This is a genomic window from Salinicola socius, assembly GCF_001937195.1.
Taxonomy (GTDB): Bacteria; Pseudomonadota; Gammaproteobacteria; order Pseudomonadales; family Halomonadaceae; genus Salinicola; species Salinicola socius.
This window is the reverse complement of record NZ_MSDO01000031.1, coordinates 1-57,671: the sequence shown is the minus strand read 5'-3', so window position 1 is coordinate 57,671 and position 57,671 is coordinate 1. Positions and strand designations below refer to the sequence as shown.

The window sequence follows — 57,671 nt, the reverse complement described above, 5'->3', positions numbered from 1 at the left end:
GCCCAGAAACATCGACATCAGCATGCGACAGGCGATCTCCGGTTCGACGCTTTCGACCAGGGTGCCGGTGCGATGCGCCTCCTGAAAGCGCTCGACCATGGTTTCGAAGCACTCATCGGAGAGCTTCTGATGGAGATCGAGAATATCGACGTCACTGGATGACTCGCAGCAGTGGAAAAGAATCGTATGAACCCGCCGGGACCGAGGGCGCTGCAGCCTGGCCAAGGCATGAAGTGTGGCGAGACGAAGGCTTTCCAGTGGCGCTCGCGGGCGCTCCGGGTCCTCGACATCATCCAGTAACTGGCGCAGTGGCATCTTGACCCGGTCCAGCATGGCGTGAAACAGGTCGGACTTGTTCTTGAAGTGCCAATAGACGGCGCCGCGAGTCATGCCGGCCTGACGCGCGATCTGTTCGAGCGAAGTTCGTGACACGCCGCGTTCGAGAAAAATGACTTCGGCCGCGTCCAACAGCGCTTCGCGGGTTGCCTCTGCTTCGGCCTTGGTGCGTTTGGGCATGGGGATGTCGTCGACAGGTGAGTGGTGGGCGAGCGTGGACCGGCATTTATTGGAGTGTGATTAAAACCGCCGTCGACAGAGCATAACCAATTTCTCTTCAAGTTTACATTCATGTATGTATGCCTGTAAGCTCGCCACATTAACTTAAGTATCATTCTTCCAGGACGGAGACTCATGCGCCCTAATCTCAAGAATTGCACCCTCGGTTTCGGTGGGGCGTTGTTGCTGTCGCTGGTATTGGCCGGCTGCGGCGGCGATGATCAGCAGAGCGCGAAGCAACAAGGTGGCGGGCAACAGCAGAAGCCGCCCGCGAAAGCGGAAGTGATGGAGGTCGAGGCGCACGATGTCGCGCTCTCCAAGGAATATCCCGCTCAGGTTCGCAGCAACCGCGAAGTGACCGTCATGGGTCGTGTCGAAGGCGTCCTGGAAGCGCGGCACTATCGCGAGGGCAGCATGGTCGAGAAGGGCGACAAGCTCTTCACCATCGAACAGGCGCCCTACGAAGCGACGGTAAAACAGAATTAGGCCGACGTGCAGAGTGCGCAGGCCGAGGTTTCCCGTGCCAAGCGTGATGCCGAGCGCTACGCCCGGCTCTACAATCAGAACTCCGTCAGCCAGCAGCAGCGCGACCAGGCCAAGGCAGACCTGAGCACGGCGCAGGCGGCGCTGGCACAGGCGCGGGCGGCACTGGACAGCGCCCAGATCAATCTCAGCTATACCGAGGTCAACGCCCCGGTCAGCGGCATGATCAGCCTGAGCGAGATCAATGTCGGCAACCTGGTGCAGCCGCCCCAGGAGTTGGCGACCATCACCCCGCTGAATCCGATCGAGGTTCGCTTCTCGCTGCCCGCCGATGACGCCTTTTCGCTGCGCCAGCAGCGCCAGAAGGAAGACGAAGGCGCAACGGATACCGTGATTCTGACCGCGCCGGGTACGGAAAGTGCCTCTCGGGACGCGCTCCAGTTGCGCGGCAAGCTGGACTTCCTGGGCTCCCGGGTCGATGAGTCCACCAGCACGGTACAGGCCGAGGCCGTGTTCCAGAATGATGACCAGCTCTTTCTGCCCGGACAGTTCGTACGGATTTCTCTGCCGCATGTGATGCGTTACGACGTCTACGCCGTACCGGCCATCGCCGTGACCGAAGGTCTCAAGGGGCCTCAGGTGTTCGTGGTGAACGGTGAAGGCAAGGCCGAATCGCGTTTCGTCTCGCTGGGCGAGATCGCCGGCGACTGGCAGATCATCACCGAAGGCCTGAAGCCCGGCGATCGTGTCGTCGTATCGGGGATCGGCAGCATCTCCGCCGGCGATCAGATCGATGCCCAGCCGTTCACCGGCAAGGTGCCTGCACCGCAGAACAACGCTGGCGAAAATCCGTCCCAGGAACCTGATGCAAAGGGTGGTGAAGGCGTCGAGGGCGCCCGTCGTGATGCCCAAGACGGACAGAACGGAGCCAACTGATGAACTTTGCCAGCGTTTTCATCAGGCGCCCGATCTTTGCCACGGTCGTCTCGGTCATCATTACGCTGATTGGCCTGATGGCCATGAGGACGTTGCCGATCGAGCAGTATCCTCCCGTGGTACCGCCGACGATCAGTGTTTCCGCGACCTATCCCGGCGCCAGTGCCCAGACCGTTTCCGACACGGTCGCATCCGTCATCGCGCAGGAGATCAATGGCACCGAGGACATGATCTATCTGACCTCGTCGAGTTCCGACAGCGGTCAGATGTCGATGAGTGTCTATTTCAATATCGGTACCGATCCGCAGACGGCGACGATCAACGTCAACAACCGGGTTCAGCGGGCGTTGTCGCAGCTCCCGAGCGAGGTACAGTCACAGGGCGTCACCGTCGAACAGCGTTCGTCTAGCATCCTGTTGTTCGTCGGTATCACGTCGACCTCGGATGCCTACGATTCGCTCTACCTGACCAACTACGCCAACATCAATGTGACGGACGAGCTTTCGCGGCTTCCCGGCGTCGGGCAGGCGGAAGTCCTTGGCAGCCAGGAATTCGCCATGCGGGTCTGGCTCAACCCGGACAAGCTGGCGCAGTACGATCTGACGCCGGCAGAGGTGTCTTCGGCGATCCAGGCACAGAATGCGGTCGTGGCGGGCGGCAAGCTCGGTGCCGAGCCCCAGAGCAACCCGACGCCGTACACGTACACCATCACCACCGAAGGTCGTTACGAGAGCGTCGATCAGTTCCGGAACATCATCCTGCGAACCAACGCTGACGGCTCGTCGCTGCGTTTGAGCGATGTCGCGCGGATCGAGCTGGGCAAGAACAGCTACGGCATTCAGGCCTACGTCAACAACAAGCCGATTGCACCGATTGCGATCTATCTGCAGCCGGGGGCCAATGCGCTGGACGTGGCCAAGGAAGTCAAGGATTCCATGGCGGATCTCAAGACACGGTTCCCGCCGGGACTGGACTTCGAGATCCCCTACGACACCACGCTGTTCATCGATGCTTCCATCCAGTCGGTCGAACACACGTTCATCGAGGCTCTGCTTCTCGTCGCGGTGATCGTGTTCGTGTTCCTGCAGAGCTGGCGTTCGACGCTGGTGGCGATGTCGGTAGTGCCGATTTCGGTGGTGGGTACGTTTGCCGGGATGTATCTGCTCGATTTCTCGATCAACCTGCTGTCTCTGTTCGGCATGATACTGGCGATCGGTATCGTGGTGGACGATGCCATCGTGGTGATCGAGAACGTCGAACGCATCATGGAGGAAGACGAAGAGGCGACTCCGTTCAGTGCGGCGCTCGAAGCGATGAAAGAGGTTTCCGGCGCGGTCATCGCGACGGCGTTCATCATGTCGGCGGTATTCGTGCCGGTGGGTTTCATGAGCGGCCTGACCGGACAGATGTACCAGCAGTTCGCGATCACCATCGCGATCTCGGTCGCGATCTCGGCGATCGTGGCATTGTCGTTCACGCCCGCCATGAGCGCGATCTTCCTCAAGCATCAGGATCGCATCCAGCAGTCCGGCTTCGTGCGCGTCATTCGTAAGCCGTTCGACTGGTTCAACAAGCTCTTCGACAAGATCACCGACTTCTTCATGGCGATCACCAACTTCATCATTCATCAGCTGTGGCTGGTGCTGGTAGGTCTGGCTGCCGCCGGTGTCGTTTCCTGGTTGATCTTCGCCCAGCTGCCGGCGGCGCTTCTGCCTTCCGAGGACCAGGGCGTGGCGCTGGCCTCGGTCAGCCTGCCGGCAGGGTCGTCGGTGGCGCGCACGGATGCCTACGTGCAGGAGTTGAGCCAGCGGCTGCGTGATGCCGTTCCCGGAATCAATTACGTGACCGGCATTCCGGGCTTCGACATTCTGTCGAGTTCGCCCAATACCGCCAAGGGCACGGTCTTCGTCACCATGAAACCGTGGGAAGATCGCGATATCACCATCGATCAGCTGACCCAGAAAATCATGCAGATCGGTGCCCAGATTCAGGGCGGAAAGACGGTTGCCTTCAACCTGCCGCCGATCCAGGGCCTGTCGCCCACCGGCGGGTTTACCGGTTATCTTCAGGCTTACGGCGGCGATACCGCGCAGCAATTGGCCGAGGCGTCGGGTAAGGTGATGCAGGCGGCGGCCAAAAGGCCTGAGCTTGCGGGCGTGTTCTCGTCGCTGGATGTCAACGTGCCGGTCTACAAGGCGGATGTCGACACCGAGAAGGCCCGGAGCCTGGGCGTGGACATCGGCGATTTGAACACCACCATGGCGAGTACCTTCGGTAGTGCGTTCGTCAACTACTTCACCAGTTCGGGCCGCAACTTCCAGGTCTATCTCCAGTCCGAGGACGATTTCCGACGCAATCCGGATGATCTCAGCAAGGTCTACGTGCGCGGTGGCGATGGTCAGCGCATTCCGCTGTCCGAGCTGGTCACGCTCACTCGTGACAAGGCCCCGTCGGTGCTGCAGCGTTACAACACCTATTCGGCCGCTCAGTTCTCCGGCGGGCCGGCGCCGGGCTACAGCTCCGGAGAAGCGGTGCAGGCGATGCAGGAAGTCGTTGCCGACACGCTGGGCACCGATTACGGGATGGGTTGGAGCGGCGAGGCCTATCAGCAGGTCAATGTCGGTACCGCGGCGACGCTTGCACTGTCGTTCGGCGTGATCATGATGTTCCTGATTCTGGCGGCGCAGTACGAGAGCTGGACGTTGCCGTTGGCGGTGGTGTCGGCAGTGCCGTTCGCCTTCGTCGGCGCGATTCTCGCGGTCTACCTGGCGGGCTTGAGCACGAGTGTCTATCTGCAGGTGGGCTTGCTGGTGGTGGTCGGGTTGGCGGCGAAGAACGCCATCCTGATCGTCGAGTTCGCCGAGCAGCAGCGCAAGCACGCGGGGCTGTCGGTGATCGATGCAGCCAAGGTGGCGGCTCGTCAACGTTTCCGTCCGATCGTGATGACCTCGCTGGCCTTCATCGGCGGCACCTTGCCACTGGCGCTGGCGTCAGGCGCCAGTGCGGCGAGTCGTAACCAGATCGGCACGCCGGTGGTGGGCGGGATGATCTCGATCACGCTGCTGGCCACGATTTTCGTTCCGGCGACCTACGTGCTGATCATGAAAGTCACACACGGGTTGCAATCGAGGTTCGGCAAGGGCAAATCGCGTAACGATAGCCACCAGGAAGCTCGCGACAGCCACTAATTTCTGAAGTCGATATGACCGATGGTTCGGTCTTTCAAAGGCAACCTCCCTTGGAGGTTGCCTTTTTTATTGGCTTCTTCTCATCGACTCCTCCCATGGACTCGGCAATCTTCCAAACAGGCTTTGACGCTTCCCGGCCGGTGGCATATATCTGTAGACAGGGCTCGCGTCTGTGCCGAGACAGACAGGGTGGCACCGGCGGCGACGGCAAGCCCGTCGTGCCGGCGAGTCATTGCCCCGCGCATCGACAGAGAGCAGCCATGGCCTTGATCTTCCTAAATTAACGTCGGTTATGGCCGTGCCTGCCGCCTGGGCGCAGGATGTTGGGTGGACGCTGGTTAATATTGACTGGTGGACCGAATGTTCAGGGAGGCTGAACATGGCGCAGGCCGCAGTAGATGGCAGGAAAAGTCAGACGGCTGCGAGAGCTGGGGGGAATCCCGGCAGGTCTGTGTCGGTAACCGGCTCCGGCGCGTCCAACTCGCCGGACAATCTATTGTCGCGGCCCGTTCCCAGCTCGTCGAGTCGCCAACGTCGCGTCCTGTTCGTGACGACCGAGATTGCCGATTTCATCAAGGCCGGTGGGCTGGGCGATGTCTCCGCCGCGTTGCCGCGTGCGCTGAAACCCACTTACGACGTGCGTGTGCTGATGCCCGGTTATCGTCAGCTGCTGACCGCCGGTCGGCCGATCGTGCACGTGGCCAGCCTGCCCGCCCGGCATGACCTTCCCGCCTGCGAGATAGGTCGTCTTCTTTGTGAAGACGGATTGATCGTCTACGTCGTGCTCTGTCCGGAACTCTACGACAGGGTCGGCAACGCCTACGGCGATGAGCTGGGCGTCGGGTGGGCGGACAACGACATCCGCTTTGCGCGTCTGGCGATGGCGGCTGCCGAGATCGTCAACGACGCCTCGCTGCTCGAGTGGCAGGTCGAGTTGCTGCACCTCAACGACTGGGCAACGGGCCTGACGGCGGGCTACGTGCGCTGGCTCGGCAAACGCTACGTGCCGTCGGTCTACACCATCCACAATCTCGCCTATCAGGGGCTCTTTCCCGTCGAGCGTCTTGCGGCGCTGGGGATCCCCTCCACCGCGTTCCATATCGATGGCGTGGAGTTTCACGGCCAGCTCTCTTTCATGAAGGCGGGCCTTTCCTACGCATCCCATGTCACGACGGTCAGCAGCAATTACGCCGACGAGATCACGTCGGCGCCGCTCGGCTGCGGACTGGAAGGCCTGCTCAAGAAGCGCGCGCTGGAAGGGCGGCTCAGCGGCCTGCTCAACGGCATCGACGATCACTGGGATCCGCGTACGGATCCTCATCTGGCGCCCAACTTCGGTATCAACGACTGGCATGGCAAGCGCGCCAACACGCAGCGCGTGCGTCGCATGTTCGGCCTGGCACCCAGCAGCGGTCCGCTGTTCGCGGTGGTGTCTCGGCTGGTGGCGCAGAAAGGGCTAGACCTCACCATTCAGGTCGCCGACGCCATCGTCCAAGCCGGTGGACAACTGGTGGTGATCGGTCGAGGCGAGTACGTCATCGAGCAGGCGCTGATCGCAATGGCGGCGCTCTACCCAGGCCATGTCGGGGTCAATATCGGTTTCGATGAAGGCGAGGCGCGCCAGATCTACGCCGGCAGCGACTTCCTGCTGATGCCGTCCCGCTTCGAGCCCTGCGGCCTCAGCCAGCTCTACGCGCAACGTTTTGGCTCGCTGCCGATCGCCCATCGAACCGGCGGGCTGGCGGACACGATTCAGGACGGCATCAATGGTCTGCTGTTCGATGACATGAGCCTGGAAACCTATCGCGCCACCGTGCTGCGGGCCTTCGACCTGTTCCGCGCGACCGATCTGTTTTACGCCATGCGTCGAGCGTCGATGGCCGGGAGGCTACATTGGCGTCAGGCAGTGATTCCCTATCGACGGCTATATGCCGATCTGTTGACGGAGGCGATAGTGCGATCCGATGACGTCGTGACGAGACGATGATGACCGCTGCCGGTGGTGATCGCACCAGAGCGAATTTCCCTTCTTCCCCCTCCGGCCAGTCCGGGAACCGCATGAAAGCAGCCACCTGGTCCTGGGACGACGGCGACTGGATGCGCGCCCGAGTCGGACGTCATGGTGGGGACATGCCGCTGGCACTCTATTGCCTGTCAGCCTTGGACTGGTACGTCTCCCGGTTCCCGCTGCCGCTGTACTGGCTCGATCTCGCGCAGGAACTGGTGCCCTACGTCGCCGACCTCGGCTTCACGCATATCGTTATCGACGAGGCGCTCGTCGGGCAGCCCGAAACCGGGGTCTGTCGGTTCGTCGAGACCTGCCACGTTGCCGGCGTCGGTGTCCTCGTGCATCGCCCGACGACTGCGTCGTCGACCGAATCCGAATTTCTCGGCTGGTGTCAGCGGTGTCATATCGACGGATTCGAAGAGGACGGTGACTCCAATTGGGCCGGCGGCTGTCGGCTATTTCAGAGCGAGACTACCGAGACCAGCCTGACCCTGTATCGGCGGCCGCAATGGCGGCTGGCGAGCGCCGACTATCTGGCATTGGCGCCGGCCTCGCGCTGTCGTCGATACGGGGACTGGGTCGCTGCCTTGACGCCCAGCGAAGGCGAGCGCGGCCTGCTGGAGCAGATGCCGGACGACAGATCGGCGCTCGGCCAGTGGCGACAGACCGTTCACGGCGATGACTGGCAACGCTTCGCCGCCCTCCGGGCCAGCCTGGCATTGATGTGGGCGCTGCCTGGCGACAAGCAGGTGGCGATGGGGGTGGAGCTCGGTCAGATGCTGTCCGAGCCCTGGCCGGAACCGCTGCATTGGCCTTTGTTGTTCGAAAGTCGCCATGCGGGCGTCCTGCGTCTCGTCGCCGATCTCAACCGGTTCTACGTCAACGAGCCGGCCATGCAGATTCGTCACGATGGCCACCTCGGATTCGAATGGCTGGTCGACGACGACAGCGATAACTGTGTCATCGTTTTCGCCCGCCATGCCGAGAGCGGTCACGCCAGCATGATCTGCCTGTGCAACTTCCAGGCCTGCGTCCACTATCAATATCGATTTGGCGTACCCAGCGCCGGCTGGTGGCGTGAAACCTTCAATAGCGACAGTGTCTTTTACGGCGGCAGCAACGTGGGCAACGGTCGTGGCGTGACCTCGGAGCCGATCCCCAGTCATGGGCATGCCCAGTCACTGGCCGTGACGGTGCCACCGATGGCGGCGCTGTTCCTGCGTCATGAAAATTGGCTCGGAGAGTCTCCATGAGCGCGTCTTCCGTTTCCCGTGGATCGAATGTTGCCACCCTGCGTTCCAGGGAGGTGGCAGATTCGGTCTGGTCCTCTTTCTACGGCGCGTCTCCGACTCGCGAGGGGCGGGTTCGGTTTCGCCTTTGGGCGCCCAGCGCTCAGCGGGTAGCGCTGGAGCGCGAGGGGCAGTCTTCGCTGCCCATGGAACCGACGGCGGACGGACATTTCGAGCTCGAAACCGAATGCCTGCCGAATACGGTCTATCGCTACCGCGTCTTCGTCGATGGCGACGAAGACGGACTTGCCGTTCCCGATCCCGCCTCGAAAGCCCTGCAGGGTGGGGTCGACGGCGCCAGCTGCGTAATCGACCCGGATCGTTACACCTGGCGCCACCGCGAATGGGCCGGCCGGCCCTGGGAAGAGACGATCATCTACGAGGTCCACCTGGGCGCCTGCGGGGGTATCGACGGATTGCGTCGGCGATTGCCGGCACTGGTCGAGCTGGGCGTGACCGCCATCGAGCTGATGCCGCTCGCCGAATGCCCGGGGCAGCGCAATTGGGGCTACGACGGCGTTCAGCCCTATGCCGTCGCGTCCTACTATGGCACGCCGGAGGCGCTCAAGGCGCTGATCGACGATGTCCACGGGCACGGGCTGATGATCCTTCTCGACGTGGTCTACAACCATTTCGGGCCGGATGGCAATTTTCTCGGCCACTATGCCCAACCGTTCTTCCGCGAAGACCTCGCGACGCCTTGGGGTGACGCCATCGACTTTCGCCGGCCCCAGGTGCGCCGCTTTTTCATCGACAACGCGCTGATGTGGCTCCTCGAATACCGTTTCGACGGATTACGATTCGATGCCGTTCACGCCATCAGTGAGCGGGATTTCCTGGTGGAGCTGGGGCATACCCTGCGGGAGCGTGTCGGCCCGGATCGGCATTGCCATCTGATCCTGGAAAACGAGCACAATCAGGCCAGCCTGCTTGAACCGGGACTGTTCGACGCGCAGTGGGCCGATGACTGGCATAACACGATGCATGTTCTGCTCACCGGCGAGCGCGAAGGCTATTACGCGGACTTCGTCGAGAACGCGACGGAAAAGCTGGCAACGGCAGTGGGTGAAGGCTTCGTCTATCAGGGCCAGCGCTCCCGCAAGGGTGAAGCGCGCGGCGAGTCCAGCGGGCATCTGCCACCGACGGCATTCGTCAATTTTCTGCAGAATCATGATCAGATCGGCAATCGTGCGCTGGGCGATCGTCTGCCTCACCTGGCCGATCCGGATGCGCTCGATGCGGCAACGCTGATGCTGCTGCTCTCTCCCGCCATTCCGCTACTGTTCATGGGCGAGGAGTGGGGTTCGACGCGGCCGTTTCTGTTTTTCACCGATCATCGCGACGCTCTGGCCGATGCCGTACGCGAGGGCCGGCGCCGCGAGTTCGCGGATTTCAGTGCCTTCGAGGATCCGGACCAGCGCGAGCGCGTTCCCGATCCCAACGCGCAGGCGACCTACGAGGCATCGTGCCTCGACGAGGAGGAGCCCCGCGCTCCGCAACATCGGCATTATCAGGGGCGTTTTCGCCAGTGGCTGGCGTTGCGTCACCGACATGTCATTCCGGCACTGAAAGATTGTCGTGCCGTTGCGGCTCGCGTGCTCGGCGACAAGGCCGTTCAGGGCCAGTGGCGGTTGGGTGATGGCCAGATCCTGACCATCGCGATCAACCTGTCCGCGCAGCCGGTGGCGGTGGGGTCGTCAGGCACGCCGCTGGTCTGCTCGCGAGAGGATAGTAGCGATCCCGTCGCCGATGGCCAGTTGCCGGCGCTGACCAGCGTCGTCTGGCTTCAGCCGTCGGATGGGGTATCCGGAGTGTCAGGCGAATGACCACGGTTCAGCCATCGGATCACGAATCCGCTGCCAGGCTGCGCCAACTGGCGTCGTCGGTGGGCCTGCTGCTCGAATGGGCCGGCAGCGATGACCAGCCCCAGTCGCTGTCCGAGGCGCGTCAGCGCAGGATGCTGACTCGCCTCGGCTGGCCGGCGGGGGACGACGACGAGGTCGCCGCCAGTCTGGCCCGCTGGCAGTCGCGCCAATGCCCGGCGGCGTTCGACCGGTTGCCGCCCATGCTGTTGGCCGATCAGGACAAGCCGCTGCAGATTCCCGTCGCCGATGGTGGCGGCTGCGCGTTCGTCCTTCGGCTCGAGAGTGGCGAGACGCTGGATGGCCATCTCGACGCTCAAGGCCACTTGCCTGCGATTCGGGAGACCGGGTATCACCGTGTGAGTTTTCTCGCCGAGCCGGGTGGGGACAGCGTGACCCGGATGCTGGCGGTGGCGCCGCCGCGGTGCTTTACGCTGGATGACGTCGCTCGGGAGCAGGGCGACGCCCAGCCCAGCTACTGGGGCGTCGCGGTACAGCTCTACGCGCTTAGGCGTGACGGCGATGCCGGCATCGGTGATCTTCAGGCGCTTGACGAGCTTTGCACCGTAGTGGCACGCGCCGGCGCCGATGCGGTGGCCATCAGTCCGCTGCATGCGCTGTTTACCGCGCACCCCGAGCGGTTCAGCCCCTATTCGCCCTCCAGCCGGCTGTTCTACAACGTCTGGCACGCCTCGCCCGAGTGCCTGTTCGACGAAGCGACGCTGGCGCGGGTGCGGGAGCCATTTGCCGACGCGATAGCTAACCAGGCTGCACTCGAGCTGATCGACTGGCCGGCCAGTGCACGGCTCAAGCTGGCAATGCTGGAACGGCTGTTCGGACATGTTCAGCAGGACGACAGCGCGCTGGCATGGCGTTCTCGGCTGGCTGCCTTTCGTCGCGACGGCGGCGATAGCCTCGAACGTCACTGTCGGTTCGAAGTGCTTCAAGCGCACGCCGACCACAATGACTGGCGACAGTGGCCCGAGGCCTGGCGAGATCCCCGTAGCGAAGCGGTCGAGGCCTTTGCCGAGCAGCACCGGGAAGCGATCACTTTCGCGGTATTTCTGCAGTGGCTGGTGGCGGCCGGGCTCGATCAGGTGCAGGGCAACGCCCGTCAGGCGGGGATGGCGGTGGGGTTGATCGCCGATCTCGCGGTGGGTGTCGATCCCGCCGGCAGTCAGGCCTGGAGCGATCCCGATGAGCTGTTTCCCGGTCTCAACGCCGGTTCGCCGCCGGATGCTTTCAACGCCCACGGGCAGAGTTGGGGCGTGGCCGCGTTCTCGCCGGTCGGGCTGGTCGACTCCGGCTACCGGGGATTTCTGGCCATGCTGCGGGCCAGTCTCGCCCACGCCGGCGGCCTGAGAATCGATCATATTCTGGGACTGTCGCGGCTGTGGCTGGTCCCGGATGGAGAGACCGCGCAGCAGGGCGCCTATCTGCGCTACCCGCTGGACGATCTGCTGCGACTGGTGTCACTGGAGTCGTGGCGGCATCGGGCCATCGTCATCGGCGAGGACTTGGGCACCGTGGAAGCCGGATTGCGCGATCGGCTGGCGGCGCGCGGCGTGCTCGGCATGAGCGTGATGTGGTTCGAGCGAGAGGGCGAGGCATTTCTGCCGGCCAAGCGCTGGCGCCCGACCACCATCGCCATGACCAGCACCCACGATCTGCCCACGGTGGCCGGCTGGTGGCTGGAGAACGATCTCCGCTGGCGAGAAAGGCTGGGACTGTTGGCGGCGGACGAGGATCCCGCCGTGCTCGGTGAGCAGCGTCGCCATGATCGTCGCCGTCTGGCCGGTGTCTGCGGGCTCGACGGGATCGCTGGCGATGACGGCATCGCCAGCGACAGGGTGAGCGTCGACGATGTGATCGATGCCGCGCTGGTCCATGTGGCGGCGACGCCGACGCCGCTGGCGTTATTGCCGCTCGAGGATCTGCTGGGGCTGGTGGAGCAGGCCAACCTGCCCGGTACGCTCGACGAACACCCCAATTGGCGCCGGCGTCTGCCGGCCCCCGCGCCGCAGGCGTTGAAAGCGCCGGCGGTCCAGCAACGTTTATCACGCATCGATCGCCTACGCCGGGAGCGTCGAACATGAGGCAGCTTCGCGCCACCGTCAGATTGCAGTTGCACGCCGGTTTTACCTTTGATGACGCCTGCGGCCAGGTCGACTACTACGCCGCTCTGGGCGTCAGCCATCTCTATCTGTCGCCTTTCCTCGCGTCGCGGGCGGGTTCGATGCACGGTTACGACGGCGTCGATCCCACTCGCGTCGATCCAGAGCTGGGTGGCGAAGCCGGGCTGGCGCGTCTGGTCGAGGCGCTGCGCGCCCGGGACATGGGTATTCTTGCCGATATCGTGCCCAACCATCTGGCCGTGGGCGCCGAGAACGCCTGGTGGCAGGACGTGCTGGCTCGCGGTCGCGCCAGCGACTTCGCTTCCTGCTTCGATATCGACTGGGAGCAGCCCGGCGCCGACGGCAGGCTGCTGTTGCCGTTTCTCGGCGACCGTTACGTTCGGGTACTGGAAAACGGTGAACTGACCCTGGATTGGGATGCTCGCCATGGTGCCTTCTTCATCGGTTATCACGAGCATCGATTTCCGCTGGATCCGGCGCATGCCGCGGCGCTGCTGACAGCCGCAGGTGGCGATGCTCGGCCCGGCGGCATCCCGAGCGACGAGCGCGAGAGTGACGATTCGCGCGTCGCCGCGGTGATCGCTCGGCATGACCACGGTACCGGAGAAGGGCGAGCACGGCTGCACGGCTTGCTGGAGCGCCAGGCCTACCGGCTCGCCTACTGGCGCACGGCCAACGACGCGCTCAACTGGCGTCGATTCTTCGATATCACCGAACTGGTGGGGGTGCGGGTCGAGGACGAGAGCGTATTCGATCTTTCCCACGCGTATCTACTCTCGCTGGTCGAACGCGGCTGGATCGACGGGTTGCGCATCGACCATATCGATGGTCTCGCCGATCCCCGAGGTTACGCGCTCCGGCTGCGCTCGCGTCTCCAGGCGATTGCCGAGCGTCGCCGCGAACTCGATGGCGGGCGGGACGGCGCCAATCGCCGACCGATCTATGTCGAAAAGATTCTGGGCGACGGCGAACGTCTGCACACCGATTGGGAGGTGGATGGCGCTACCGGCTATGAATTCCTCGATCTGGTATCCGGCATCCAGCACGATCCGGCCGGGCGTGAGCCACTGGCCCGGTTATGGCGCGAGATCAGCGGACGCCCGGATGATTTCGCCGCCGAGGTTCAGGCGGCGCGCCGAGAGATGCTCCACGGCGCTTTGACCGCCGAATTCGAACGTTGCGTCCAGTCCATCGACGCCCTGGCCAGTATCGATCCCGCCACGCGGGAATTCAGCGCGGCGACGATTCGGCGCGTGCTCGGCGCGCTGGCTGTGGGCTATCCGGTCTATCGCAGCTACGCCGGTCGCAACGGCCGTCCCGACGCCGATGCCGGGGATTTCAATCACGCCATGGACGTCGCGCGATCGCTGTTGACGGCGGCCGACGCGGCCTGGCTCCCGCTGCTCGACGACTGGTTCGGTGGCAGAGCCGCCGACGCCTTCGACGAGCCCGAGCGGCAGTTGCGCCTGACGGCGACGACGCGGTTCCAGCAGTTGACCTCGCCGCTGGCAGCGAAGGCCGTCGAGGATACCGCGGGCTACCGCTCGGCCGTGCTGCTGTCACGCAACGATGTCGGCTGCGAGGGCGCGCATTTCGCCTACGCGCCGGCTCGCCTGCATGAGGCGAATCGGGAACGGTTGGCGACATTCCCTCGCGCCATGCTGACCACGGCGACGCACGACCACAAGCGCGGCGAAGATGTCCGTGCCAGGCTGGCGGCGATCAGCGAGCTGAGCGACGTGCTGGTGCCGAAGATGCAAGCCTGGGCGACCGACCAGCGCCTCTACGATAGCCGCGAAACGCCCAGTGGCGGGGATCGGTTGATGATGCTGCAGCTGCTGCTGACGGCATGGCCGCTGGCGTTGACGTCGGGGATGGTGCCGGACGCCGAGCTTGAAGATTGCGATCGGCAGGGGCTGAACGCCTTCGCCGATCGGCTCGTCGCCTGGCAGCAGAAGGCGATGCGTGAAGCCAAGCTCGCAAGCCACTGGCTGGCTCCCGACGAGGCCTATGAGCAGGCTGGCGAAGACGCCATTCGTTGCGCGCTGAGCGGCGACGAGCTGACCCGCGAACTGGCCGAAGCGGCGGCGCTGCTGGATCTGCCGGGCGCGATCAACGGCCTGGCGCAGACGGTGCTTCGGCTATGTTCGCCGGGTGTGCCGGATCTCTATCAGGGCACCGAGTTCTGGGATCAATCGCTGGTCGATCCCGACAACCGCCGTCCGGTCGACATGGCGGCCCGTCGCGAGGCGCTGGATGAAGCCGAAGCGCCGACCTCTGCATGGCGTCACTGGCGGGACGGGGCAGTCAAGCAGGCCGTCATCCAGCGTCTACTGACCCTGCGACGTGAACACCCCGAGCTTTTCCATGAGGGCGAGTATCTGCCACTACACGCGGTCGGTGCCTGTGCCGAACACGTCATCGCCTTTGCTCGCAGAACGCCGACGCTGACGCTGGTGGTCGCCGTGCCGCGGCTGTCGATGGCATTGTCGGGGGCGTCCGACGATCAGCAACTGCGGTGGGGGGACACCTCGCTGATGCTCGATGCCCTGGGCCTGGAAGGCGCCGGCGAGGGCTGGCTGACCTCGCCCCCAGTGGAAACGCCTACCGTTATTCGACTACACGAACATTTGTCGGCTTTTCCCTGCGGTGCCTGGGTGTGGACTTCCGGAACCCAGCTACGCTGAGAGTGCGGTGCCGGCCTGGCCGGTATCGGTCTGACACGGATCCGGCGGGAGCAGGGATGACCCCGCCATGCAACGAGAACAGGAAGGAGGCGTCATGATGACCAGTCGCGAACAACGTGTCCGGATGCTGGCTTATCGCATCTGGGAATCGGAAGGCTGCCCCGACGATCAGGAGGGGCGCCACTGGGCGATGGCCGAACGCATCGTCGAGGCCGAGAACGCGCGTGAAGAGGAGCAGGAGTGGCGCGCCGCGTCGAACGAGCCTTCACCGCTCGAAGGCGAGGAGCCGACGGCGGAGCCCGACGAGCTCGGTATCGACGAGATGCGGCTGCCGCTGGATGATCCCGAAACCGAAGCACGCAAGGAAGCGGATACGGGCGTCGAGGTGCAGGCGGAGCAGCGTCCGGCCAGGCCCTCGTCACCGCGAGGTCGGGCAGCGAGTGGCGACGAAAGCGCCGGCGACAAGCCAGCACCGCGCAAGCGGGGCACGACGAAAGCCGCGAAGGGCGATGACGACAAGCCTGCGCCCAAACCCCGCAAGCCTCGTGGCACGGGCGGCAACAAGAGTGAGTGATCGCCCATATTGGGCAGCATGGAATGGCAGGGTTGAACTGGCTCACTCGGGGGGCAGGATATGAGCGATATGCGATGGAGCCATGATGAATCGATGGGCAAGGTCGTCCAGGAGGCTGGCGTATTGCGCTCGCGGATTCGAGAAGGATTGCCCTACCCGTTAGGAGCGACCTGGGATGGACTCGGCGTCAACTTCGCGCTGTTCTCGGCGAATGCGACCCGAGTCGAGCTCTGCCTGTTCGATGAAACCGGGCAGGAAGAGGTCGAGCGGGTCGTGTTGCCGGAGTATACCGATGAGGTCTGGCACGGTTATCTGCCGGACGCGCATCCGGGCCAGCTCTACGGCTACCGGGTTCATGGCCCCTACGATCCGGAGGCGGGGCATCGTTTCAACCCCAACAAGTTGCTGATCGATCCTTACGCCAAGCAGTTGGTGGGTGAACTGATCTGGGACGATGCGCTCTACGGCTACACCATCGGTCACGAGGATGGCGATCTCAGCTTCGACGAGCGCGACAGCGCGCCGTTCATGCCGCGGTGTCGGGTCATCGATCCTGCGTTCACCTGGGGGCGCTCCGGCGAGATCCGGGTCCCGTGGAGCGACGCCGTGATCTACGAGACGCACGTTCGTGGCTACACCATGCGTCACCCGGATGTGCCGAAGGCGCTGCGGGGAACCTTCTCCGGTCTCGCCGTGCCGGAAGTCATCGATTATCTGACCGACCTGGGCATCTCCTCGCTGGAGCTGATGCCGATCCATGCCTTCGCCGACGATCGCCACCTGCAGGAAAAGGGGCTGCACAATTACTGGGGCTACAACACGCTGGCTTTCTTCGCACCCCATACCCACTACATGGCGACGGAAACGATCAGCGAGTTCAAGCAGATGGTGGCGCGTTTCCATGCCGCTGGCATCGAGATACTGCTGGACGTGGTCTACAACCACACGGCGGAAGGCAACGAGATGGGGCCGACGCTATCGTTCAAGGGGATCGACAACGCCTCCTACTACCGCCTGATGCCGGAAGAGCCGCGTTTTTACATCAACGATACCGGCACCGGCAACACGCTGAACCTGTCGCATCCGCGCGTGCTGCAGATGGTCAACGACTCGTTGCGCTACTGGGCGGACGAGATGCGCGTCGACGGCTTCCGGTTCGATCTGGCGACGATTCTCGGGCGCGAGGCCGACGGCTTCGACGAGGGCGGCGGCTTCCTCGACTCCTGCCGACAGGATCCGCTGTTATCGCAGTGCAAGCTGATTGCCGAACCCTGGGACTGCGGACCCGGCGGCTACCAGGTCGGCAAGTTTCCCCCGGGATGGGCAGAGTGGAACGACCGTTTCCGTGACGACATGCGAGCGTTCTGGCGCGGCGACGAAGGCAAGCTGCCGGCATTCGCCAATCGTCTGACCGCGTCGGCCGATCTGTTCAACCACCGCGGCCGCAAGGCTTTCTCGTCGATCAACTTCATTACCGCCCATGACGGTTTCACGTTGCGTGATCTGGTCAGCTACAACGACAAGCACAATCAGTCCAACGGCGAGGACAACCAGGACGGTCATGACGACAACATCTCCTGGAATCATGGTGTCGAGGGTGAAACCGATGACCCCGAGATCAGGGGATTGCGCATGCGTCAGATGCGTAACCTGCTTGCCACGCTGATGCTCTCGCAGGGCACGCCGATGATGCTGGCTGGAGACGAGTTCGGGCGCACGCAGGGCGGCAACAACAATGCCTATTGTCAGGATGGCGGGATCGGATGGGTCGACTGGAACTTCTCCGAGGAAGGGCAAGAGCTACTGGCTTTCACCCGCTATCTGATTCGTTTGCGTCGCCAATATCCGATTCTGGAGCGTGGACGCTTCATGACCGGAGAGCTGAATGACAATCTGGGCATCAAGGATGTCACCTGGCTCACGCCTGCAGCAGAAGAGATGGGCGTGGAGCATTGGCATGACGCGGACGCCAAGGCGATCGGCGTGATTCTCAACGGTCACGCGCAGCCCACCGGCATCTGCCGCCCAGGCTCCGATATCACCGTCTTTCTGGCGCTCAATGCTGGAGACCAGGATGCCGACTTCGTCCTGCCCGACGTTCCCGGTGGCATCGAGTGGCGCAGGCGTGTCGAGACCTTCGATCCCGGCGCCGGCGACGTGCGGTGTCCGATGCAGAGCGATTACCACGTCAAGGCTCGCAGTCTCTCCCTGTTCGAACTCATCGAAGAGGAGTCTGCGTATGGCTAGCCATCCGAGGACCGCGGGTCGGCAGGTAGCCTATGCCTGACAGGGATTCTCCCCCATCGATAGCCAACGACGCTACTCACTGCGACGCATCTCACGGCAGCGCTTTGTCATAACGCCGGGTCATCCGTTCTTCTGAGCAGCGGTACAGCGCGACGTTGCCGTCCGAGACGGCGATGCCGAACGAGCATCAACTCCGCCCCAAGGACGGAAGGAGACGTCAATGACCACGAGTGCATCGCCGAATCAGATCCCGAATCCGATTTCCTCGCCGGGGGACGACGGCCTTCAGGCGGCAACGCGTTCGCCGCGTATCGCCATCGAGGCCGTGCAACCCTCGCTGGAGCTGGGACGTTTCGCCGCCAAGACGATCGCCGGCCAACCCATCACCGTTTCGGCGGTGATCTTCGCCGATGGCCACGATGTGCTGGCCGCCGAGGTCGTTTGGCGCGACGACCGCGGTCAGGGCGGGCGCGAGGCCATGCACCTGGTGCACCCGCCGGGCAAGGACATCTGGGATGCGGTCATCACCCCAACCCGGATCGGTCGGCACACCTTCGTGATAGAGGCCTGGTGGGATGTGTTCGCCACCTACCGCGACGAGCTCTTCAAGAAGCATCAGGCAGGCGTGCCCGTGGAGCTCGAGCTCGAAGAGGGCCGACGGCTGGTGGCGGCCGCTGCCGAGCGATCGGAAGGCGAGTTGAGGCAAGCGCTGGAAAGCGTACTCGAGCGTTTCCAGGCCGGTGCCAACGAGGGCGAGCGGGTCGGCGCCCTGCTCGACGCCCGGACCGCCCGCTGGATGCACGCCGCCGATGCACGGCCGCATCTGGCCCGCAGCGAGGCGATATACCCGCTCGAGGTCGAACGTCGGGCGGCCCAGTTCGCCAGCTGGTACGAGCTGTTCCCGCGTTCCGAGACCGAAGATCCTCGGCGCCACGGAACCTTCAACGATGTCCACAAGCGCTTGCCGATGATCCGGGACATGGGCTTCGACGTGCTCTACTTCCCTCCCATTCACCCGGTGGGCCATGCCCATCGCAAGGGCCGCAACAACACGCTCCAGGCCGGCCCCGACGATCCCGGCAGTCCCTATGCCATCGGAAGCCCGGAAGGCGGGCATGAGGCGATCCACCCCGAACTCGGCACGCGCGAGGATTTTCGCCATCTGATCAAGGCGGCGGCCGATCACGGCATGGAGATTGCCCTGGACTTCGCCATTCAGTGCTCGCCGGATCATCCCTGGCTCAGCGAGCATCCGGGGTGGTTCTCCTGGCGGCCGGATGGCTCGATCCGTTATGCCGAGAATCCGCCCAAGAAATATCAGGATATCGTCAACGTCGATTTCTACGCCGAGGACGCGGTGCCCTCGCTATGGGCGACGCTGCGCGACGTGGTGCAGGGTTGGGTGGACGAGGGCGTGAAGATCTTTCGCGTCGACAACCCGCACACCAAGCCGCTGCCATTCTGGGAGTGGCTGTTCGCCGATATCCGCGGGCGCGACCCGGACGTGCTGTTCCTGGCCGAAGCGTTTACCCGACCGGCGATGATGAAGCGCCTGGGCAAGATCGGCTTCAACATGAGCTATACCTACTTCACCTGGCGCAATACCAAGGCCGAGCTGACCGAGTATCTGACCGAACTCAATGAATCGCCGATGCGTGAGTGCTACCGGCCAAACTTCTTCGTCAACACGCCGGACATCAATCCTTACTTCCTGCAGTCATCCGGACGCCCCGGATTCCTGATCCGCGCGGCGCTGGCGACCATGGGTTCGGGTCTGTGGGGCATGTATTCGGGCTTCGAGCTGTGCGAGGGCGAGCCGGTACCGGGCAAGGAGGAATACCTCGATTCGGAGAAGTACCAGATCAAGCCGCGGGACTACACCGCCCCCGGCAACATCTGCTACGAGATAACCCAGCTCAACCGGATCCGGCGTGAAAACCCGGCGCTGCAGACCCATCTGGGGGTCTCCTTTTACCCGGTGCACAACGAGCGCGTGCTGTTCTTCGGCAAGCGCACCGACGATCTGGACAATGTCGTGCTGGTGATGATCAGTCTCGATCCGTTCGAGGCCCAGGAAGGGCCATTCGAGCTGCCGCTATGGGCGTTCGGACTGGGCGACGAGGCGGCGCTGCATGTCGAGGATCTGATGAGCGGCCATCGCTGGACATGGCATGGCAAGTGGCAGTCGATGCGGCTGGAGCCGTGGCATTTGCCGTTCGCCATCTGGCGCATCCATCCGGTGCGCTGATCAATCAAGGAGGAACGCACGATGATGGATGCCAGCAGCGAATCCCACGCCGTCGAGGCCATCGACTTTCTCGAAGACCCGCTATGGTACAAGGATGCGGTGATCTATCAGGTCCACGTCAAGTCGTTCTTCGACGCCAACGATGATGGCATCGGCGACTTCCTGGGGCTGATCGATAAGCTCGATTACATCGTCAGCCTCGGCGTGAATACGCTCTGGGTCCTGCCGTTCTACCCGTCGCCGCGCCGGGACGATGGTTATGACATCGCCGAGTACACTGGCGTCAGCCCGGATTACGGCACTCTCGAGGATGCCAAGCGCTTCATCAGCGAGGCGCACCAGCGTGGCCTGAGGGTGATCACCGAGCTGGTCATCAACCACACCTCCGACCAGCACGAATGGTTCCAGCGCGCGCGTCACGCGGCACCCGGCTCGCCGGAGAGAGACTTTTACGTATGGTCGGATAGCGACCAGAAGTATCCCGGGACACGTATCATCTTTCTCGACACCGAGTCCTCCAACTGGACCTGGGATCCGGTGGCCAAGGCCTACTTCTGGCACCGCTTCTACTCCCACCAGCCGGACCTGAACTTCGACAATCCGCAAGTGCTCGATGAAGTGCTCAAGGTGATGGCGTACTGGCTGGACATGGGTGTCGACGGCCTGCGTCTGGACGCGATTCCCTATCTGGTCGAGCGCGAGGGCACCAACAACGAGAACCTGCCCGAGACGCACGTCGTTCTCAAGAAGATCCGCGCGGCTCTCGATGAGCGCTATCCCGATCGCATGCTGCTCGCCGAGGCCAACCAGTGGCCGGAGGATACGCGGCCCTACTTTGGCGGCAACGAGAATGGCGAAGGCGACGAATGCCACATGGCTTTCCACTTTCCGTTGATGCCACGCATGTACATGGCGCTGGCCCGGGAGGATCGCTTCCCGATCACCGACATTCTGCGCCAGACACCGGAGATTCCCCCCAACTGTCAGTGGGCGATCTTTCTGCGCAATCATGACGAGCTGACCCTGGAGATGGTCACCGACAAGGAACGGGACTATCTCTGGAGTCACTACGCTACCGATCGTCGCGCGCGTATCAACCTCGGTATCCGCCGGCGCTTGGCGCCGCTGCTCGAACGCGACCGGCGCCGCATCGAACTGCTCAACAGCCTGCTGCTGTCGATGCCGGGCACGCCGGTACTCTATTACGGCGACGAGATCGGCATGGGCGACAACATCTATCTGGGCGATCGTGATGGCGTGCGCACACCGATGCAGTGGTCGATGGACCGCAACGGCGGCTTTTCGCGAGCCGACCCGGCCAAGCTGGTGCTGCCGGCGGTAATGGATCCGCTGTACGGCTTCCAGTCGGTCAACGTCGAGGCCCAGACGCGTGACCCGCACTCGCTGCTCAACAGCATGCGTCGCCTGCTGGCGGTACGCAGTCAGCATCGCGTGTTCAGCCGTGGCACCATGCAGCCGCTCTATCCGGCCAACCGGCATATCCTCGCCTATCTGCGTGAGCTCGTCCTCGATAATGGTGACAGTGAAGTGCTGTTGTGCGTGGCCAACGTGGCGCGCAACGCTCAGGCGGTGGAGCTAGACCTGTCGGCCTTCGCTGGCCAGGTGCCGGTGGAGATGGTCGGCGGCAGCGCTTTTCCGCCGATCGGCAAGCTGTCGTATCTGCTGACGCTGCCCCCCTACGGCTTCTACTGGTTCCTGCTGGCGCCCAAGACCGCGATGCCCGAGTGGCATGTGCCGGCACCCGAGCCGATGCCGGATTACGTGACGCTGATCATCAAGCGTCAGTTGGAAGAGATCCTCGATGCGCCATCGCGTGGACTGATGGAGAACGAGGCGCTTCCCAAATATCTGCCCAAGCGACGCTGGTTCGCCGCCAAGCAGGCGCGCATCCATCAGGTGAAATTGCTCTACGCCGTGCGTATCGAGGACGCTCGGCACAACATGCTGCTCAGCGAGATCGAGGTCGAGCATTCCCAGGGGCATGATCGTTACCTGCTGCCGCTGGGGTTTCTGGGCGAGGACGACCGCAGCGGCGCCATGGCCGAACAACTGGCCCTGGCACGGGTGCGGCGCGGGCGCGATGTCGGCCTGTTGACCGACGCGCTGGGGCTGGACGCCTTCGCGCTGCGCATTCTCGATCTGCTGCGGAGCGGAGCGAAGCTGCCTTGTGCCGACGGCGAGATACGCTTCCTGCCGACCTCGGCACTGGACGCGCTGGAGCTGCCCGAGGATGTCGATGTCGCCTACAGCAATGCCGAGCAGTCCAACAGCTCGGTGATCATCGGCCACCAGGTGGTGCTCAAACTGTTCCGGCGCCTGGAGCCGGGCCTGCATCCCGAGGCCGAGATCGGCCGCTACCTGAGCGAACACGGCTTCGCCAACGTGCCGACGCTGTATGGCGAGGTGGCGCGTCACAATGCCGATGGCGAGTCCCAGACTCTGATGCTGGTACAGGGCTTCGTTGCCAACCAGGGCGATGCCTGGTCGTGGACGCGCAACGTCCTGGAGCGGGCGATTCGCGAGGTGGGCGAGGAGGGCGAGGCCCGCGCCGAGCAGCATGGCCACCCTGCGCTGGACGAACTCGAGGGGTTCGCCACGACCCTGGGGCAGCGCCTGGGTGAGCTGCATCGGATATTGGCCGCCGCAAGCGACAACCCCGACTTCGCTCCGGAACAGGCCGATGACGCCCATGTGGCCGCCTGGTCGCAGCGCGTCCGCGAACAGATCGTGACGGCGCTCGACCTGCTCGAACGACACAAGGGCGATGCCGGGGAAGCCGATCAGGCCCTGGCCGAGCGAGTTCTGAGCAAGCGCGACATACTGCTGTCGGCCATCGAACCGCTGGCGCGACAGGCCAAGGGCAGTCTGCTCACTCGCATCCATGGCGATCTGCACCTCGGCCAGGTGCTGGTAGCGCATGACGACGCCTACATCATCGACTTCGAGGGTGAGCCCGCCCGCTCTCTGGAAGAGCGGCGTGCCAAGGACTGTCCGTTGCGTGATGTCGCCGGCATGCTGCGGTCCTTCGACTATGCCGGCGCCAAGATGGATGAAGCGACTGCCGGCAAACCGAGTGAAGAAGGGGCCGTCGAGGTAACCCATGAGGTCGCCGAGCATTATATGGTGGCCAGTCGGCGCGCCTTCCTGGAGGCCTATTGGCAAAGTACCGCCGATATCGCCCATCGCTGGGCCTCGTCGGACGGTGCCAGTGCCGCACTCGAACTGTTCGAGCTGGAAAAGACGGTCTACGAGATCGCCTACGAAGCTGCCAATCGCCCGGCCTGGCTGGGCGTGCCGCTGCGCGGTCTGGTGGCAATCGTCGATCAACTGTCCATGAGAGGGTCCCAATGACCGATCTGAACGTCAATACCGGCAGGGATGACGCCCTCTGGTTGTCTCCCGATGACGCCGAAGCGCTGGTTCGGGGAAGTCACGGCAATCCGTTTTCCGTACTCGGCGTGCATGGCTGCGGCGAGGAAAATACGGAAACCCGTCTGCTGCGGGTTTATCTCCCCGGGGCGCTGGGCGTGGATGTGCTCGACCGTGATACCGGCGAGCGACGTTGCAGCCTGAGCGGCATCCAGATGCCGGGGCTGTTCGCCGGCCGGTTGCCCCATGTCGCGCCCTACACGCTGCGTATCCGCTGGCCAAGCGGCGAGCAGGAGACCGAGGATCCCTATTCGTTCGATCTGCTGCTGGGAGAAATGGATCTGTATCTGATCGGCGAGGGCAATCACCGCAATCTGGGTCACTGTCTGGGTGCCCAGCCGATGGAAGTCGACGGTGTGTCCGGGGTGCGCTTCGCGGTCTGGGCGCCCAACGCCCGGCGCGTTTCGGTGGTCGGCAACTTCAACGGCTGGGATGGTCGTCGGCATGTCATGCGCCTGCGCCATCCCGCCGGGGTCTGGGAGATTTTCCTTCCCCGGTTGGGGCCGGGGGAATCCTACAAGTACGAACTGATCGATGCGCACGGCGCTATCGCGCTCAAGGCTGACCCGGTGGCACTGGCCAGCGAGATGCCGCCCCAGACGTCATCGGTGGTCGCCGATACCCGGCCATTTACCTGGCACGACGCCGGCTGGATCGCCCGGCGCGGCGAGCATCAGGCCCCTCACCGGCCGATCTGTGCCTACGAGGTGCATGCCGCCTCGTGGCGCAAACATGGCGGACATGACGGCGTCATCTATAGCTGGCGCGATCTGGCCGAGCACCTGATTCCCTACGTGCTCGAAATGGGCTTCACCCATGTCGAACTGCTGCCGATCATGGAGCACCCCTTCGGCGGCTCCTGGGGCTATCAGCCGCTGGGCTAGTTCGCCCCCAGCGGACGTTTCGGCAAGCCCGAGGATTTCGCCTATTTCGTGGATGCCTGCCATCAGGCCGGTTTGGGGGTGATCCTCGACTGGGTGCCGGCCCACTTTCCCACCGATGCGCACGGGCTGGCGCGCTTCGACGGCACGGCGCTCTACGAGTACGAGCATCCTTTCGAGGGATTTCACCAGGACTGGAATACCTATATCTACAATCTGGGACGGCGTGAGGTGCATGGCTTCCTGCTGGCCTCGGCGCTGCACTGGCTGCGCCACTTCCACGTTGATGCGCTACGTGTCGATGCGGTGGCCTCGATGCTGTATCGCAACTATTCGCGCAACGAGGGCGAGTGGATTCCCAATCAGTACGGGGGCCAGGAGAATCTCGAGGCGATCGACTTCCTGCGCCACTTGAACGATGTGGTCGCCGAGGAGGTGACCGGAGCGGTGGTGATCGCCGAGGAGTCCACCGCCTGGCCGGGCGTGACCCAGCCGACCCGTGATGGCGGACTGGGCTTTGCCTACAAGTGGAACATGGGCTGGATGCACGACACTCTGGAGTACATCGCCAAGGATCCGGTGTATCGCTCGTACGCGCATCACGAACTGACCTTTCCCATGGTTTACGCGTTCTCGGAAAAGTACGTGCTGCCGATCTCCCACGACGAGGTGGTCCACGGCAAGGGGTCGTTGATCAACAAGATGCCCGGCGACGAATGGCAACGGTTCGCCAATCTACGCGCCTATCTCGCCACCATGTGGACGCAGCCCGGCAAGAAACTCCTGTTCATGGGTTGCGAGTTCGGCCAGTGGCGCGAATGGAGTCACGATCGCGAACTCGACTGGTCGCTGCTCGGCGAAGCTGCCCATGCCGGCATCCAGCGCCTGGTCGGCGATCTCAATAGGCTCTATCAGGAACAGACGCCGCTGCACCAGCGCGACACCGAGCCGGAGGGCTTCACTTGGGTGGTCGGCGACGACAGCACCAATAGCGTATTCGCCTGGCTGCGCTGGAACCTGATCGGAGAGCCGCTGCTGGTGGTGGCCAACATGACCCCGGTGGCACGCTATGACTATCATCTCGGCGTGCCGACCCTGGGGCGTTGGAAGGAGATCTTCAACAGCGACGCGCAATGCTACGGCGGATCCAATCTGGGCAACCTGGGACAGATCCAGGCCCTCGACACGCCGCTGCACGGACAGACGGCCAGTCTTTCGCTGACGCTGCCGCCATTGGGCGTGGTGTTACTGATGCCCAGCGCGCCGGGCGAGTAGCGCCCGGGTCACGCCGTTGGTCCAGCCGAAGCCGTCCTGCAGCGGATACTCCCCGCCAACGGCAAAGTCCGCGCCGGGGTAGAGCACGTACTTTTCCACCAGCTTGTGCTCACGGCGGTACAGGTCCTCGACCAAGTCCAGCCAGCGGTCGGCCAAGGTGTCCGCGAGCTCGGTGAAGCCATAGTGCCGCAACCCCTCGATCGCCATCCACTGCAGTGGGGCCCATCCGTTGGGATGATCCCACTGCTGGGCGCTATCCGTGATTTCGGTGGTCGCGAGTCCTCCCGGGGCCATCAGGCGGTCGGCAACGATGTTGGCAACCCGCTCCGCCTGCGCATCGGAGGCGGCGCCGACGAACAGCGGCACGACGCAGGCCGCGGTCAGGTGGACGCTGCTTCGCCCACGCGTGAAGTCGTAGTCGTAGTAGGCGCCTCTCGAATCGCTCCACAGGTAGTGATCCATCGCGGCTCGCCGCCGTAGTGCCCGGCGACGAAAGTCTCCTGCCTTGCCGTCGTCGCCAACGGCGGCATGGAGACGGCTCAACGTCTGTTCGAGATGAAACAGCAGGGCATTGAGCTCCGGCGTGACGAAGTGCGTGGCACGAATCGAACCGAGGTCCTTCACGTCGTCCAGCCAGCGTCCGCTGAAATCCCAGCCGCTCTCCGCGCCGGCCCTGAGATCCCGAAACAGCGCTTGTGCGGGCCGGCTGCAATGACGTGCCATTTCCACGTCTTCGCGGAACGACTCTTCGCGAGGCGTATCGCGATCGTCCCAGTGACGATTCAGCCAGGCGTCTTCGCCCAGACGCACGCAGCGGCGATGACTCTCGCCGGGGGCGAGGTCGTCTTCTCCATCCATCCAGAAGGCGTATTCACGTTCCAGCGCGGGTAGATAGTCGATGGCTTCCCTGAGCCCCTGTCGCTCCGTCAGCTCGACCATCATCGAGAACAGCGGCGGCTGGGACCGGCTCAGATAATAGCTGCGGTTACCGTTGGGCATATGGCCGTAGCGCAGGATCAAGTCGGAGCAGTTGTCGGTGACCGCGCACATCAGGTGGCTTTGGTTGCTGGCCGCCAGACCCAGCATGATGAAGTAGGAGTCCCAGTAGTAGTATTCGCGAAAGCGCCCGCCCGGCACCACGTAGTCGTAGCACAGCGCGAGCAGCGACGACCACCGCGGATGCTGACGGGAGTTACGGGTGAGTACCGGCCACAGGTTGTCGATGTGCGTGACCAGATCATGCTCGGGTCGTGACTCGTAGCCTTTGCCCGGCACCATGTCGCTGTAGAAGTGATCGGCCACGAAGGCGCCCAGATCAAACCCCGCCTGCCACCGCTGCTGCTCGTAGGCTTCCATGATCTGCCCGGGGGGCTGCCTTGGAATGCAGTCGGCGAAGGTCTTGGAGTCGTGAAAGATATGCGCCAGTGCGACCGCTTCGAACAATTCCCCGTAACGGTCGTAGGGAGTAATTGCCGCTTCTTCGAAGGCGTCAACGTTATCCGGCGTCATCTGAAAACTATCGAGCATGCCGTTTTTCCCTGGTTGGCAGAAAGCGTGTCGTTGACGACATGGCGCCATGATTACTCTTCATACTGCCACAGCAGGCCGCCGTCTACCGGCAGCGAAGCCCCGGTCATGTAGGCGGCATCGTCGGATGCCAGAAATTCGACCACCCCGGCGACATCTTCGGGTCTGCCCAGCCGATTGAGCGGGATGTTGCCGAGCAGGTGGCGCAGCTTCTCCGGATCCTCGTCGAGTGCCGCATTGATCGGCGTCTTGATCGCGCCGGGCGCGACGCTGTTGACGGTAATCCCCAGCGGTGCCAGTTCGATGGCGAGGTTCCGGGTCAGCATTCTCATGCCGCCCTTGCTCATGCAGTAGCTGGTAAAACCGGGAAACGGCAGGTCCTCATGGACCGAGCTCATGTTGATGACCTGACCACCGCGCCCCTCGTCGCGCAGATAGCGAACGAAAGCCTGAGTCGTGAAGAAGACACCTTTCAGGTTGGTATGCATGACCGTCTCGTAATCGGCTTCGCTGACCTCGAGAAACGGCGCATCGATCTCCATGCCTGCGTTATTGACCAGGATGTCGAGTCGGCCCATTGCCTCGACGCTCTCCCGGATCAGCCGTCGGTTGGTTTCGACGTCGCTGATATCGCCGGTAACGATGGCGGCTCGTCGTCCATGAGCACGTACCAGCGCTGCGGTTTTTTCGGCACGTTCGGAAGGGCGGCTGCCGCTGACGACGACATCGGCGCCGGCCTGGGCAAGACGTTCGGCAACGGCACGGCCAATGCCCTGGGTGCTGCCGGTGACCAGAGCCACTTTGCCTGAAAGGCGCATCGTTCTCTCCTTGTGCATGAGTCTCGATCGAAACGGGCCGATTTCTCGTTCGCCCTTTTCCGGGAGACTGCGAGTCGACGACGACCCCTCGATGAGAGTGCCGCGAGACGTATCAGTTGAAGATAGAGCAGCTTAGACTTTAGGACCAAAGTCCGCTTGGCGTTGTCGTAGGTTCCCTTGGATAGCATGATGTCCGCAACAAGCCATCGACGGCTCGATGGAGAGGTAGACGGGAGTCAATGTGAGCGGATTGAAAAAGCTGGGATGGACGTTGTTTCTGGCCTTGACCGTGGCCATCAGTGCCCCGGCTGGAGCCCAGTCCCTGACTTCGATGATGGGCGGTAGCAGTAGCCAGAGCAGCGAGGCGAGCGCGGCATCGGCGCCATCTTCGAAAGAATTGCGGGCGTCGCTGGATCAGATCATCGCGACGCTCGAAAACGGCGATCAGCGTCAGGCGCTGCTCGACCATCTCAAGCAGTTGCGTGACGTCACGGCGGCCGATGCCAGGCAGGAGAGTGGTTCGGCTGGGCTACTGGGGGCGTTGGCGCAATCGTTTTCGTCGTTGGAGACGGACGGGCTCGACAACCCGATCCGCTACTGGTCGGCGAGGGCGGATCAGGCGGGCGACGACATTTCGGGGTTGGTAAGCCATCATGAGCAACTGCCCAATATCGTGCTGGATCTGCTCTGGGTGACGGCGCTGTGGGTCGGCGTCACGCTGTTGCTGGCGATGCTCTGGCGTTGGGCGGTTCTTCAATTTGGCCTGCCCTGGCATCTGCCGGCGGATCCGACGACCTGGATGCTGATCCGGCATATCGTCCGGCGTGTGGTGCCGTTGGCCATCGGCTTCGTCGTCGCGCTGACGACGGTTCATCAGGTGACGAATGGCTCGATCGGCATGGCGCTGGCAATGGTCGCGGCCTACGCCACGCTTTGCGGTGCGGTCTTCTCGGCGGTCTGTGAGATCGTTTTCTCGCTGTTCGGCAGCGGTCATCGTCATACGGCGCTGCGGATACTGCGCCAACGCGGTGGCCGTTGGCTATTCGCGCTCGGTGCGTTCGTCGCACTGGGCGACGCGGCCCATGCTGAAGCGCTGACCGGGCCACTTGGCGAGGGAGTGACGGCGTTCGTGTCGCTGGTCGCCAACGCTTGTGCCGCATCGTTGCTGGGCATTTTCGTCATGGTATTCCGGCGTCCCATTCGACATCTGATTCGCAATCGCCCCTATTCACAACGTCAGGAGCGCCGCGCAACGACCGAGCTGGTCCGGGTATTCAGTCGTATCTGGCACATCCCGATTCTGATCATGGTCGGGGTGTCTTTGATCGCAATGATCCTGTCGGCAGAGAACTCGCGCAGCGCGTTTTTGCGTGCGGTGGTGACCGCCGGTCTCATGATAGCCACTCTGGTCGTCACCGGGCTGATTCATCGACGCAGCGAGCGCATGCGGGAAAAGCCCGCGTCGGAGTATGCGACGCGGCTGGTGCGCTTCGGCTTTACGCTGGCCCATCTGTTGAGCTGGGGGATCTTCGCCGAACTGGCAATGCGGGTGTGGGGCTCGTCACTGTGGGCCGTCGGTGATTCGGACGGCATCAGCCAACAGATCGCCAAGGGTGTGTTCGGGTTGGGAATGACGTTCCTGGTGGCGTGGCTGGTCTGGATACTCGCGGATACCGCGATCAAGCATGCGCTACTGCGCAGTAGTCGCCGCCACGGTCGGCGGGTCAATGCCAGCGCGCGTGCTCAGACCATTACGCCGTTGCTGCGCAATACCGTCTTCGCGACCATTGCCGTGACGGCGATGATCATTGCGCTGGCCAATCTGGGGGTCAACGTGACGCCGCTGTTGGCCGGTGCCGGGGTCATCGGCCTGGCAGTCGGTTTCGGCGCCCAGACGCTGGTACAGGATCTGATCACCGGCCTTTTCATTCTGATCGAGGACTCGCTGGCGATCGATGACTTCGTCAATCTCGGAACGCATATGGGGACGGTCGAAGCGTTGAGCATTCGCACCGTCAAGTTGCGCGATCTGGACGGTATCGTGCATATCATTCCGTTCAGTCAGATCCAGGGGATTCAGAACTACTCCCGCGAATTCGGTATCGCGTTGATGCGGATCCGAATCGCCCATCACATGAAGATCGACGAGGCGATCGAAATCGTGCGCGGAATTGCCGAGGATCTGCGCAACGATCCGATGATGCGCCATCACATCTGGTCGGCGCTGGAGGTTCAGGGCATCGAGAGTTTCGATGCCGGCGCCGCGATCCTGCGGGTGCGAATGCGCACCGCACCGATCATGCAGTGGGACGTGGCAAGAGCTTTCAATCTCCGCCTGAAGCAGCGCTTCGACGAGCAGGGCATCGATCTGGCCATGCCGAGAATGAGCGTGGTGATGGAGCAGAAGCCGGTCCCCTCCGGCGCTACCGGGGTGCCGGAACCCGTGTCGGCACCGGGTGCACCGGATCCTGTCTAGGGCGGCTCTGAAGGCAAGTCAGCAGCGGGTACACCGCCAGGCTTCCATCGAGGTTATTCATCGCTCTCTGCAACAATGGATCGCCCTCTGCAACAATGGATCGCCCACTGCAACAATGGATGGTACGTCGCGGCACAGAGTTCGATGATCGAATCAAGACTTACCCCCTTGGGCCGTATGGCCTCGCGATCGCGAGGCCATACGGCTCGTTTGCGGCCGAGCAGAATCCGAGCGGCACAGGCGGCCGATCCTCAGGTAATCACGAGCAACGACGCCTGTCATAGCCATTGGTCTGGCCCACCAATCGCTAATGGCCGATAGTGACGCGTTAATTTATAATTTGTGTTATTAGGTAAGCGTAAAGTAGTTATTGATTTTTTGTGATTCTGAATGTAACTTTGACGCATGTTCGTGAAACCTTCGACTGCCTGCCCGGATAGGAAGGGTGTCCGAGGAATAGGGTAAAGAACGAGATTGTGATGGAAACACGACGGCGCCCATTGGAAAGCTTGGCGTCGGTAGGGCCGGATGATGGACATCGAGCTTTGAAACGTTGATTTCGACGATGTTGCGCTTCAGCCCGAGAGATAACGAATCTGATACGTGGGGTGCGCAATGAGTCTATTGAGTCTGGGTTGTCTCATCATCGGTTTTATCGCGTTCGGACTGTTTGTTGCGCTACGCCTTTGCCGTAGCGATAACGCACCGCCCGAAGCGAAGGATCGTGTAAAGGAACCGAATCCTTCCAGTACATCCGGCATCGGACATCGCGCCTGATAACAGGGCCGGCATCTCGGTACGCGGGGATCAAGACCGGCAGCGCTAGCGCTGCCGGTCTTCTTTTTTCTGATCAAGGAAGCGTTGCAGGTTCTTGGACAGTGCAACGATGTTCCCTTGGACCGTCAGTCAAAGGGCGAAGAGACTAACATTGGGCCAGAAGGGGATCATGCTCGCCGGGTTTTGTGGTTGCTGTAGCGCGGCAGATCTCTGAGGTAAGCATGAGTCAGCCAGGCCAGCGGCGCGAATTCAGGGCCGAACGCATTGAAACACCCCCAGCGAAGAGCGATGAACGGACGCAGGAAGAAGGGAATGCGGCGATGAGCGCGCAAACCACCGATGCGTCTGGTTCTTGCAACCAGCAGATCGACCCGCTGGCGTTCCGGTGACGACAGCATCCGAATGTCAGCGGTGACGGTGGCGGAAGGTACTTGCCCTTTGGCGGGATCGCAGGGCTCCAGCAGCAAGCGTGCCAGCTGTTTGACGGTGTGGTGTCGCATCCACTTCCCAATGGTGATGGTCATATAAGTCCCCACTATGATTGTCCCCGACGGCGCTATTCTCGAATTCGGGAATAGCCCGCCATTCCCCATCCAGTTTGCGAGACGAGGGTGCGCCGCTGTGGCATCGTGCAGTCTCGTCCTTTTCGCGAGACAGAGCCCATGCAACTCAGTGACATTCCGTTTGGCACGACCGATTGGTCGACGATCGTTCCGACCGAGCACCTTGGCGACACCGGAAAGGCACTATGGAGAACGCGTCATTTCGGTGACGTTCGGGTCCGAATCGTCGAGTACACACCGGGGTATCTCGCCGATCACTGGTGCTCGAAGGGCCATATACTGCTTTGCCTCGAAGGAGAGCTCGTGACTGAACTGGAGGATGGCCGGATTTTTCGATTGACGCCGGGCCAGAGCTATCAAGTTGCCGATCAGGCAGAAGCGCACCGGTCCTCGACGGAGGTGGGCGCCAAACTGTTCGTTGTCGACTGACCTGCAGAGGCGCTAGCGAAGCACCCAGTCTCTAAAGGCACGCATCGGCTCGGTCAGATGACGATGTTCGGGTGTGAATAGAGAAAGATGACCGCGACTGGATAGCACCTGCGGTAGCGCTTGAACCAACGTTCCCTGTTCGAGCTCGGCCGCCAGCAATCGCATCCAGCCCAATGTGACGCCTTGTCCCGCCAGGGTGGCGTTCATTAGTAGTTGAAAGCTGTTGGCCCGCAACGTGTGGATGGGCGGCTGCCATTCCTGGCCGAGTTCCCGGAACCAGAGTTCCCAGGTCAGCCAGTCGTGATAGTGATCCTCGACCACCATCATCGTATGTCGAGTGAGCAGCTCGGCCGGACTTTGGATCGCGCCGTGACGTTCCAGATAGGCCGGGCTGCAGACTGCCGCGACGGATTCCCGTGAGAAAATGGCATCGGCCGATACGCCGGGAGGATCCACTTCATTGTGCACGTGATAGTAGATGCCAAGATCGAACTCCGCCAGATCCAGGCGGTGTGGATCCTCCACGGTCAGAATGCGAATCTCGATATCGGGATGGGCGCGCTGAAAGTCGGGTAGCTGACGTGCCAGCCAGATCGAGGCGATGGTCGGGCTGGACGCCAAGGTCAGTTGGCGATCGTCGCCGCGACGACGCAGCCGAGCGGTCTCGTCGCGCAGCTCGCGTAACAGCCGTTGCACGACGCGAAAGTAGTGTTCGCCGGCCGGGGTCAGGCGCAGGCCATCGTAGTGTCGCTCGAACAGTGGGCGACCGAGGTCGTCCTCGAGCCGCTTGATCTGCCGGCTGATGGCGCTCTGGGTCAGGCTGAGTTCGCCACCCGCCTGAGTGAAGCTGCCATGCCGCGCGGCCGCTTCGAAAGCACGGAGGCAGGACAGCGGCGGGAGAGGATCGCGAGAGGGCATGCGGGCATCCGAAGCCAGAGAGTCACGGCTCCGGAGCATAACACGGCGCGTCCCGATACCGGCCGCCGCGAGGCTTTCCCCCGTCAAATGGCGGTACGCGGAATCTCCTGCGCCCACGACTTTTCGCTGATCAGCGCCTCTCCCTCGAACGCCCGCTGCTCGGCGCTCAGGTAGAACGTCGTTTCGTCGCAGTGCAGGTGATACCGGCTGGTCACCTCCACCGAAAACTGGCCCTCGCCCTCATCACGGCTGGCACGATAGACCCATTCGATATCGGCGCGGGTACGCGTGGCCTCGGTTGGATGGCTCGAATAGACCTCCTTCGCGCGCTGTTCGACGCGCAGGCCGTGATCCTCGAAGCGGACGTCGCCCATGTCATCCTCGACGCAGACTGTCACCTCGCCGCTGCCGACGTCTTCACTGATCGTACGCCTGGGCTGACCGGCGCGTAGCGTCTCGATCCGGCACGGTGTGGCGCTCTCCGGCGGCTCGAACGGCATCGGGATGGGCTCGGCTCTGAATAGCGGGAGTTCCAGTGCGGGCCGGCCCGCCTTGAGGGTCAGATCGGCACGCTTGTTCGGCGACCAGACCAGCGGAAAACTGGCGCTCGAGAGCGCCACGCGCAGGCGGTGTCCCTTGGGCAAACGGTAGCCGATCAGATCCAGCGATAGCCGCACGTCCATCGGCTCGCCGGGCACCGGTGGCGTGATCTTGCCGGGATCGTCGCGGAGATTGAGGTTGAGCGTGCCGTAGGTAATCAGCGCGCTCTCGCCGCTGGGGGCGATATCGCACAGACGCACGTGCAACTGACCGCAATCCTCGGCACTGGCGATCGACAGGTTGATCGTCGGCTGGCCCAGGATGTCGAGGCCATCGATATAGGGCGCGGAGTCGAAGGTTAGCGACAAACCGTCGTCGCGGCGCTGATCTGGCGGGAAATCGGCGCCGAACCACAGCGGAATGTATTCTCCCTGCAGCGAACCCGCGGTCAATGGCGACGCGATCAGGCGATCGGTACTCAATTCGCCGTCACCACTCAGGCCGTTGTCGCTCAGGGTCAGCGTCGCCGTTTCGATTTCATCCGTTGGCGCGGGCCAGCCATGGGTGCGCACCCACTGGCCGGGGCGTTCGAGATATTTGGGCGCCGGCGGTACGCCATCCTGCAGATAGAATGTGCACTCGGGCTCGTCCATGATCCCGGTGTCGATGTCCTTGAGCCAGTAGTCCCACCAGCGCAGCGCCTCCTGCAGGAAGCCGATGGCCGGGTCGGGAATCGCGAAGTGTGGATACTTGTGCATCCATGGCCCCAGCAGCGCCTTTTTCGGACACGAGAGATTTTTCATCATCCGCGGGATCGTATTGATGTACGAATCCCCCCAGCCGCTGATCATGTAGACCGCCGCTTCGATATCTTCGTAGCTCTCGCAGATCGAGCCATGCTTCCAGTAGTCGTCCCGGTGCTGGTGGTTCAGCCAGGTCTCGGCTAGCAGTGGCATGTTGTCGAGGCGATGCTTCCACATCTCGCGCCAGCGCTCGCCAACCAGCGCCGGATCTGGCACGGCGGCCGAGAAGCTCAGCATGGTTGCCGCCCAGCCGAGGTTCTCGAGCAGCATGTTGCCGCCCTTGTAGTGGATATCGTCGGCGTAGCGGTCGTCGGTGGAGCAGAGCGTGATGATCGCCTTGAGCGGCTCGGGCTTGAGGGCGGCCACCTGCAGGCCGTTGAAGCCACCCCATGAGATTCCCATCATGCCGAGCTTTCCATCGCACCAGGGTTGCTTCGCGATCCAGTCGATCACTTCCAGCGCGTCGGCTTGTTCCTGCGGGGCATATTCGTCTTCCATCAGGCCGTCGGATTCGCCGTTGCCGCGCATGTCGACGCGCACGCTGGCGTAGCCGTGGCCGGCGAACCAGGGGTGGGTCAGTTCGTCACGTACCGCCGTACCGTCTCGCTTGCGATAGGGCAGATATTCGAGGATCGCCGGCACCGGGGTCGTTTCGGCATCCTCCGGCAGCCAGATTCTGGCAGCCAGTCGCGTGCCGTCGGCCAGCACGATCCACTGGTTTTCGATTTCACGCACGCGGTGCGGAAAGTCCTGTCTGATTTTCATGCCTCGTCCTTGGCAGTGCGTGAAAGGGGCGAGCGGCTCGGTGCGACATCGAGGCGCTCGGGATGCTTGAGCCAGACCCACAGCGAGCCGGTGGCTAGCAGCACGATCAACATGGCCGGCAGACCACCGAGGTTGGAGAGCATCTTGATGCCGTCGATTCCCACGAAGCTGACCATGACCCAGGAGACCACGCCGACGATCAATCCCCAGATCACTTTCATCGGGACGCCGGCATTGAGATCGGAGTCGGCGGTCAGGCCGCGAGTACACAGGTTGCCGATGGCGTCGGTCTGCGAATCCGCCGCGGTGACGTAGGATATGTAGGCGATGAACAGCAGAAGCGGAATCCACACCTGCGAGAACGGCAGCTGGCGGAACAGTTCGTAGAGCACGTTTTCGACGCCGCGATCGCTGAGTACGGCATAGAGATCGGCGCCGGTAGTGTCGGTATGAGCCTGGAAGTAGAGCGCGGTACCCGAGAAGATCAGGATCCATACGCTGGCGAACAGCGCTGGGTAGAGCAGGTTGACGCGCAGGAACTCCCGAACGGTGTAGCCCCGTGAAATCTTGCCCAGGAACAGCGCCGCCACCGGCGCCCAGGCGAACCACACTGCCCAGTAGAAGATCGACCACCACTGCGGCCACTGGTCGTCGCCGGCGGCGCCGGTGAACAGGCTCTTGGTGAAGAAATTGTCGAGATAGACGCCGAACGACTCCACGCCCAGGGCCAGACAGAAGACGGTGGGCCCGACGATGAAGACGAACACGCCGAGAATCGCGAGCAAGATGGCGTTGAGCGACGACAGTCGGGCGATCCCCTTCTGCAAGCCGCTGGCCGCCGAAAGCACGAAGGTCACCACGATGATCGCAATCACGATACCCAGGCGCAGCGGATTGGTTTCGCCGCCGAGATATTGGCCCATGCCTCCAGCCAGGGTCAGGGCGCCGGTGCCCAGTGAAGATGCCATGCCGGCGACCAGCGCATAGAGCGAGACGGCATCGATCAGTCCTGCAAAGCGCTTCACCCCAGGACCGAAGATCGGCTCCAGCATGCTCGAGATCGAGAAACGCAGGCGCAGGTTGTAGAAGGCAAGGGCGAAGATCAGCGCGGGCACGGCGTAAATGGCGTAAGGCGTGAACGACCAGTGCAGGAACATGGTCGACATCGCGAACAGCATGGCATCGCCGGAACCGGCTTCCAGCCCGCTGGAGGCCGGCGGGCTCATGAAATGGTAGAGCGGCTCGGCGGTGGTCCAGAACAGCACGCCGACGGCCAGCGTGGTGCAAAGCGTGATCGAGAACCAGCGCAACCGTGACAGTAGCGGCGTCGCGTCTGGCCCGCCGATACGGATGCTGCCCAACGGCGAGAAATAGACGATCACGGCCATGATCAAAAGATAGAGACTGCCAAGGCTGAACAGCCAGGAAAAGTTGTCGAGCACGGCGTCATTGAGCGCGCTGGCCGTCGCCAGGAAAGCGTCGAGATCGATGTAGCTGGCGACCACTGCCGCCAGCAACACGAGGAAAGTCGGCCAGAACACCAGCGGCCGCAGTGAGGTCTGCATTACCCTGTCTCCCGTTATCATTATCGTTCGGCTCATGCGCCGCTATCATGCGTTCATACTCTACCGTCCAAGTGATGGTGGGCGACAAACGCAAGCTGGGAATGAGGGTATGCGCCGAGCGCATGACAGCATTGAGTCACAATGCGCCAGACGATGACTTATCAGGCGATATAGAATAACGCGTTGATTTTAAACAGGAGATAAAATGGAGCCCGAGGACCTCAAGAAGCTGGTCAGCCGCAAGATGCCGTTCGGCAAGTACGAAGGGTGGTTGATCGCCGATCTGCCCGGCCCCTATCTCAACTGGTTCGCCCGTGAAGGATTTCCCCAGGGCGAGATCGGGCGTCTGCTGGCGCTGATGCAGGAGATCGACCATAACGGGCTGAGCCCGCTGCTCGATCCGCTGCGATCCTCGTCTTGAGGGGGAGCCGTGCTAGCGCGTCACAGGGTCAGACACTCCAGCGGCCCAGTACGAAAGCGGCCACCAATAGCCCTGACAGCACTGTCAAACCGGCCATCAGACCGAGCCGGAAACGCCAGCGCTGCTGCCGTTGCGTCAGCACCGCTTCCAGTTTGTGCAGGAGTTGCTGCTGTCGCGATATGGCCGGTGGCGGTTGAGTGAAATCGCTGGCCAGTTCGCCCTGCCAGTGAGGGGCGTGGGTCAGACCCAGCCCGATCCTCAGACTACCGAGCGCATTGAGCAGCTCGTGAATGTCGTCGTAGGCCTCTCGCCGCTCGGAAACGGTCAATATGGCAGTGGCATCGGCCCTCAGTCCCTGGTTGGCACAGCGCTGCATGGCACTGGAGAGGGCCACGAACGGCGCATCCTTGTCGACCTCGAGTCGTCGGTAGAGATCACGCATGTTGCATCAGCAGTTCGTAGGCGTTCTGGATGCGCTGGAAGCGTTGCGAGGCAAGCTTCAGACGCCACTCGCTTTGTCCGTGGAAACGATCCGGGTGATGGCGCTGGGCCAGACGTCGGTAAGCACGCTTGATCTCGACAGGAGAGGCGTTGGCCTCGAGCTCTAGTTCGATCAGCGCCATGCGAAAGCGATAGGGCGCGTGAAAAGCGGCTTCGGCATGGGCTTGGTCCTGGCGCCGTCGCTGCTCTTCTCGGCGCTGGCGAGCTTGCTCTTTCGCTCGCTCCTGATCGGCACGCGCTGGACGCTCTTTCTCCCGCGTCTCAGCATCGAGGCGCTCCTGCTGCGCTTGCTGCCTCTCCTGATCGCGGCGACGTTGTCGTTGCTGTCTCTGCTGCCACTGTCGGTCGGCCATCTCGCGGGCGCGCTGGCGCCAGCCGGGACGAGAGGCCGAGCGGGGCGCCTCCTGGTTGTCAGGGGCGGGTGCTTCTTCCTGAGGCTCTATTGTCTCGGCGTCTTCTTCGATCGAGGCCCAGTACGATCGGCGGCTCGGGTCCGGCGGCGCTTGCAGCTGGCGACCTGTGACTTCCAGAAACCAGCGCGATAGATCTTCCGGCATCACCCGGATCAGATCCGCCAGGAAGCGCAGAATGTGGTGGTTGCGCAGGCTCAGCTCGCCGTCGCTGGTCGCCAGGGCGATCGCCTGACGAAGAAAGAGTGATGCCGTTTCGGCGCTATCCCGCGCGAGCACTTCGGCTGCCAGCTGGATATCGCCGAGATCGGTGCGCCGAGCGATCTCCATCAACGTGACGAGATCCCGTTCGCGATGGCAGCGCTTGCCCAGCGTCTCGAGATACCGGCGATCCTCGTCCAGGGCCTCGTGCTTGTTGACGAACACCCACGCCAGCAGCAGGAGTTCGGCGCTCTGACGCTGGTTCTGGCTTTTCAACAGCAGGGCTTCGAAGGGGGAGAAGCGGGCTACGGCCATCGGTCGTTCCGGGCGACGTGGGCGGATACGTCGAGTGGTTTTATTTGTCGCCGAGTATAACCAAACCGTTACGCAAATAGTTACCCTCCAACCGTTGAAACGGTTAGCCCATGCCCGATGTCTTGTTGAGGTTTTCCGGGCCGAAGGAGTCGGGCAGCAGTTCGTCCATGGTGTAGTGCTTGAGCGGGGCGCCGGCGCCGTCGAGCACGACGATCTCAGTCGCGGGGATGGCAAATTCGCGGATGCGCTGGCGGCAGTCGCCGCAGGGTGTGCAGAGATGTTCCCCGGGGCCGATGACGTAAATCTTGCGGATCTGCCGTTCGCCGCTGGAGACGAGCGCCGCGATGGCGCTGGCCTCGGCGCAGAGCCCTTTGTAGTTGGCGCTTTCGACGTTGCAGCCGGTGTAGGTCTTGCCGCTTTCGCTGATCAACACGGCGCCGACCGGGTGGTCGGAGTAGGGCACGTAGGCGTGATCGCGGACGTTCAGAGCCGCTTGACGGATCTCGTCGGGCACCTGGATGTCGTTCATTGTCTTGCTCATCACTCTGTTCATCGACGCGTCTCCTGGTCGTCTTTCAAAAGCCCTTCCAGCGTGATCGCCATCATCTCGGAAAAGCCGGTCTGGCGGGCCTGGGAGTCGAGCGCTTCACCCTTGAGAATATGGTCGGAAACGGTGCACACCGTCAGCGCGCGAGCCCCGAACTCGGCGGCGACGCCATACAGGCCGGCGGCTTCCATTTCGACGCCGAGAATGCCGTGGCGTTTCATGGTCTGGAAGAAGTCGCCATCCGGGGTGTAGAACAGATCCGCCGAGAACAGGTTGCCGACTTTCACGGGCGTGCCGCGTTCGCGCGCGGCGTCCGCCGCATGGCGGGTGAGATCGAAGTCGGCGATGGCGGCGAAATCGTGACCGCCGAAGCGGGTTCGGTTGACGCCGGAGTCGGTGCAGGCGCCCATGCCGATGACGATATCGTTGACCGCGATGTCATCTCGTACCGCGCCGCAGGAACCGACCCGCACCAGGCGTCTGACACCGTACTCGGTGATCAGCTCCTTGGCGTAGATGGAGAGCGAAGGGATCCCCATGCCGCTCCCCATGACGGAGATCCTGCGGCCCCGATAGGTGCCGGTGAAACCGAGCATGTTGCGCACGCGATTGACGCACACCGCGTTCTCGAGAAACGTCTCGGCGATGAACTGGGCGCGTAGCGGGTCGCCGGGCATCAAGACGGTGTCAGCGAAGTCGCCCGGCTGGGCTTCGATATGCGGCGTGGCCATCTCATTCATCTCCGTCTTTGGGACTGTCTTTCAGCATTGAACGTCCATATTCCATCGGCGAAAGGCCGAGGTGTCCGGCCAGCGTCTGACCGATATCGGCGTAGGTGTCGCGGCGGCCGTAGCTGCCGTGTGGGATGACACCCCCGGTGATCAACACCGGTACCTGCTCGCGAGTGTGATCGGTGCCGCGCCAGGTCGGGTCGTTGCCGTGATCGGCGGTCAGAATCAGCAGATCGCCCGGTTCGAGTTTGGCGAGCACTTCCGGCAGCCGTCGGTCGAATGCCTCCAGCGCACCGGCGTAACCTTCCGGATCGCGGCGGTGGCCGTAGAGTGTGTCGAAGTCGACGAAGTTGGTCATCACCAGTGTCCGGTCGCCGGCATCATCGATAGCGTCTAGCGTGGCGTCGAACAGCGCCTCAAAACCGTGCGCCTTGCGCACCTCGCTGACACCGCAGTGGGCGTAGATGTCGCCTATCTTGCCGACTCCGAGCACCGTTCCGCCGCTGTCATGCAGTTTCTGCAGGACGGTCGGACTTGGCGGTTCGATGGCGTAGTCGCGTCGGTTGCCGGTGCGCTCGAACGTTTCCGACGTCTCGCCTACGAAGGGGCGAGCGATGACCCGGCCAATGTTGTAGGGCATCAGCAGTTCGCGGGCGATTTCGCAGAGCGCATAGAGTCGCTCGAGACCGTAGTGGGTTTCGTGTGCGGCGATCTGGAACACCGAATCCGCCGATGTGTAGACGATCGGCTTGCCGCTTTCGATATGCGCCTCGCCCAGCGCCTCGAGGATCGGCATGCCCGAGGCCTGGCAGTTGCCAAGCACGCCGGGCAGATCGGCCTGCTCGATCAAGGCTTCCAGCAGTTCTGATGGAAAGCTGTTCTCGCGATCGAGAAAATAGCCCCATTCGAACAGTGCCGGGACGCCGGCGATCTCCCAATGGCCGGAGGGGGTGTCCTTGCCGGAGGAGATTTCACTGGCGCAGGCGTAGGCCCCTTCGACGGTTTCTGGAATGCTGACGCCCGCCGCCCAGTCGCCGGTGCTCAGATGATGAGCATGATAGAGCCCGAGACGAGCCAAGTTGGGCAGAAGGAGCGGGCGGCCGGCTTCGGCTCGATAGCGGGCGATGTGGCCGAACGTGTCCGAACCGGCATCGCCGAAGTCTGCGGCATCCGGCGCGTTGCCAATGCCGAAGGAGTCGAGTACCAGCAGGATGGCGCGCTTCGATGCGAATGTGTTCGATGTCTGACCCATTACAGATCCTCCTGGCGCAGGGTGGCGTGGATCAGCGGGGGGGGGGTGGCATCGTCCGTCTCGCTCAATATGAAGGCGTGACGCAGGCGCTGGGTGACCGCCTCTGCATCGGCGCGCTCAGCGGCGTGGATGCGCAGCAGCGGCTGGCCCGGCTCGATGCGTTGGCCGAGTGCGGCGATGTGCGAAAGCCCGACGCGGTGGTCGATGGCATCACCCGCGTTGCGTCGGCCGCCGCCCAGCTCGACCACGCCCAGGCCGAGCGCTCGGGTGTCGATGGCGCTGATGAAACCCGCTCGATCGGCGTCGAGATCGAGCGTGACCGATGCAGTGGGAAGGTGGTGTCCGGCGCGTTCCGCCAGATCGCTTGGGCCGCCGAGACCGTGCACCATTTGCGAGAAGCGTTCCAACGCTTCGCCGGAATCGAGAGCGCGATCGAGGCGGGTTCCGGCGTCTTGGGCATCGCTGGCCAGGCCCGACTGGAGCAGCATCTCCTGCCCCAGTTGCCGGGTGACCTGATAAAGGCGGCTCCGTTTGCCGTCACCACCCAGCAACCGCAGTGCCTCGAGGATTTCCAGTGAATTGCCGGCGCAGTCGGCCAGTGGCTGGTTCATGTCGGTCAGCAGCACGCTGGTCGTCGTTCCCGCGCCACAGCCGATGGCGACGATTGCTTCGGCCAGCTCGCGGGAGGCTTCCGGTGTCGGCATGAACGCGCCGCTGCCGACCTTGACATCCATCACCAGTGTCTCCAGGCCACAGGCCAGCTTCTTGCCCAGAATGGAGGCGACGATCAGCGGAATCGATTCCACGGTGGCGGTGACGTCGCGTACGCCGTAGAGACGTTTGTCGGCCGGCGCCAGCGAGCCGGTCTGGCCGATGATCGCCACGCCGACCTCTTTCACCAGCCGACGAAAGATGTCGTCGGTCGGGGTGACGTCGTAGCCGGGGATCGACTCGAGCTTGTCCAGCGTGCCGCCGGTGTGGCCCAGCCCGCGCCCGGAAACCATGGGTACATGACCGCCGCAGGCGGCGATCCAGGGTCCCAGCACCAGCGAGACCAGATCGCCGACGCCGCCGGTGGAGTGCTTATCGAGAACCGGGCCGGGTAGATCAAGATCGGTCCAACGCATCACCTGGCCGGAATCCCGGATCGATTCCGTCAGTGCCACGGCCTCGTCCCGGTTCATGCCATTGAGATAGACGGCCATGGCAAAAGCGCCGATCTGCGCATCGCCGACGCTGCCATCGGCAATGCCCCGCACGACCAGATCGAGCATTCTGCGATTGAGTGTCTGGCCATCGCGCTTACGGCGAATGATTTCCTGCGTCAGCATGGCGTTCTCCGCCTGTGAACGAACGAAGCTGTCAGTAGCCGTCGGTGGCCGGCTGGATCTCTTCATCCGACAGCGTGGCGAGCAGCGCATCCAATAGGCCGGAGGCGCCGAAGCGGAAATGAGACGGCGTGAGCCAGGCCTCGCCCATGATACCGGCGGCCAGGTCCAGATAGGCCTTGGCATCTTCCGCCGTGCGGATACCGCCGGCCGCCTTGAAGCCCACGTCGCGACCGCTGTCGCGAATCGCGGTCAGCAGAATACCGGCGGCCTCGAGCGTCGCGTTGACCGCCACCTTGCCGGTGGAAGTCTTGAGGAAATTCGCACCGCACTCCAGCGCAATATCCGCGGCCTGGCGGATCAGCAAGGGATCCTTGAGCTCGCCGGTCTCCAGAATCACCTTGAGCAGCCGATCGCCGCAGGCGTCGCGGCAGGCTGCGACCAGGGCGCGTCCCGACTCGGCATCGCCGCCGATCAGCGCCTTGTAGGGAAATACCACGTCGACCTCATCGGCGCCTGCCGCGACGGCTGCCCGGGTCTCGCGGCAGGCGCGCTCGACGTTGACGCTACCGTCGGGGAAATTGGTCACCGTGGCGATCCGTACCCGGTCGCGAATTCCCATGGCCGTCAGTTCGCGATCCGCCGCGTCGATGAACGCCGGGTAGAGGCAGACCGCGGCGGGGGCTCCGTATGGCGTGTCGGTACGACGACACAGTGTCCGGATGGCAGCGTCATCGTCGTCATCGTTGAGCGAGGTGAGGTCCATCATGGCCAGCGCCCGGCTGGCGGCTTGCACGAGACTGCTCATCTTCCTATCTCCTTGTCCGGCGTGTTGGTGGCGGCTTCCTGCCGAGCCCGGCTCCCGGCATGTCTCCGCCGAGTCTGCCGGGGTTTCATGGCGATCATGCGATACGCATCCCGGTTCAGGCAGTACCGGCCAGCGACAGAAAAATCCCGGCTAGCGTGGCAGACATCAGGTTGGAGAGCGTGCCGGCGAGTACCGCCTTGAGCCCGTACCGAGCGATCTCCGGGCGACGGCTGGGGGCCAGCGTGCCCAGACCGCCGAGCAGGATCGCGATCGAGGAGAGATTGGCGAATCCGCACAGCGCGAACGACAGGATCGCGGCGGTGTGGGCGGACATCGCTTGCCCGGTCGCTTCCACCACGGTGTCGCCGCTGATGTAGGGCGCCAGATTGATGTACGCCACGAATTCGTTGACCACCAGTTTCTGGCCGATGAAGGAGCCGGCCAGCGTCGCTTCATGCCAGGGAATGCCGAGCACGAAAGCCAGCGGCGAGAACAGCCAGCCGAGAATCATCGACAGACTCAACGAATCCATCCCGAACCAGCCGCCGACGCCACCCAGGATGCCATCGATCATCGCGATCAGACCGATGAAGGCCAGCAGCATGGCGCCCACGTTGGCGGCCAGCATCAGGCCCGACGAAGCACCGGAGGCGGCGGCATCCAGTACGTTGGCCGGCTTGTCCTCGGCTTCCAGTACATCCTTGGCCTGACGCGTGTCATCGTCGGGATTCTCCGTCTCCGGCATCAGGATCTTGGCGAACAGCAAACCGCCTGGCGCGGCCATGAACGAGGCGGCGATCAGATACTCCATCGGGATGCCGAGCTCGGCGTAGCCGGCCAGAACGGAGCCGGCAACGGACGCAAGCCCGCCGCACATGACCGCGAACAGTTCCGAGCGGGTCATGCTGGCCAGGAACGGGCGTACCACCAGCGGTGCCTCGGTCTGGCCGACAAAGATGTTGGCGGTGGCGGAGAGCGACTCGGTGCGCGAGGTGCCCAGTACCTTCTGCAGCGCGCCACCCAGAATCCGCACGACCCACTGCATGATGCCCAGATAGTAGAGAACGGCCGTCAGCGACGAGAAGAAGATGATGATCGGCAACACCTTGATGGCGAAGACGAAGCCGACATTGGTCGGATCGGCGAGGTTGCCGAACAAAAAGCCGATGCCGTCGTTGGCATAGCTGATGACCTGGCTGACGGCACTGGAGACGGATCCCAGCACGGCCTGGCCGAACGGCACGTAGAGCACGAAGGCACCGATGCCGGCTTGAATGGCAAAGGCGCCGATGACGGTGCGAAGGCTGATCGCCTTGCGGTTGCTCGAAAAGATCAGCGCGATCAGCAGCAGCACGACGACGCCGACCAGACCCATGATGAGTGTCATGTTGTTGTCCTTGGTGTTGGTCCTGATGGGTAGAAAACGCCTTTCGACAGGACATCTTCTTGAGATGTTTTTAACATTTTTTGGTTTTCCCCGTCACTTGTTGTTTTTATTCTCACAAGCTCATAGAGTACTTTTGGATAAAGAATGGGCCCATATGTAGTGCTTTACGACCTATTTCCGAGTCACCATTGCGTAGCAGTGACGAGATGGCATGCCTGTGCCAGCCACGGGCGGTCAGGGGAATGAAAAAATAGTCACAAATCGGCGATAACCGCCTGGACGATGACGCCGCCGCAATGACGTCACGATGACAACACAATAAGAGTAGGGGAATGGCATGGTAGAACGAATCGCACGGCCAATGGGTGCTATGGAATGGTGGCCGAAAGGAGGATATCGCCATCTGGCGCTGTCGGTGTCGCTGGGATTGGGGGCGATGACGCTGGCCGCGTTCCCGGCCTGGGCCGCCGACGGTCAGGGCGACGCGCCGGTCATCGAGCAGGAGACGCCGGACGAAGGGCCGACGGCAGAGGGGCAGACCGCCGACGGTCCCTATCTCTCCGACTGGTATCACCAAAACGTGACGGTCATCGGCAGCAAGAACATTCGCTTCGGGCCGCAACAGGTCGATGACATCTATCTGGAATACGAATTCTTCGGGCGCAAGGGGCCGCTGGATCTTTACGGCTACATCGATTTCCCGAAATTCTTCGGTGTCGGCAATGCAGCGGACAGCGGCATCTTCGACAAGGGCTCGCCGGTCTTCATGGAGCTGGAACCGCGGCTGTCGATCGACGACATGACCGGTCAGGATCTGAGCTTCGGTCCGTTCAAGGAGTGGTTCGTCGCCTTCGACTACATCTTCGACTGGGGCCACACCACGGAAAGCCGCCAGAATACGCTCTATGCCGGCCTGGGCACCGATATCGACACCGGTTCGCCGCTGGGGCTCTCGTTCAACGTCTATAAGCGTCGCCAGTGGGAAAACTACGGTGCCGCCAACGAAAATTCCTGGGACGGCTATCGCGCGCAGCTGAACTACTCCTATCCGCTGGGCAGCTTCGATAACGGTGCCTCGCTGGTCTACGTCGGTTTCACCAATCATGACTTCGGCTCGGATCTGGGCGACAACGATCCGACGCGCACCAACGAGTCGACCGTGGCGACCAACGTGCTGCTGTATCAATTCACGCATCTACGGTTCATGGCAGTGGCGCGTTATTTTCATAACGGTGGCCAGTGGAACGATGGCGAAATGGCGCCGTTCCCCAACAGCCATGGCGACAGTTTCGAGCTGCGCTCCACCGGCTGGGGCTACTACTTCGGGGTCGGTTGGCAGTTCTGACTGGGCAGCGCTGGTCTGGCAGTTCTGGTCTGAACGTTCCGGTCCGAGAGCGATGGGCGTTATCGACGAGGAGCCTCCAGGCTCCTCGTTGCGTTCCAGAGAGGGATCGGGGATAAGGTCGAGGGGCAGACAACATCGGGAGAAGGTCATGAATGGCCGCAGCGCCGTACGGCTAGAGAGACTTCGTGAAGCGATCAGGCGGAGTGGGACCCTTCCACTGGCCGAGGCGGCGACGCTGTGCGAGGTCTCGGAGATGACGGTGAGACGGGATATCGCCGCCAGTAACGGCGCGATCGTTTCCTTCGGCGGCCATCTGGTCATGGCCGACAACCCCCAGTTCGCCGCCGCTTACAATCTCGATGCCCAGAAAGACCGCTACGCCAGGGCCAAGCAGCGCCTCTGTGAAGCCGCGGCGGCGATGATCGAGGAGGGCGATACCGTGTTCGTCGACTGCGGCACCACCTTGATGCCGCTATGTGCGCTGCTGCCCCGCGAGATGAACGTGACCATCGTCACTTACGCGCTCAACGTCGCCAACGCCTTCAGTCAGCGCGAGATGCCCAACATGCGCCTCGTCGTGCTCGGAGGGCTCTACTACGCCGCTTCGGACTCTTTCGGGGGCCAGGACGTCACCACCTCGATTCGCCGGCTGGGTATCAACAAGGCGCTCATCTCGGCCGCCGGTGTCCATGCCGACAAGGGGGCAAGCTGCTTCCACTTTCACGAAGTGGCGCCCAAGCAGGCTGCCATCGAGCACGCGGCGCGGCGCATCCTGGTGGCCGACGAGAGCAAGCTCGACGTGATGCGCGCAGCGTTCTTCGCCGATCTTTCCGACTTCGATACCCTTCTGACCACTGGTGACCCGGGCCGGACGTGGCGCGATTCAATGAGCGATAGTGATGCCTCGAACGTGGAAGTCGTTTAATGCCTCCTGTCTTGAGTCGTAAAAAAGCGCCGCTACGTACTGCTTTTCGAATGAAGTATTCGCCTTGTCTCGCGGGTAGGATGACTGAACCTCCTACTTTCCGAACAGGTGACCGGATCGATGGCTCTTTCCTCAACCTCCTCCTCGTCAATGTCTCGTCAGAATCCATCCGCGCAGCTTCGAGCTCCCGCTGACGCGGCCTACTATCCCGCCGCGATCGTCGGCTTCGACGACGCCGACACGGGGCGCTACGCCTTGCGCTCTCCCGCAACCGGAGAGGTGATTGCCGAAGTCGCCGACTGCGGCGTCGAGCAGGCGAAGTTGGCCGCCGACAACGCCCAGCGTGGCTTCGAGTGCTGGCGCAAGACTACCGCCTTCGAGCGGGCGGCGCTGCTCAAGGCGTGGCACCAGGCGATGCTGGAAGCCAAGGAGATCCTCGCCGTGACCATGGCGCGGGAGATGGGCAAGCCGATCCGCGAGGCGCGGGGGGAAGTCGACTACGCCGCCAGCTTCCTGGAGTGGTACGCCGAGCAGGCCAAGCGTATCGATGGCGACATTCTGCCCAGCCAGCATCCGGACAAGCGGCTCGCCGTGCTGCGTCAGCCGGTCGGCCCGGTATTGGCGATCACACCCTGGAACTTCCCGGCGGCGATGATCACGCGCAAGGTGGCACCGGGGTTGGCGGCCGGTTGTTCGGTGGTCGTCAAGCCGGCGGAGCAGACGCCGATCACGGCGCTGCTGCTGGCCCAGCTGTGGCAGCAGGCCGGCGGGCCGCCAGAAGTGTTCCAGGTGATCACAGCCGCGCGCCCGGCCGCAATCAGCGATGAACTGATGAGCGACCGACGCATCCGCAAGGTGACCTTTACCGGCAGCACCCCGGTCGGCAAGCATCTCTACGCCAGGTCGGCCGAGACCATGAAGCGGATGTCGCTGGAGTTGGGCGGTCACGCCCCGTTCCTGGTCTTCGACGATGCCGATATCGAGGCCGCCGTCACCGAGGTGATGGCGAGCAAGTTTCGCAACGGCGGGCAGACCTGTGTCTGCGCCAACCGCATCTACGTACAGCGCGGCATTCTCGAGGCGTTCTCCGCGCATCTGACCGCTGCGGTGGACGCGCTTTGCGTCGGCCAGCCGGAGGACGAGTCGACCCAGATCGGCCCGCTGGTCAGCCAGGCCGGGCGCGACAAGGCGCAGTCTCACATCGACGATGCGCTGGCCAAGGGCGCGAAGCGTTTGACGGCGACGCGGGATGTCGACGGGTTCTTCGTCGCGCCGACGGTGCTGGCGGACGTCACCAGCGACATGCAGATCATGCAGGAGGAAACCTTCGGGCCCGTGGCGCCACTGATCGTCTTCGACAGCGAGGAAGAGGGGGGCGCGGCGGCCAACGCCACGCCGTTCGGGCTCGCCGCTTACTTGTGGACGCGCAATCTGGGGCGGGCAACACGCGTCTCCGAGGCGCTGGATTACGGCATCGTCGGGGTCAACGACGGTGCGCCTTCCGTACCGCAGGCGCCGTTCGGTGGCGTCAAGGATAGCGGTCTCGGCCGCGAGGGCGGTCGCTACGGCATCGACGAGTATCTCGATCTCAAGTTCGTCTCGACGCGACTGGACGGCTGATGACGAACCGGGATGAAGCGCCCGTCGGCGCGCGGTTGCCGATCGAACTCGATCTTGCCACGGCGCTGCGGGAAACCAATTTGCGCCATGCCCGCGTGGTGGCCGGAGAGCGCTCGCTGGGGCGGCCGTTGCGCTGGGTCCATATGGTCGATCATCCCGACATCATCGCCTGGGTTCGTGAAGGCCAGCTACTGCTGACCACCGGCTATCACTGGCCCGACGAGCCGAAGGCCGAGCGAGCGCTGATCGAGGCGCTGGTCGAAAAGGGCCTGGCCGGCGTGGCGCTGGCGGTGCCCCGGTTTCTGACCGCCTTTCCGGAGACCAGCCGGCATGTTGCCGAATCGCTCGACTTCCCGCTGCTGGAGATCCCCTGGGACGTTCCGTTCAGCCAGATCACCGAAGAAGTGCATGCCTGGCTGATTGCACGTCAGGGACAGCTGATCGCGCGGGCGGAACGCATTCACCGCGATCTCACCCGTTCGGCGTTGACGGCGCATAGCCTGGGCGACATCGCCACGGCGTTGAGCCTTTTGCTCGAGCGGGACGTGCTCTTCACCGGGCTGGAGGGCGAATGGCTGGGCGGCAGCGCCGAGTTCGACGCCATGCGCCTACCCACGCCGGCCATGCTGACCGATGCCCGTTTTCTCAGCGCGGCCACCGCTCGCTCTCTGGGCGGTTCGGACGATGAGGCCGGGCGGCGGATGCTGGCCTGTCCGGTGCGGATACAGGAAGCGGCGGCGATCCTGTGGATCGATGAAACCCTCTCTCCCATCAGCGAGCTCGAACAGCGCGCGGCCGAGCAGGCCGCGTTGATCTCGGCGCTGCACCTGTCGCATCAGCGGGCGCTGCAGGCGCAGGAAACCCGGCTCGGCTATGCCTTCGTCGACTCGCTGCTCGAGGGTCGGTTCGAGGCCACGCCGGCGGCCCTGGAGCGGGCGTCGTTGCATGGGTGGGATCCTCACGCCGGCTATCACGTCTGCGCGATTCTGCTCAACGAGCCGGTACCGCTGAGCCGGGAGGGCCTGCTGCGACGCGAACGCTGGGAGCATCGCCTGGGAGCGCACCTCGAGGCGCTCGGTTTGCCACGCTTGATCTCCGTATCGCTCAATCAGTTGCTGTTTCTGGTGCGGGCCGATGTCGCGACCGACATGCTGTGGCGGGCGTTGAGCGACGGCGAGGCGGCCATGGCGGTCAGCCGTGAGGTGCGGGGCGCGACAGCGATCGCCGAGGGTGCCGGTGACGTGGCTCGACTGCTGCCCACGCTCAAGGCCGGCGAACGCCGGGATTTCGAAACCTTGCTGTTTACCCGCGTGCTGGAGGGCGACGGTGAGGCGCGGCGACTGTTTCTGGCCCGTATTTCACAGGCGCTGGGTACGGGGGCAAGGCGCCATAATGCGCTCGAGACGCTCACGGCGCTGGCCGATAGCGGTTTTCAGCTGGCGCAGACGGCGCGGGCGCTCGATATCCATATCAGCACCCTGCGTTATCGGATCGAACGACTGGAGACGGCGCTCTCCATGAACCTGAATGACGCCGACATCCGGCTACAACTCCAGGTGGCGATGCGTCTGCTCAGCGCCGATACCGATTGATGATCGACAGGTCGTCGAGGGATGCATTCGACCCTTGGGCCCGATGTCCACTGACCCATTCCCGATACGACCGGACACCTACTAGAGAGACTTTCATGCAACTGACCGATTTCACCACTCTGACGTTCGACGTCTACGGCACCCTGATCGATTGGGAGAGCGGCATGGTGGCCGGGCTGCAGCCACTGCTCGAGCGCACCGGGCGAAACCTGAACCGGGACCAGATTCTCGAGGCGCATGCCCGCCACGAGTCGAGCCAGCAGCGATACACGCCGCATCTGCAGTACCGGCTGCTGCTTGCCGTGGTCTACAAACGGTTGGCGGAAGAGTGGGGTGTGACGGCGACCCATGACGAATGCCTGGCTTACGGCGATTTCGTCAAACAGTGGCCGGCTTTCGCCGATACGGCCCAAGCGTTGGTTTATCTCAAGCAGCATTACCAGCTGGTCGTGCTCTCCAACGTGGATAACGAGAGCTTTGCCTACAGCCAGCGCAAGCTCGGCGTCGAGTTCGATGCGGTCTACACCGCCGAAGACATCGGCTCCTACAAGCCGGCGCAGCGCAACTTCGACTACATGCTGGAGAAGCTCGGCGAGCGCGGCATCGACAAGTCTCAGATCCTGCATACCGCCGAGAGCATGTTCCATGATCATCAGCCGGCCAACCGCAATGGATTGGCCAACTGCTGGATCTACCGCCGCCATGACAAACAGGGCTTCGGCGCCACCATGAACCCTGGCGACATGCCCTCGGTCGACTTCCGTTTCAACAGCATGGCGGAACTGGCCGAGGCCCATCGGCAACGGGTTTGACGGGAATCAGCGAAGCGTGGACCACACCTGCGCTTCGCTGATACCCAATGCCGCGAACTCCTCTCGCCGTAGCGGCGCTTCGTCGAGCATGAAGAATTCGTCCAGCTGCGGCGGGGCGACGTCGGTCTCCGAGAGCATGGCGTGAACCTGGCCGCGGTGATGCGTCTGATGCACGAACAGGTGAGCCAGCACCCGGTGCGCAGGCTCGCGCTGCTGGCGCTCGGTCCGCGCTAGCGTGATGTCGGCGGCCAGCGAGGCGTCGTCGAGCGCGTGGCAGATCGCGATCAAGCGTCTATCCAGCGCTTCCTGGGCGGGCCACAGCGTGTCGACACGAGAGTAGGGCAGCTCGTCATAGAAGGCCCGCTGGCCCAGCGTGCCGCCTTCGAGGGCATCGATATAGTAGGCGTCTACGATCAGGATATGATTGAGCGTGGCGTGAATCGACGGGAAGAAGCTGCACCGTCTCGCATGAAACGCGTCCTCGGACAGGCGGGCACAGGCCTCCAGTAGCCGATGGTTCGACCACAGGTTGCAGTAGGCTTGATGGCGAAAATATTCGATCATGGTCCATTCCGTACCAAAGTGGGGCGCGCTCGTCAGCATGTCGTCATATTCACATTCACGCCAGCATCGCAGGGATTTCCATGGAAATGCTACACGGTCTGATCGTCATCACCTTCGTGCACCTGCTGGCGGCGGCCTCGCCAGGGCCGGACTTCGTGCTGGTGACCCAGCAGACACTGAATCATGGCAAGCGTATCGGGCTGCTTTGCAGTCTCGGCATCGCGCTGGGGCTGTCCATTCACATCGTCTATTCCGCCTTCGGGCTTGCCGCGGTGATCGCCAACTCCGCTGAGGCGCTGTGGGCGATCAAGCTCCTGGGCGGAGCCTACCTGTTCTACCTCGGCGTCAAGGGATTACGCTCGCGTCCGGCGTTTACCGAAGCGAGTCCGGGGGCGGTGGCAGTCTTGCCTCCCCGTTCGGCGCTACGCACGGTCGGTATGGGATTTCTCTGTAACGCGCTCAACCCCAAGGCGCCGATCTATTTCGTTTCGCTGTTCACCATCGTGCTGTCACCGTCGATGCCGCTCTACCAGATCGCCATCTACGGCGCCTGGATCATGCTGATCCAGCTCGGCTGGTTCTCGGCGGTGGCCTTGTTGCTCTCTACGCCGCCGATTCATCGTGCGTTCAAGCGGTTCAGCCACTGGATCGATAGGGTGCTGGGTGTGGCGATGATCGCGCTGGGTATCAAGGTGCTGACGACGCGGGTGTAGAACGGTCGGCTTTCCTCCACGAATCATTTTCGGCATCCTGAGTCGCATCCATTCCAATGGCGAGGAGCGCTCGTGAAGACTTGGCTGCGTGAGTTACCCAAGGTCGAACTGCATTTACACATCGAGGGCTCACTGGAGCCGGAGCTGATGTTCTCGCTGGCGGCGCGCAATAACGTGTCGCTGCCCTACGCAACGGTGGATGAGGTGCGTGCGGCCTACGATTTCAGCGATTTGCAGTCGTTCCTGAATCTCTATTACCAAGGAATGCGGGTGTTGCGCACCGACCAGGATTTTCATGACCTGGCGATGGCATATCTGGAACGCGCGCAGGCAGAGGGCGTGGTGCACGTCGAGCTGTCGTTCGATCCTCAGGCGCACTTGAGTCGTGGTGTCGAGCTGGCGGTGCCGTTCGAAGGGCTCACTCGCGCCATGCGCGATGCGAAGCGACGCTGGGGCATGACTTCGGCGCTGATCATGAGCTTCCTGCGCGATCGGGACGCAGGCGAGGCAATGGACGTGCTGGAGAAGGCGGCACCCTATTACGAGTTGATCGATGCCGTCGGTCTCGACAGTGCGGAAATGGGCAATCCGCCCGCCAAGTTCGCGGCCGTGTTCGAACGGGCCAAGGCGTTGGGCATTCCTCGCGTGGCGCACGCCGGGGAAGAGGGCCCGGCCGCCTATATCAGCGAGGCGCTGGACGTGCTCGATATCTGCCGCGTCGACCATGGCGTGGCCTGTCTTGAGGATGCCGAGGTGGTGGCGCGTCTGCGTGAGTCGCAGATTCCACTGACGGTCTGCCCGCTTTCCAACGTGCGATTGAAGGTCGTCCAGGCGATGACCGATCATCCGTTGCCGGCGATGCTCGAGCAGGGGGTGAAAGTGACGCTCAATTCCGACGATCCGGCCTATTTCGGCGGCGGGGTGCTGGAGAACTACATCGCCTGTTTCGAGGCCTTCGATTGGGATCGCGATCTGTTCAGGCAACTGGCGGGCAACGCGATCGAGGTCGCGTTCATGCCAGAGGAGCGCCGCAGCGAGCTACTGGCACGACTGTCGGCCTGCTGATCGGTTTCGCGTCTGGTGTCACGACTGCCCGGCCCATGACGCCGGGCAGATTCGTTCCGGACGGCAAGCAGTCAGACGGTGACGTCCTGTGATGCCTCAGCCAGCGCGGCCAGGAACGGGACCAGGCGATCGAGCGCTTCTCTGGCGAGCGCGGGGTCGATGGCGAAACAGATCCGCAGATAGTCTTCGCCCTCCGGGCCGAAAGCGCTGCCTGGCGCCACGCCGACTTTGGCCTCCCGCAGAATCCGCTTGGCCGTGTCCAGGCTCGAGCCGCCCAGACCGTGCACCTTGAAAAAGAGATAGAAGGTGCCCTGCGGAGAAAACACCGTCACGTTGTCCAGCGCCGCCAGACCTTCGACCAGAATGTCCCGCGAGGCCTGACAGCGTTCGACCTGTTCAGCGATAAAGGCGTCGCCACCTTCCAGCGCCGCGATGCAGGCCCGCTGGATGAACGATGCCACGCCGGTGGTGTTGTACTGGCACAGTCGCGCAAAAAGCTGATCCATACCCTGCGGGTACACGATCCAGCCCGCGCGCCAGCCGGTCATGCACCAGTTCTTGGAGAACGTGTTGGTCACCAGCAGTTTGTCGCCCGGCTCGCAGATCTGCAGGAAAGAGGCCGCGGGTCCTTCGCTTTCATCCCCCTCATCCTGATAGACAAAGTGGTTGTAGACCTCGTCGGCCACGATCCACAGGTCTTTCTCCCGACAGAAGTCTCGCAACCGCTCCATGTCCCGGCGCGGCATGCGCCAGCCAGTGGGGTTGGAAGGCGAGTTGATGAAAACCGCGCGAGTGCGATCGCTCACTGTCGCGAACAGCTTGTCCAGATCGAGCTCGATTCTGCCATCCGGGTAGAAGTCGAACGCGACCGACACGTTCACTCCGCCGACGATCTCGATCATCTGCCGGGCATTGGGCCAGGCGGGCGTCGGCATGATGACTTCGCTACCCTCGTCGAGAATCGCCTGCATCGCCATGGTGACGGCATTCATGCCGCCAATGGAAACACAGAAGCGATCGCTGGAGACATCGACCTGCCAGTGCCGACGATGGTAGTCGGAGAGCGCCTGGCGAAGCTCGGGCAAGCCATGAGAGTAGCTGTAGCGGGTATCGTCCTGTCCCAGTGCATCCACCGCCGCCTGCTTGATGTAATCCGGGGTGGGCAGATCCCCCTCACCGATCCATAGCCTCACGACCGAGGCGTCATGACGGGCCAGATCCGCGACGGCGACGATCTGGTTGTCGGGCATTTCCTGAACGCGGGAGGAGCAGTATCGGCGCAGTCGGGAGGGGATGACGTCGGACATGATGGGCTCGCTGATTGAGGGCGTTGTGGGATTTATGGGGGATCAGACCCTGCTCGATCTTATAACGCCGCCTAGCGGCATGCTAATCGGCGCTTCGATCGAAACCACGGTCGGTAACATTGGATTCACCCGATACGTTCAGGTTTTGTAACGCTTGCGCTAGGGTTAATTAGAATGTATCGGGTCATTAATAAAATTGTGTTGAGTCTGGATACAGAACGGTTACTTTTCGCGCATGGACGAGGCTCATCTCGTCGCCGCTTTGCTGAGGTGTAATTCGATGGCTGCTCTTGTCACTATCGTCCGAGTGGATGGCATTGTTTTCCTGATGGAACCCCGCAAGCCCGTGGTTCAGGGAATGGCGATTCCAGAAGGTGCCCCGTTGTTCGCCCCGGATGGTGGTCGGCTTGTGCTTGCCGACGGCACGATCCTGCCATTGAACGCAGGGCAGTCGGTGCTCCTGCAGGTCATCGAGGGTGTTGCCACGTTCGTCTCGCCGGATCCCGCTGCCGCGGATGCCGACGTTGCCGCACTGCAGGCGGCCATCGCTTCCGGTCAGGATCCGACGGCGATCCAGGAAGCGCCGGCGGCAGGTGCCAGCGCAGACGGTGGTGGCAGCCAGTCAGGTGGGGGCGGTTTCTCGTCGCCCTTCGATATCGCCCGGACCGGGCGTGAAGAAGTCAGCGACTATCGCTATGCGGCATCTTTTTCGGATCTCGGTCGAGTGACGGTGACGCCGGCGAGCTTCAGCCCCGAACCCAGTCCGGCAACGGGTGAGGGGGCTGTGCCATCACCGGTGGTCAGCGTCAGTCTCGATGCCATCGCGATCGACGATATCGTCAATCTGGCGGAGTCTGGGCAGAGCATTACGCTCAGCGGTAAAGGCGGCGGTGATGCCGTCGCTGGTGATCAGGTCACGGTCACGATTGGTGGCGTCGCCTATTCCACGGTTCTGGGCGAGGATCTTGGCTTCTCGGTGGTCGTTCCGGGAGGCCTGCTAGCGCAATTTCCATCGGCAACGGCGACCTTGACGCATGTCGGTGAAGGCAGTGTGGTCACGGCAACATCGACGCGGCCCTACAGTGTCGATCTCGAGGCGCCGGCGCCAACCGTACAGTTGAACACGATTGCGGGTGACGATGTCGTCAATGCCGCAGAGTCCGGGCAGCCCGTGACACTGACGGGGCGCGCGGGCGGCGATGCCGTCGCCGGAGATATCGTTACCGTCGCCATCGGTGGCCAACAGTATCAGGCAGCGGTCGCCGACGATCTGACCTTCAGCGTCGTGGTGCCAGGCAGCCTCCTCGCCAGCGCGGCGGGCTCGACGGTCACTGCGGTGATCAGTCACACCGACGCCGCCGGCAATACCGGCACGGCAACGGCGACCCATGGCTACGGCGTCGATATCACCGCGCCGACGCTCGGGATCACGCTGGACACCATCGCGGGTGACGATGTCGTCAACGCGGCCGAAGCCAACCAATCGATCCCAGTGAGCGGCCAGGTCAGCGGCGAATACGCCAGCGGCGATCGCGTGACGCTGACGGTCGGAAATCAAACCTATACCGGCAGCGTCAAGGCCGACGGCTCGTTCTCGATCAACGTGCCGGGCTCACAGCTGGCGAACCACCAAAGCGTCAGCGCAGTGGTCAGCCACACCGACGCGGCGGGCAATACCGGCAGCGCCAATACCGCCGGCAGCTATGGCGTCGACACCGTCGCGCCGAGCGTCTCGATCAGTCTCAACACTGTGGCCGGCGATGACGTCATCAACGCGGCCGAAGCCAAGAGCAACGTCAGCGTCTCCGGCACCGCCGGCGGCGACGCGGTCCAAGGCGATACGGTGACGGTCTCCGTGGGCGGCCAGAACTACACCACGACGGTCGGGGCCAATGGCATCTTCAGCGTGGCGGTGCCGGGATCGGTGCTGGCGAATGCCGGCACCGACAGCATCCGTGCGTCCGTGTCTCACACCGACGCCGCAGGCAATACCGGCACGGTGACGACGACCCATAGCTACGGCGTCGATATCACCGCGCCGACAGCGGTCGCTGACACGGGCTCGACCCAGCAGGAGCAGGTGCTGAGCATCGATGCTGCGCACGGCGTTCTAGCCAACGATGCTGACTTGGGTGGCGACCAGTCGACGCTGCATGTCGTCGCGATCAATGGCAGCTCGGAGGGCGTTGGAAAATCCATTGCCGGCTCTAACGGCGGAACGTTCATCGTTCAATCCGACGGCAGTTATCGATTTTTGCCGGGCGATACATACAACTCACTCGCTGCGGGCGAAAAAACCACGTCCCAGATCAGTTACACCGTCAGTGATGGCCACGGCAATGTTTCAGTAACCACATTGACTGCGACGATCGTTGGTACGAACGATGTGGCTATCATCAGCGGCCCTGCTGTTGGCAGCGTCGTGGAAGATAGCAACGTTAGCGGCGGGAAACTTGCTACCACGGGTTCGCTCTCGGTAACCGACATCGATATTGGCCAGTCGAGTTTCAAGCCGGGTAGCGTGACCTTCACGGGCGTCAGTGGAACGACTAATGGTGCCACCTCCTCGTTGGGCTCGCTCTCCGTTACGGCTGACGGTCTATGGACCTTCAATGCCGATAACAGCAAGGTTCAATACCTTGCTGAAGGTCAGGTTCGGACCGAGACCTTTGCAGTGAAATCGGCCGACGGTTCCGCGAGTCAGACCATCACGATCAATATTATCGGCACCAACGACGCCCCGGTGGCCCGCGCCGATACCGGTAGCACCGGCGATAACGCTACTCTCAATATCGCCGCGGCCCAGGGCGTGCTGGCCAACGACAGCG

42 protein-coding genes (1 of these 42 running past the window's edge) are annotated in these 57,671 nt (G+C 63.0%); 25 read left to right on the top strand and 17 right to left on the bottom strand.

Annotation, left to right across the window (positions count from 1 at the left end):
* On the bottom strand, positions 1-516 hold the 5' portion of the coding sequence (locus tag BTW07_RS17940; RefSeq protein WP_075571533.1) for a TetR family transcriptional regulator. 156 nt of this gene lie to the left of the window's left edge; 516 of the gene's 672 nt are visible here — the first part of the coding sequence; the start codon lies at positions 514-516; its stop codon lies off the left edge, out of view.
* Between the two features lie 174 nt (positions 517-690).
* On the opposite strand from BTW07_RS17940, the gene BTW07_RS20220 reads away from it, so the two are divergent.
* The 14 genes from BTW07_RS20220 (at position 691) to glgB (ending at position 25,818) form a co-directional block, all read left to right on the top strand.
* Positions 691-1,041 (top strand): efflux RND transporter periplasmic adaptor subunit, encoded by a 351-nt coding sequence (locus BTW07_RS20220; RefSeq protein ID WP_244158448.1) that lies wholly within the window; start codon positions 691-693, stop codon positions 1,039-1,041.
* A 6-nt stretch (positions 1,042-1,047) separates the two neighbouring features.
* Complete coding sequence (locus BTW07_RS17935; RefSeq protein WP_244158446.1) at positions 1,048-1,974, top strand: efflux RND transporter periplasmic adaptor subunit; 927 nt, start codon at positions 1,048-1,050, stop codon at positions 1,972-1,974.
* Positions 1,974-5,162 (top strand): efflux RND transporter permease subunit, encoded by a 3,189-nt coding sequence (locus tag BTW07_RS17930; protein WP_075571532.1) that lies wholly within the window; start codon positions 1,974-1,976, stop codon positions 5,160-5,162. The genes BTW07_RS17935 and BTW07_RS17930 overlap by 1 nt, the downstream gene beginning before the upstream one ends.
* A gap of 379 nt (positions 5,163-5,541) precedes the next feature.
* Positions 5,542-7,149: a glycogen synthase GlgA gene (glgA, locus tag BTW07_RS17925; RefSeq protein ID WP_083942046.1), complete on the top strand. Its 1,608-nt coding sequence runs from the start codon at positions 5,542-5,544 to the stop codon at positions 7,147-7,149.
* Positions 7,150-7,220: 71 nt separating this feature from the next.
* Entirely contained in the window at positions 7,221-8,423 is a 1,203-nt protein-coding gene (locus BTW07_RS17920; protein WP_075571531.1) for an alpha amylase C-terminal domain-containing protein, read from the top strand.
* Positions 8,420-10,285: a malto-oligosyltrehalose trehalohydrolase gene (treZ, locus tag BTW07_RS17915; protein WP_083942042.1), complete on the top strand. Its 1,866-nt coding sequence runs from the start codon at positions 8,420-8,422 to the stop codon at positions 10,283-10,285. Before BTW07_RS17920 ends, treZ begins: the two co-directional genes overlap by 4 nt.
* On the top strand, positions 10,282-12,417 hold the full coding sequence (gene malQ, locus BTW07_RS17910) for a 4-alpha-glucanotransferase (RefSeq protein ID WP_075571529.1): 2,136 nt from the start codon (positions 10,282-10,284) through the stop codon (positions 12,415-12,417). The genes treZ and malQ overlap by 4 nt, the downstream gene beginning before the upstream one ends.
* Positions 12,414-15,143, top strand: coding sequence for a malto-oligosyltrehalose synthase (treY, locus tag BTW07_RS17905; RefSeq protein ID WP_075571528.1), 2,730 nt, complete (start codon positions 12,414-12,416; stop codon positions 15,141-15,143). The genes malQ and treY overlap by 4 nt, the downstream gene beginning before the upstream one ends.
* A 94-nt stretch (positions 15,144-15,237) precedes the next feature.
* Positions 15,238-15,717, top strand: coding sequence for a DUF2934 domain-containing protein (locus BTW07_RS17900; protein ID WP_075571527.1), 480 nt, complete (start codon positions 15,238-15,240; stop codon positions 15,715-15,717).
* 60 nt (positions 15,718-15,777) lie between these two features.
* Positions 15,778-17,964 (top strand): glycogen debranching protein GlgX, encoded by a 2,187-nt coding sequence (gene glgX / locus BTW07_RS17895; protein WP_198651237.1) that lies wholly within the window; start codon positions 15,778-15,780, stop codon positions 17,962-17,964.
* Between the two features lie 220 nt (positions 17,965-18,184).
* Positions 18,185-20,212 carry an alpha-1,4-glucan--maltose-1-phosphate maltosyltransferase gene (locus BTW07_RS17890; RefSeq protein ID WP_083942040.1) on the top strand — a complete coding sequence of 676 codons (2,028 nt, stop codon included), beginning with the start codon at positions 18,185-18,187 and terminating at the stop codon, positions 20,210-20,212.
* Between the two features lie 21 nt (positions 20,213-20,233).
* Positions 20,234-23,584 (top strand): maltose alpha-D-glucosyltransferase, encoded by a 3,351-nt coding sequence (treS, locus tag BTW07_RS17885; RefSeq protein ID WP_075571526.1) that lies wholly within the window; start codon positions 20,234-20,236, stop codon positions 23,582-23,584.
* Entirely contained in the window at positions 23,581-24,546 is a 966-nt protein-coding gene (locus tag BTW07_RS20355) for a GlgB N-terminal domain-containing protein (RefSeq protein ID WP_425272044.1), read from the top strand. Before treS ends, BTW07_RS20355 begins: the two co-directional genes overlap by 4 nt.
* A 48-nt stretch (positions 24,547-24,594) precedes the next feature.
* On the top strand, positions 24,595-25,818 hold the full coding sequence (glgB, locus tag BTW07_RS20350; RefSeq protein ID WP_425272043.1) for a 1,4-alpha-glucan branching enzyme: 1,224 nt from the start codon (positions 24,595-24,597) through the stop codon (positions 25,816-25,818).
* Here glgB and treF read toward each other — a convergent pair.
* Entirely contained in the window at positions 25,789-27,345 is a 1,557-nt protein-coding gene (gene treF, locus BTW07_RS17875; protein ID WP_244158443.1) for an alpha,alpha-trehalase TreF, read from the bottom strand. The genes glgB and treF overlap by 30 nt on opposite strands.
* Positions 27,346-27,398: 53 nt before the next feature.
* Positions 27,399-28,163: an SDR family NAD(P)-dependent oxidoreductase gene (locus BTW07_RS17870; protein WP_075571525.1), complete on the bottom strand. Its 765-nt coding sequence runs from the start codon at positions 28,161-28,163 to the stop codon at positions 27,399-27,401.
* Positions 28,164-28,404: 241 nt separating this feature from the next.
* Here BTW07_RS17870 and BTW07_RS17865 point away from each other — a divergent pair, with 241 nt between their 5' ends.
* Complete coding sequence (locus BTW07_RS17865) at positions 28,405-30,639, top strand: mechanosensitive ion channel family protein (RefSeq protein ID WP_075571524.1); 2,235 nt, start codon at positions 28,405-28,407, stop codon at positions 30,637-30,639.
* Positions 30,640-31,583: 944 nt separating this feature from the next.
* Here the strand turns inward: BTW07_RS17865 and BTW07_RS17860 are convergent.
* Complete coding sequence (locus BTW07_RS17860; RefSeq protein ID WP_075571523.1) at positions 31,584-31,940, bottom strand: hypothetical protein; 357 nt, start codon at positions 31,938-31,940, stop codon at positions 31,584-31,586.
* Positions 31,941-32,078: 138 nt separating this feature from the next.
* On the opposite strand from BTW07_RS17860, the gene BTW07_RS17855 reads away from it, so the two are divergent.
* Positions 32,079-32,408 (top strand): DHCW motif cupin fold protein, encoded by a 330-nt coding sequence (locus tag BTW07_RS17855; RefSeq protein ID WP_075571522.1) that lies wholly within the window; start codon positions 32,079-32,081, stop codon positions 32,406-32,408.
* A 12-nt stretch (positions 32,409-32,420) separates the two neighbouring features.
* Here BTW07_RS17855 and BTW07_RS17850 read toward each other — a convergent pair whose 3' ends face one another.
* The 3 genes from BTW07_RS17850 to BTW07_RS17840 all read right to left on the bottom strand — a co-directional run bounded on the left by BTW07_RS17850 (position 32,421) and on the right by BTW07_RS17840 (position 36,999).
* On the bottom strand, positions 32,421-33,326 hold the full coding sequence (locus tag BTW07_RS17850; RefSeq protein WP_075571521.1) for a LysR substrate-binding domain-containing protein: 906 nt from the start codon (positions 33,324-33,326) through the stop codon (positions 32,421-32,423).
* A gap of 83 nt (positions 33,327-33,409) precedes the next feature.
* Complete coding sequence (locus BTW07_RS17845; protein ID WP_075571520.1) at positions 33,410-35,434, bottom strand: CocE/NonD family hydrolase; 2,025 nt, start codon at positions 35,432-35,434, stop codon at positions 33,410-33,412.
* Positions 35,431-36,999 carry a BCCT family transporter gene (locus BTW07_RS17840; protein WP_075571519.1) on the bottom strand — a complete coding sequence of 523 codons (1,569 nt, stop codon included), beginning with the start codon at positions 36,997-36,999 and terminating at the stop codon, positions 35,431-35,433. The genes BTW07_RS17845 and BTW07_RS17840 overlap by 4 nt, the downstream gene beginning before the upstream one ends.
* A gap of 205 nt (positions 37,000-37,204) precedes the next feature.
* Between BTW07_RS17840 and BTW07_RS17835 the strand changes: the two genes are divergently transcribed.
* Positions 37,205-37,420 (top strand): DUF3820 family protein, encoded by a 216-nt coding sequence (locus tag BTW07_RS17835; RefSeq protein WP_075571518.1) that lies wholly within the window; start codon positions 37,205-37,207, stop codon positions 37,418-37,420.
* A gap of 28 nt (positions 37,421-37,448) precedes the next feature.
* Here the strand turns inward: BTW07_RS17835 and BTW07_RS17830 are convergent, their stop codons facing one another.
* The 8 genes from BTW07_RS17830 to BTW07_RS17795 all read right to left on the bottom strand — a co-directional run bounded on the left by BTW07_RS17830 (position 37,449) and on the right by BTW07_RS17795 (position 44,900).
* Positions 37,449-37,862: a hypothetical protein gene (locus BTW07_RS17830; protein ID WP_075571517.1), complete on the bottom strand. Its 414-nt coding sequence runs from the start codon at positions 37,860-37,862 to the stop codon at positions 37,449-37,451.
* Positions 37,855-38,847, bottom strand: a complete 993-nt coding sequence (locus BTW07_RS17825) for a J domain-containing protein (RefSeq protein ID WP_075571516.1) — start codon at positions 38,845-38,847, stop codon at positions 37,855-37,857. Before BTW07_RS17825 ends, BTW07_RS17830 begins: the two co-directional genes overlap by 8 nt.
* Positions 38,848-38,950: 103 nt before the next feature.
* Positions 38,951-39,376, bottom strand: a complete 426-nt coding sequence (locus tag BTW07_RS17820; protein ID WP_158025896.1) for a cytidine deaminase — start codon at positions 39,374-39,376, stop codon at positions 38,951-38,953.
* A 20-nt stretch (positions 39,377-39,396) separates the two neighbouring features.
* Positions 39,397-40,125 carry a purine-nucleoside phosphorylase gene (gene deoD / locus BTW07_RS17815; RefSeq protein WP_075571515.1) on the bottom strand — a complete coding sequence of 243 codons (729 nt, stop codon included), beginning with the start codon at positions 40,123-40,125 and terminating at the stop codon, positions 39,397-39,399.
* A 1-nt stretch (position 40,126) separates the two neighbouring features.
* Positions 40,127-41,377, bottom strand: a complete 1,251-nt coding sequence (locus BTW07_RS17810) for a phosphopentomutase (protein ID WP_075571514.1) — start codon at positions 41,375-41,377, stop codon at positions 40,127-40,129.
* Complete coding sequence (gene deoA, locus BTW07_RS17805; RefSeq protein ID WP_083942038.1) at positions 41,377-42,708, bottom strand: thymidine phosphorylase; 1,332 nt, start codon at positions 42,706-42,708, stop codon at positions 41,377-41,379. The genes BTW07_RS17810 and deoA overlap by 1 nt, the downstream gene beginning before the upstream one ends.
* A 31-nt stretch (positions 42,709-42,739) precedes the next feature.
* Entirely contained in the window at positions 42,740-43,513 is a 774-nt protein-coding gene (gene deoC / locus BTW07_RS17800) for a deoxyribose-phosphate aldolase (protein WP_075571512.1), read from the bottom strand.
* Positions 43,514-43,628: 115 nt separating this feature from the next.
* Positions 43,629-44,900, bottom strand: a complete 1,272-nt coding sequence (locus BTW07_RS17795; protein WP_075571511.1) for a NupC/NupG family nucleoside CNT transporter — start codon at positions 44,898-44,900, stop codon at positions 43,629-43,631.
* Positions 44,901-45,261: 361 nt separating this feature from the next.
* On the opposite strand from BTW07_RS17795, the gene BTW07_RS17790 reads away from it, so the two are divergent.
* From BTW07_RS17790 to BTW07_RS17770, 5 genes are all read left to right on the top strand, one after another.
* Complete coding sequence (locus BTW07_RS17790; protein WP_075571510.1) at positions 45,262-46,245, top strand: nucleoside-specific channel-forming protein Tsx; 984 nt, start codon at positions 45,262-45,264, stop codon at positions 46,243-46,245.
* Between the two features lie 148 nt (positions 46,246-46,393).
* Positions 46,394-47,170, top strand: coding sequence for a DeoR/GlpR family DNA-binding transcription regulator (locus BTW07_RS17785; RefSeq protein ID WP_075571509.1), 777 nt, complete (start codon positions 46,394-46,396; stop codon positions 47,168-47,170).
* Between the two features lie 120 nt (positions 47,171-47,290).
* Positions 47,291-48,790, top strand: coding sequence for an NAD-dependent succinate-semialdehyde dehydrogenase (locus BTW07_RS17780; RefSeq protein ID WP_244158441.1), 1,500 nt, complete (start codon positions 47,291-47,293; stop codon positions 48,788-48,790).
* A complete protein-coding gene (locus BTW07_RS17775; RefSeq protein WP_075571508.1) occupies positions 48,790-50,382 on the top strand; it encodes a PucR family transcriptional regulator in 1,593 nt (530 codons plus the stop codon). The genes BTW07_RS17780 and BTW07_RS17775 overlap by 1 nt, the downstream gene beginning before the upstream one ends.
* Before the next feature lie 95 nt (positions 50,383-50,477).
* Positions 50,478-51,194: a haloacid dehalogenase type II gene (locus tag BTW07_RS17770; protein WP_075571507.1), complete on the top strand. Its 717-nt coding sequence runs from the start codon at positions 50,478-50,480 to the stop codon at positions 51,192-51,194.
* A 6-nt stretch (positions 51,195-51,200) separates the two neighbouring features.
* On the opposite strand, the gene BTW07_RS17765 is transcribed toward BTW07_RS17770, so the two are convergent.
* Positions 51,201-51,758, bottom strand: coding sequence for a DinB family protein (locus BTW07_RS17765; protein WP_075571506.1), 558 nt, complete (start codon positions 51,756-51,758; stop codon positions 51,201-51,203).
* Positions 51,759-51,838: 80 nt separating this feature from the next.
* On the opposite strand from BTW07_RS17765, the gene BTW07_RS17760 reads away from it, so the two are divergent.
* Both BTW07_RS17760 and BTW07_RS17755 read left to right on the top strand, forming a co-directional pair.
* Positions 51,839-52,471 carry a LysE family translocator gene (locus BTW07_RS17760; RefSeq protein WP_075571505.1) on the top strand — a complete coding sequence of 211 codons (633 nt, stop codon included), beginning with the start codon at positions 51,839-51,841 and terminating at the stop codon, positions 52,469-52,471.
* A 72-nt stretch (positions 52,472-52,543) separates the two neighbouring features.
* Positions 52,544-53,536, top strand: a complete 993-nt coding sequence (locus BTW07_RS17755; RefSeq protein ID WP_075571504.1) for an adenosine deaminase — start codon at positions 52,544-52,546, stop codon at positions 53,534-53,536.
* Positions 53,537-53,607: 71 nt separating this feature from the next.
* Here BTW07_RS17755 and BTW07_RS17750 read toward each other — a convergent pair whose 3' ends face one another.
* Positions 53,608-54,843, bottom strand: a complete 1,236-nt coding sequence (locus BTW07_RS17750) for a pyridoxal phosphate-dependent aminotransferase (protein WP_075571503.1) — start codon at positions 54,841-54,843, stop codon at positions 53,608-53,610.
* 280 nt (positions 54,844-55,123) lie between these two features.
* Between BTW07_RS17750 and BTW07_RS17745 the strand changes: the two genes are divergently transcribed.
* Positions 55,124-57,671: retention module-containing protein (locus BTW07_RS17745; RefSeq protein WP_158025895.1), on the top strand; the 2,548-nt coding region annotated here is incomplete at its 3' end.

Excerpts from the sequence above, each read along its gene's own strand:
- BTW07_RS17890 (WP_083942040.1), top strand. The coding sequence starts at position 18,185 with ATGACCACGAGTGCATCGCCGAATCAGATCCCGAATCCGATTTCCTCG.
- BTW07_RS17900 (WP_075571527.1), top strand. The coding sequence starts at position 15,238 with ATGATGACCAGTCGCGAACAACGTGTCCGGATGCTGGCTTATCGCATC.
- glgX (WP_198651237.1), top strand. The coding sequence starts at position 15,778 with ATGAGCGATATGCGATGGAGCCATGATGAATCGATGGGCAAGGTCGTC.
- treZ (WP_083942042.1), top strand. The coding sequence starts at position 8,420 with ATGAGCGCGTCTTCCGTTTCCCGTGGATCGAATGTTGCCACCCTGCGT.
- BTW07_RS17930 (WP_075571532.1), top strand. The coding sequence starts at position 1,974 with ATGAACTTTGCCAGCGTTTTCATCAGGCGCCCGATCTTTGCCACGGTC.
- BTW07_RS20220 (WP_244158448.1), top strand. The coding sequence starts at position 691 with ATGCGCCCTAATCTCAAGAATTGCACCCTCGGTTTCGGTGGGGCGTTG.
- BTW07_RS17830 (WP_075571517.1), bottom strand. The coding sequence starts at position 37,862 with ATGCGTGATCTCTACCGACGACTCGAGGTCGACAAGGATGCGCCGTTC.
- deoA (WP_083942038.1), bottom strand. The coding sequence starts at position 42,708 with ATGCTGACGCAGGAAATCATTCGCCGTAAGCGCGATGGCCAGACACTC.
- BTW07_RS20355 (WP_425272044.1), top strand. The coding sequence starts at position 23,581 with ATGACCGATCTGAACGTCAATACCGGCAGGGATGACGCCCTCTGGTTG.
- BTW07_RS17840 (WP_075571519.1), bottom strand. The coding sequence starts at position 36,999 with ATGCAGACCTCACTGCGGCCGCTGGTGTTCTGGCCGACTTTCCTCGTG.
- BTW07_RS17765 (WP_075571506.1), bottom strand. The coding sequence starts at position 51,758 with ATGATCGAATATTTTCGCCATCAAGCCTACTGCAACCTGTGGTCGAAC.
- BTW07_RS17770 (WP_075571507.1), top strand. The coding sequence starts at position 50,478 with ATGCAACTGACCGATTTCACCACTCTGACGTTCGACGTCTACGGCACC.
- BTW07_RS17775 (WP_075571508.1), top strand. The coding sequence starts at position 48,790 with ATGACGAACCGGGATGAAGCGCCCGTCGGCGCGCGGTTGCCGATCGAA.
- BTW07_RS17785 (WP_075571509.1), top strand. The coding sequence starts at position 46,394 with ATGAATGGCCGCAGCGCCGTACGGCTAGAGAGACTTCGTGAAGCGATC.
- glgA (WP_083942046.1), top strand. The coding sequence starts at position 5,542 with ATGGCGCAGGCCGCAGTAGATGGCAGGAAAAGTCAGACGGCTGCGAGA.
- BTW07_RS17780 (WP_244158441.1), top strand. The coding sequence starts at position 47,291 with ATGGCTCTTTCCTCAACCTCCTCCTCGTCAATGTCTCGTCAGAATCCA.
- BTW07_RS17820 (WP_158025896.1), bottom strand. The coding sequence starts at position 39,376 with ATGAACGACATCCAGGTGCCCGACGAGATCCGTCAAGCGGCTCTGAAC.
- BTW07_RS17810 (WP_075571514.1), bottom strand. The coding sequence starts at position 41,377 with ATGGGTCAGACATCGAACACATTCGCATCGAAGCGCGCCATCCTGCTG.
- BTW07_RS17845 (WP_075571520.1), bottom strand. The coding sequence starts at position 35,434 with ATGAAAATCAGACAGGACTTTCCGCACCGCGTGCGTGAAATCGAAAAC.
- treY (WP_075571528.1), top strand. The coding sequence starts at position 12,414 with ATGAGGCAGCTTCGCGCCACCGTCAGATTGCAGTTGCACGCCGGTTTT.
- BTW07_RS17750 (WP_075571503.1), bottom strand. The coding sequence starts at position 54,843 with ATGTCCGACGTCATCCCCTCCCGACTGCGCCGATACTGCTCCTCCCGC.
- BTW07_RS17760 (WP_075571505.1), top strand. The coding sequence starts at position 51,839 with ATGGAAATGCTACACGGTCTGATCGTCATCACCTTCGTGCACCTGCTG.
- BTW07_RS17855 (WP_075571522.1), top strand. The coding sequence starts at position 32,079 with ATGCAACTCAGTGACATTCCGTTTGGCACGACCGATTGGTCGACGATC.
- deoD (WP_075571515.1), bottom strand. The coding sequence starts at position 40,125 with ATGGCCACGCCGCATATCGAAGCCCAGCCGGGCGACTTCGCTGACACC.
- treF (WP_244158443.1), bottom strand. The coding sequence starts at position 27,345 with ATGCTCGATAGTTTTCAGATGACGCCGGATAACGTTGACGCCTTCGAA.
- BTW07_RS17920 (WP_075571531.1), top strand. The coding sequence starts at position 7,221 with ATGAAAGCAGCCACCTGGTCCTGGGACGACGGCGACTGGATGCGCGCC.
- BTW07_RS17860 (WP_075571523.1), bottom strand. The coding sequence starts at position 31,940 with ATGACCATCACCATTGGGAAGTGGATGCGACACCACACCGTCAAACAG.
- deoC (WP_075571512.1), bottom strand. The coding sequence starts at position 43,513 with ATGAGCAGTCTCGTGCAAGCCGCCAGCCGGGCGCTGGCCATGATGGAC.
- BTW07_RS17790 (WP_075571510.1), top strand. The coding sequence starts at position 45,262 with ATGGGTGCTATGGAATGGTGGCCGAAAGGAGGATATCGCCATCTGGCG.
- BTW07_RS17795 (WP_075571511.1), bottom strand. The coding sequence starts at position 44,900 with ATGACACTCATCATGGGTCTGGTCGGCGTCGTCGTGCTGCTGCTGATC.
- BTW07_RS17825 (WP_075571516.1), bottom strand. The coding sequence starts at position 38,847 with ATGGCCGTAGCCCGCTTCTCCCCCTTCGAAGCCCTGCTGTTGAAAAGC.
- malQ (WP_075571529.1), top strand. The coding sequence starts at position 10,282 with ATGACCACGGTTCAGCCATCGGATCACGAATCCGCTGCCAGGCTGCGC.
- BTW07_RS17850 (WP_075571521.1), bottom strand. The coding sequence starts at position 33,326 with ATGCCCTCTCGCGATCCTCTCCCGCCGCTGTCCTGCCTCCGTGCTTTC.
- BTW07_RS17870 (WP_075571525.1), bottom strand. The coding sequence starts at position 28,163 with ATGCGCCTTTCAGGCAAAGTGGCTCTGGTCACCGGCAGCACCCAGGGC.
- treS (WP_075571526.1), top strand. The coding sequence starts at position 20,234 with ATGATGGATGCCAGCAGCGAATCCCACGCCGTCGAGGCCATCGACTTT.
- BTW07_RS17835 (WP_075571518.1), top strand. The coding sequence starts at position 37,205 with ATGGAGCCCGAGGACCTCAAGAAGCTGGTCAGCCGCAAGATGCCGTTC.